A 51,632-nucleotide genomic window follows, 5' to 3' on the forward strand; every position below is an offset into this window, starting at 1 on the left:
GCGATGCTGCACGGCGATGCCGCCACCCAAAGCCGCGATCCGGTCGATATTGCGCTCGCTGATCGTTTCGGCATGGTCGAAGAACCAGTTCAGCCCCTGCAACGGAATGTCGCGATTGACCTTTTCGAACACGTCGAGCGCACGGCCGATCGTCTGGTCATAGGTGGCGTGCATCCGCCAGGGCCAGCGGCGTTCGGCGAGCAGGCGGATCACCGGCTCCAGATCGCCTTCCATCTGCGGCGGCATGTCGGGGCGGGCGACGCGGAAATCCTCGAAGTCGGCGGCCGAATAGACCAGCATCTCGCCCGCACCATTGTGGCGGTACGTGTCATCGCCATCGCCCGGCTTGATCTTGGTCGACCAGGTGGCGAAGTCCTTCAGCTCCTCCTTCGGCTTCTGCGTGAAGAGGTTGTAGGCGATGCGCAAGGTCAGTTCACCATCCTTGTGCAGCTTGTCGATCACTTCATAATCGTCGGGATAATTTTGCGATCCGCCGCCCGCGTCGATGACGCTGGTGACGCCGAGCGAGTTGAGTTCCCGCATGAAATGCCTGGTCGAATTGAGCTGATAGTCCTGCGGCAGCTTCGGTCCCTTGGCCAGCGTGGCATAGAGGATCGTCGCATTGGGCTGGGCCAGCAGCAGGCCGGTCGGATTGCCCTGCGCGTCGCGGACGATCTCGCCGCCGGGCGGGTTCGGCGTATTCTTGTCATAGCCGACGGCGCGGAGCGCAGCGGCGTTCAGCAGCGCACGATCGTAAAGGTGCAGGATGAAGACCGGCGTATCGGGCGCGGCGGCGTTGATCTCCTCGATCGTGGGCAGCCGCTTTTCGGCGAACTGATGCTCGGTAAAGCCGCCGACGACGCGGACCCACTGGGGCGGCGGGGTGTTTTCGGCCTGACGTTTCAGCATCGCCATGGCGTCGGCCAGGGTCGGCACGCCTTCCCAACGCAGCTCCATATTATAGTTGAGACCACCGCGGATGACATGAATGTGGCTGTCGATCAGGCCGGGGATCAGGCGGCGCCCCCCGGCGTCGATCACCTGCGCGTCGGGACCGGCGGCGGCGCGGACCGCCTGCTCGCTGCCTACGGCCAGGAACTTGCCGTTGCGGATCGCCACCGCCTGCGCCACCGGATTTTCCCGATCCAGCGTCGTGACCTTGGCATTGACGATGATCAGGTCTTTCCGGGTCATGGCGAAACTTTCCGTGGTGGTGAGAAGGGGGAGGCTGGCGGCGCTGGCGAGCGCCTGGCGGCGGGTGATCATGCGTCCTGCTTTCGGTTGGCGGGCAGTTGGCCCAGCAGATGGTTGGCGCAGTCGGTGGTGACGAAGGCGGCGAGTTCCTTGCGATCGAACAGTCGCTTGGCGACGGGGACGATCTGTTCGCCGACCAATATCCCCGCCAGCCCGATGAGGGCGATCACCGGCGGCGCGGGAGAACGGACTCCGAGCAGGCTGTAGACGATGCCGACCAGCAGCCCGGCGCCCAGCGACAGAAGATAGGGCTTCATGTCCATTCTCCCTATTTGGACGATCAGGCCTGGATGAAGGCGAGGATGTCGGCGTTCAATATGTCGGCATTCACCGTCAACATGCCGTGCGAAAAATCTTCGTAGATTTTGAGCGTGGCGTTGGGCAGGATTTCGGCCTGGAGCACGCCCGCATTCCGGTAGGGCACGACCTGATCGTCATCGCCATGCAGGACCAGCGTGGGGACGCTGATCGCCGTCAGATCGTCGGTCTGGTCGGTTTCGGAAAAGGCCTTGATCCCTTCATAATGGGCGAGCGCGCTGCCCATCATGCCCTGCCGCCACCAATTATCGATCACGGCCTGCTTCACGTCCGCGCCTTCGCGGTTGAAGCCATAGAAGGGGCCGCTCGCGACATCGCGGAAAAATTGCGCGCGATTGGCGGCAAGGCCAGCGCGCAGCCCGTCGAATATCTCGATCGGCAGACCGCCCGGATAGCGATCGGTCTTCAGCATGATCGGCGGCACGGCGCTGACCAGCACGGCCTTGGCGACGCGGCCCTGCGGCAGGCCATGGCGAGCAACATAGGCGGCGACTTCGCCACCGCCAGTCGAGTGGCCGATATGGATGGCATTCTTCAGGTCCAGATGCTCGGCGACCGCGGCGGCGTCGGCGGCATAATGGGCCATGTCATAGCCGAAATCGACCTGCTGCGATCGACCATGGCCGCGACGGTCATGGGCGACGACGCGATAGCCCTTCGACAGGAAGAACAGCATCTGCGCATCCCAGTCGTCCGACGAAAGCGGCCAGCCATGGTGGAACATGATCGGCTGGGCATCCTTGCTGCCCCAATCCTTGTAGAAGATGTCGACGCCGTCCTTGGTGGTGATGAAGTTGCTCATGGAGACGATCCTTTGGAGAAGTGGGAATGCTGCAATCATCACCCCTCCCCCGAAGGGGAGGGGCTTTTTATGTCAGTGGCCGCCTTCGGAAGCGTCGAACATGGTCTTGGCGTAGGTGATGCCAAGGCCATAGGCGCCGCCCCATTTGCGGGCGATGCCGGTGGTCATGTCGTAGGTTTCGGTGCGCGCCCAGTCGCGTTGCAGTTCGAGCAGATACTGGAGCGAGGTGACGGGCTTGGCGCCGGCCTGGATCATGCGCTCGACGGCGCGCTCATGGGCTTCCTCGCTGATGTCGCCGCTGGCGTCGGTGATGACATAGACTTCAAAGCCCTGTTCGATCGCCGACAGAACCGGGCCGACGATGCAGACGCTGGTCCACAGGCCGGCGAACACCAGACGTTCCTTGCCGATGCGGTTCACTTCCTCGATCACCGCGGCGTCTTCCCAGGTGTTCATGCTGGTGCGGTCGAGCATCGGCTGGCCGGCAAAGGCTTCGGTGATTTCGCTGAACATCGGGCCGGAAAAGCTCTTTTCGGCGACGGTGGTGAGGATGGTAGGGACGTTGAAACCGGCCGCAGCGTTCGAGACGAGGGCGGCATTGTTGCGCAGCAATTCAGGGGCGATCGACTTGGTGGCGAAGGCCATCTGCGACTGGAAGTCGATCAGGACCAGGGCGTGGTTGCTGGGCGACAGCAGCGCCTTGGCGGGGGTCGGGGTGGCGGTGATGGTCATTGGTCTGTTCCCTCTGTTTGGGTGGTGCCGTGTTGGTGAAATCAGGGATAGGCCCATGTTATCCCGCGAGTAATCCGGATAAAATCGTCCGAACTTTTCGAAAAATTGGAATGATGGTCAATGCCCATAGGGACAGGTTTTCACACCGCCGCCTGAAAGGTTGATGACAGCTTGCCGCCCTATGCGGCGGGGGTCCGCAAGGGCGGACGGATTAACGCGACCCGCTTGGCAAAGGCCGTTCGTTCAGGCGATGGCGTCCCGATGCCTTCCTCCTGCCGAATGGCGAGAGGATTTATGAACGACATCTGGACTCATATCGTCGCCGATTTCTCCAATCTCGGCTCCCCATCCGCGCTGGCCGCCTTCGGTCAGGTCGTGCTGATCGATATCATGCTGGCGGCGGACAATGCGATCGTCGTCGGCGCGCTCGCCGCCGGCCTGCCGCCCGCGTCGCGCCGCAAGGTGATCGCGATCGGCGTGATCGCCGCGCTGGCGCTGCGCATCGCCTTCGCGCTGCTCGTGAGGCAGCTGATGCAATTGGTCGGCCTGGTCTTCGCCGGCGGCCTGCTGCTGGTCTGGGTCGCGTGGAAGATGTGGCGCGAACTGCGATCGGGCGGCGAGGCGGAGGATGCCGAGGATATCGCCGGCAGGGCCGCGCCCAGGGGCTTCGCGCAGGCCGCCTGGGCCGTCGCCATTGCCGACGTGTCGATGAGCCTGGACAATGTGCTGGCGGTCGCCGGCGCGGCGCGCGCGCATCCCGGCATCCTGGTCGTCGGCCTGATCCTGTCGGTCGCGTTGATGGGCGTGGCGGCGAACCTGCTGGCGCGTGTGATCGAACGCTATCGCGCCATTGCCTATTTCGGGCTGCTGGTCATTCTCTATGTCGCCGGCAGGATGATCTATGAGGGCACGATCGATCCGGCGACGGGCCTCATCACCCTGTTCTGATTCCTTCCATCACCGGGACAGGAACGGACCAACGCCGCTCCTGTCCCGTGGTCAGGCGACGAAGGGGAAGGCCAGCGCCATCATCCCCACCAGCGTCATGACGATGCAGACCGCCGCAGCGGGCAGCAGGGTGAAGCGCTGATGATCGGCCAGGTCGATACCGGCCAGGCTGACGAGCAAATAGGTGGAGGGCACCAGCGGGCTGAGCAGATGGACCGGCTGGCCCATCAGCGAAGCACGCGCGATCGCCATCGGATCGACGCCATAATGGGCGCCCGCTTCTGCCAGGATGGGCAACATGCCGAAATAGAAGGCGTCATTGGAGATGAAGAAGGTGAAGGGCATGGAGAGCAGCGCCGTGATCGGCGCCATATAGGGGCCAAGCACGGGCGGAATGACGCCCACCACTTCCTTGCTCATCGCCTCCACCATGCCGGTGCCGCCGAGGATGCCGGTGAAGATGCCCGCCGCGAAGATCAGCGACACGACCGAGAGGACATTGCCGGCATGGGCGGCGATCCGCTCCTTCTGCTGGGCGACGCCGGGATAGTTGACGATCATGGCGATGGCGAAGGCGATCATCATGAGGACCGACAGCGGCAGGATGCCCCAGACCAGCAGGCCGAGCAGCGCGACCACCAGCGCCGCGTTGAACCAGCGCAGACGCGGACGGCGCGCCTCGGGATATTGCGACACGCCAAGGTCGGCGATGTCGACTGGCTCGCGCTGCGGCGCATGGACATGGCCCAGGCGACGCCGTTCCTTGATCCCGAACCAGAAGGCGAGGCCGAGCAGGAAGGCGAGGCCCGCGATCATGCCGGGAATGAGCGGCAGGAACAGGGTGGCGGGATCGAGCTTCAGCGCGCTCGCGGCGCGGGCGGTCGGACCGCCCCAGGGGGTCAGGTTCATGATCCCGCTCGTCACCATCAGCAAGCAGACGAGATAGATGCGCTTCATGTCGAAGCGTTTGTAGAGCGGCAGCAGCGCGGCGATGGTGATGATGTAGGTGGTCGATCCGTCGCCATCCAGGCTGACGACCGCGCACAGCACCACCGATCCCAGCAGGATCAGCAGCGGATCGCCATGCACCAGCTTCACCAGCCGCCCGACCAGCGGATCGAACAGCCCCGTGTCCGTCATGGTCGAGAAGAAGAGGATGGCGAAGAGCAGCATCACGCCGGTGGGCGCGAGATTCTTGATGCCGTCGATCATCATGTCGCCAAGGCCGGCGGCCTGTCCGGCGATCATGCCGAACAGAGAGGGAATGACGATCAGCGCGACCAGCGGCGTCATCCGCTTGGTCATGATCAGCGTCATGAAGGTGGCGACCATCAGGAAGCCGAGCAGGGCAAGGTTCATCGCTGCGTCCTTGATTGGGCTGGAATTGGAGGGATCAGAAGGTCACGCCGACGCGCGCGCTGACGGTCTGGCCGTCGTCGCTGCCGGTGTAGCTGCCGGCGCGATTGTCGGTATGCCACTGGATGCCGTTGAGCTGGATGCGGGTGAAGCTGTTCAGATACCAGTTCACGCCCAGGGTCGCGGCCCAGCCGTCGCCGCCCAGCAGCAGGTCGGTATAGTCCAGATTCTCGTAGCGGGCGGTCAGCTCGATCGCGCCCGATCCGCCGTCCAGCACCGGGTCGATGACATTGGGCTGGCCGAAACTGCCGAGACGCGGATTATAAGGTGGCAGTTCGCCGGTCAGGAACAGGCCGGTCGACAGGCTCCACGCCTTGCTCCTGAAGTCGGGACGGCCGCCGTCGAGCCGGGCGATCCGCTGCCCCGCCTCGCCCATCACCCACAGGCCGCCGACATAGCCGCCCAGTTCGGCGCCATAGCCGGTGGTCGACCGGCCGCCGAGCAGGTCGCCGGTCGACACGCGGATGGCGCCGTTGAAGCGGCCCCCGATCACGGTGCTGCGGGTCAGGGTGGTGGCCGCCGATGACAGCGCCTCGTCGAAGAACCAGCCGCCGACATGCAGCAGCGACCGGTCGCTCTTGACCGGATTCCAATGAGCGCGCGCGCCGAAGGTGCGGCTGTCGTTGGTCGCCTGCTCGCCGTCGACCCGGTCGCCGGTCACGCTGACCGAGGCGTGCCAGTTGGGACCGAACAGGCGTCCCATGATGCCGATGCCATAAAAGCCGCGCTGCGGAATGATCGCGGTGGACACGACGCTGCGCTCCAGGAAAGGCGTGGAGTCCGAACCCGTGCTGCCTTCGAAGGCGCGGTCGTTGAACAGATGCCCGGCGCGCACGTCATAATCGACCTTGCTGCTGATCTTGTTGCGATAGCCAAGGAAGGCGGTGACGATGTCCACCTCGTTTTCGGAAAAGTCGCTTTCGAACTGGTAGAAGAAATGCGGGCCGACGCCGCCTTCCAGCCCCAGGCGCAGCGCACGCATCCCGGTCGTCGTCGTGTTCCGGCCGCCATATCTCGACCCCATGGTCGAGCTGACATCGACCAGGATGCGACCGCGCGGCTTATAGGTGAAGACGCCGTCGGCCGAACGGAAGACGGGCAGGCCCGCCCCCCATTCGGTGGTGACGCCCGCCGGATTGGCCGCAACGGCGCGCGCCTGCGCCACGTCGAGGTCGGCGGGACCGGGCGGCACAATCTGCGGCGCGAAGGGGGCGATGACCAGCGGCGGGGCCACCTGTTGCTGCGCCACCTGCGGCGCGGATTGCTGCGCGGGAGCGGGCGCAGCATTTTGCGCGGCGCCCTGCCCTTCCAGTCTGTCGAGGCGCGCCTTGAGCGCGGCGATTTCGGCGGCCTGTGCCTTGACGAGGGCGGCCAGCTCGTCGGCGCTGGGCGTCTGCGCAAGCGCGGGCGTCGCGACGATCAGCGCCAGCGTGGCGCAGCCGCTGCGCAACGGTGGGAAAGTCATTCTACTTGGCTCCAGAGGCGAGGATCGCGTTCCAGTCGCGCAGGAAGCGCTGTTGTTTGAGGCGATCGAGATTGGCGAGAAGCTGCGGGCCGACGCGCACGGGGCGGGCCTGGGCAGCGGGAAGGCGGCGGCCCCTAATGTCGGTGCGGACGGGCCAGAGGCTGTGCTGGGCGAGCAGGGACTGGCCCTGGCGCGACAGCAGGAAATCGAGGAACAGCCGGGCGGCGGCGGGATGCCGCGCCTCGCGCGCGATGAAGGCGATGCGCGACATCACGATGGTATAATCCTGCGGAAAGACCACGCCGATGCGCGGATCGCGACGCGCCCGTTCCACAGCATAGGAGCCGATGACATTATAGGCGATCGAGAGCCGCCCCTCCGCAACGCCACGCAGCATCGGCTCGGTGGTGATCGACAGGACGGGGCGGGTCGCCGCCATCGCCTCCACCAGCGATCGGGTGTCGCCGGTGATCGCATAATCCTGCGTCAGGTAGAGATAGCCGGTGTTGGACCGGGCCGGATCGAAAGTCGCGACCTTGCCCATCAGCGCCCGGCGCTGCGTGCGCAGCAGCGCCTCCAGCGCGGCATGGCTGCGCGGCGGCCGGGGAATCGCCTTCTTGTTGTAGACATAGGCGATCGGTTCGGCGGTGACGCCGAACCCCATATTTTTCCACACCGCCGACGCCGGCAGGGCGGGCTTTTCCGGGCTGGCATAGGCCTGGGCGAAACCGTCGTTGATGAGCTTCACCTGCTGGTCCATCGCCGACGACCAGACAAGGTCGGCCGACGGCTTGCGCGCCCGCGTCTCCGCCACGAAACGGCGATACATTTCGTTGGAGCCAAGGTCGGCATAGCGGACGGTGACGCCCGGATAGCGGCGCTGGAAAGCGAGGATGACCGGCGCCATTTCCGACGTGTCGGCGTTGGCGTAGACGATGACCTGCCGTTCAGCCTTCGCATCGGCGATCAGCTGGTCATAGGAGCGCGGATAGCCGGCCGGCCGCTCCGCCACCACCGTGGTGGCCGGTGCGGCCAGACTTGCCAAGGCCGCCAACATCAGAATAACCCTTCGCATCGACCCACTCCTTCGCGTCTTCGTCTCTTTGGCCGTTTCTTCTGTCGGATGAGATGCGAGGGTCAGTTACGAAGCCAAGCTGTCATCAACCTTTCAGCACCAGGTGCCCCATTCGGATTTTGATGATCGAGGATGACGCCGCGCTGGCGCGCAGCATTTCCGCCCTGCTTCGCGCGGGGGGCCATGCCGTGGACCATGTCGCGACCGGGGAGGATGCGCTGTCGGTCGTCGGCAGCGAACCCTATGCGCTCGTGATTCTCGACGTCGGCCTGCCCGACATGGACGGTTTCGCCGTGCTGGCGGACCTGCGGCGGCGGGGCGAGAAGGTGCCGGTCCTGATGCTGACCGCGCGCGACGCGCTGGATGATCGGGTGCGCGGGCTGGACCTGGGGGCCGACGATTATCTGCGCAAGCCCTTCGATCCGGAGGAACTGGAAGCGCGGGTGCGCGCGCTGGGGCGGCGGCGGGGCGGCGATCCGACGCCCGAACTCAGCGTCGGCGCATTGACCATCAACCGCTCCACCGGGACGGCGGATGTGGCGGGACGGCCGCTCGACCTGCGCCGGCGCGAAATGGCGGTGCTCGAATCGCTGGCGACGCGCGCGGGGCAGGTGGTGCCGCGCGAGTTGCTGATCGGCGAGGTGTTCGGTTTCGACGAGCCCGTCGGCGGCAACGCGATCGAGGTGCATGTGACGCGGCTGCGCGGCAAGCTGGCGCCCGATGGTCCCGGTATCCGCACCGTGCGGGGCGTGGGCTATATGCTCGATGCCGGTTAGGGGGCCGGCTAGAGGATCGGGCAAAGCGCAGGCGATTGCGCTGCGGACCCGGCTGCTTGCGGCGATGCTGGGGCCGCTGCTGGGCGCGGCGGCGATCATCGGCATTGGCGGGGCGACGCTGATTTCCGACGTGGTGCGGCGGACCAACGACCGGGTGCTGGGCGGCGCGCTGGGTGCGATCGCCGAAACGGTGCAGGTGGAACGCGGCGAGGTGACGCTGGACCTGCCCCCCGCCGCCTTCGGAATGCTGGAGAATAGCGAGCGCGACAATGTCTATTATCGCATCGCCGTGGGGCGCGAATTGCTGACCGGCTATGCCGACCTGCCCGCGCCCGATCCCGCAACGATGAGCGTGGACCAGCCGCGCTTCCGCTTCGCCCGCTATCGCGACCAGGGCATCCGCATCGCGGAGGTGAAGCGGATGCTGCCGCGGATCGCGGCGCCGGTGATCGTCCAGGTCGCCGAGACGCTGGACAATCGCAAGGTGCTGGCTGAACGGCTGATCATCGCCTTGCTGCTGGGCGAGGTGGCGCTGGTCGGCGTCGCGGTGCTGCTGCTGCGCCCGGCGCTGGGGTGGAGCCTGCGTCCGCTCGCCCGCCTGCGCCGGTCGGTGGAGGCGCGCGATTCCGGCACGCGCCCGGATTTCTCGCCGCTCGACGCCGGGCCGCTGCCCAATGAACTGCGCCCCCTCGCCACCGCCTTCGACCATCTGCTGGCGCAACTCGACAAGGCGACCGGCGGCGTGCGCCGTTTCACCGCCGATGCCTCGCACCAGATGCGCACGCCTTTGTCGGTTCTGAAGGTGCAGGTCGAGCTGGCCCGGCGCGGATCGTCCGCCGCGCTGGACGAGATTGCCGACGCCGTGCAGCGGCTGGAACGGCTGGTGACGCAATTGCTGGCGCTCGCCCGCGCCGAGGAAGGCGGCGTCTCCCCGCCCCTCGAAGCCGTCGACCTCAAGGAAGTGAGCAGCGCCGTCATCGGCCGCCTCATCAACCAGGCGATCCAGGCCGGGGTGGAACTCAACCTGGATGCGCAGGATGGCGAAATCTATCGGGTGCAGGCCCACCGGACTTTGGTGTTCGAGATCATCGCCAATCTGATCGACAATGGCATCCGCTACAATCGGCGCGGCGGCACGGTCACGGTCATCCTCGCGCGCGAAAAGGACCATGTCCTGCTGACGGTCAGCGACGACGGACCGGGCATCGCGCCCGAATATCATGAGAAGATATTCGAGCGCTTCTTCCGCGCCGTCGGTCCCAATGGCGCGGAAGGCACCGGCCTTGGCCTCGCCATCGTCCAGTCGGCGGCGTCGCGCATGGGCGCCAGCGTCGAGATTGCCGATGGCAGGCCCGGCACCCGTATCGCCATCCGTTTCGCCGCGGACGAAGTGGCGGTAGGAGCGTCCGCATGAGCAATTTTTCCTATCGCCGGATCGGCATCATCGGGACCGGCCGGGTCGCCCGCGCACTGGCGCTGGCGCTGGCGCCGCATTCGGCCGCACCCATGCTGTTGTGGGGAAGGCATGGCGACGCGCTTCAGGCGATGGCGGACGCAATCGGTCGCGCGACGTCGACGGCGCAATTGCCGGAGATACTGCAATGTTGCGACCTGATCGCGATCGCGGTGTCGGACGACGCCATAAGCACGATCGTCGCCGATCTGACCCATGGCCCGGCGGCCAGCGCCTCTCCCCTCCTCTTCCATGTCAGCGGCCGCAGCGGCGTGGGGTTGCTGGACCCGTTGCTTGCCAAGGGCGTGGCGACCGCGGCGATTCATCCCGTGATGACCTTCACCGGAGACGCGCCGACCGAAGTCCGGCGCATGGCCGGCGCCCGCTTCGCCGTCACCGGATCGAGCGAACAGGCGACACTGGACGCACACCGGCTGGTCGCACTGCTGGGCGGGATCGCGGTCGACATCCGGGAGGCGCATCGCCCGCTCTATCATGCCGCCCTCTGCCATGCGGCCAACCATCTGGTGACGCTGATCGCCGGCGCCTGCCACGCGCTGGAGGCAGCCGGCGCGGACGATCCGCTCGCCCTGCTCGCCCCCCTGGTCCAGGCGGCTACGGACAACAGCCTTGCGAAGGGCCTTGCCGCTTTGTCCGGCCCGCTGCTGCGCGGTGACGGCGATACGATCGCCACGCATCTGGAGGCGCTCTCCCGCGATTGCCCTCGACTTTCCGCTCCCTATCGCGCCATGGCCATCGCGACGCTCGACGAACTGGAGCAGGACGGAAAGGACAGAACGGTGCTGCGCACGCTTCTCGCCTGATGGCGTGACGGCGCGATCCTGCTATCAGGGGCGCATGGCCTCCCCGCTCAAGATCAAGATCCAGCTCTATTGCGGCGAGGAGATCGCCATGGGACCCGGCAAAGCCGATCTGCTGGACGCCATCCTTGCGCACGGCTCCATCTCGGCGGCGGGGCGCGCCATGGGGATGAGCTACAGGCGGACCTGGCTGCTGGTCGATGCGATGAACCGCTGCTGGCGCGACAAGCTGGTCGACACGGTGCCGGGTGGCGGGCGCGAACGCGGCGCGCATGTCACGCCTGCCGGGGAAGCGGTGCTGGCCGCCTATCGCGCGATGCAGGCCGCGGCGACCGGAGCCGCCGGGCCGATAGCATCGCCCTTGCTCGACCTGCTGCGCGAAGCGCCGCTCATGCCCGACGGCGCGCCCTTATAGGCTTTTGCCGCAGGCCCGGTCCGGTCGCGACAGGCGGGGATCGCCGACGAAATACGGGTCGGTCAGGCTGTCGAGAAAGGCGATCATGGCCGGCATGTCCCTGTCCTGAACCGCGACCGGATGCCGCCGTATCGCAGAGTCCAGTGTCATGGCCGTGCCGTCATGCCACCAGGGTCCGGTCAGCGCGACATTGCGGAGCGAGGGCGTGCGGAAACGTCCGGCATCTTCCACCCTGCCCGACTGTTCGACAAGGCCAGGATCGGACGCCTGCGCCGGCTCCAGCCGGTGATAGTCCATGTCGCTGAAATTCGGCCCGGCATGGCAGGCCGCGCAGCCCTGCGCCCGGAACAGCCGCGCGCCCTCCAGCGCCAACGGAGTCAAGGCGCCGCGATCATAAGCGCTGCGATAGGAAATCATCGTCCGCTCGAAGGCGGCCAGCGCGGCGGTCACGCTGCCCGTGTCGATCCGCCCCGCGCGCTCGGGAAAGGCGCGGGCGAACATCCGGCGGTAGCAGGAGTCTACGCCCAGCCGTCGCGCCAATTCCCCGTCCAGCCCCTTCATGCCCATTTCCACCGGCCGCTCGCCGAACAGCGGCACCAGCGCCTGCGCCTCCAGCGCGGTGATGGCAGGATCGGCGGCCGTCAGCCGCGCGAACCAGCCGACATTGGCCAGGCCTGGCACATTGCGCCGCCCTGCCCCGCCATGGACGCCCGGCCGCGTCCTATTGCCATCGGCGAAGGCGCGCTTCTGCTCATGGCAACCCGCGCAGGCAAGCGTGCCGTCGGCCGACAGATCGGCATCGTAGAAAAGGCGACGGCCCAGTTCCACCTTGGCCACACTCATCGGATTCTCCGCCGGAACCACCGGCGCGGCGACACCCCGTGGCAGGTTCCAGCGCCAGCCGGGCGACGCAGCGGCGACAAGCAGGAGCGCCGCCGCGCAGAGCAGGCCCCTCACGACAGGATCTTCACGACAGGGGCGTCACCAGCAACGTCACCTTGTCCGACCCGTTGGCCGCGACCTGCAGCACATATTCGCCCGGCTCCAGCGCATAGTCGACCATCTTGCGGATGCCCGAACAGTCCGGCCCATGCCCATGCGCAATGGATGTCGACGCCTTGCCGTCCTTCACCACATCGACCCAGGCCGGCGTGCTGAGCGCAACCCGCCATGTCCCCGCCTTGTCGACGGTAAAGCGCGCAAGCCCGCCATAGCTGACGCTGCCACCCGGCTTTTCCGGTCGCAGCGGATAGGCGACCCTGGGCGTCGGCAGCAGCGCCATCGCCACCGCCTGCCCCGGCGTCAGGGTCGCGCCGGCGAGCGCCCCGCGCGCGCCGGCGGCCTGCAAGGGCGTCGCGTTCGGCCAGGAGGCGAGCGGCGCGGGCAACGGGACTGGCGCGGTGCAGGTGGCGGCGGGCATTTCCGCCGTCTGCGCGGATGCGCCACCCGCCCCGGCGATCAGCGCAAACGAAAGCGACAACGAAGGCGACAATCGAAACATGAAGGCTTTCCTCCCGAGAACAAAACTATATATGGCCGGATACAGTGAGTCGGACGACCTAAAAAGGGGGAAAATCACATGCGCATCGCCTTGACCTGCCTGTTGGGGGCCGGCTCCATCCTTACGTCCGCCGCCCATGCGCAGGATGCCACGCCCGATGCCAGCGACCGCTTCTCTCTCGGCCAGATCATCGTCACCGCGCCGCGCACCGAAGGAATCGGCATTGATAGCACGACGCTCTCCTCCGACGCCATCTACACGTTCAGCCGCACCGCGCTCGACGACGCGGTCAACCTGATGCCCGGCGTGTCGGCCGGCAACAGCGGCGGCACCCGCAATGAGCGGCTGGTCTTCGTGCGCGGGTTCGACCGGTTCCAGGTGCCGCTCTCGATCGACGGCATCCGTGTCTATCTGCCCGCCGACAACCGGCTCGACTATGGCCGTTTTCTCACCACCGACATATCCGAAGTGCAGGTGGCGAAGGGTTATGCCTCCCTGCTCGATGGTCCCGGCGCGATGGGCGGTGCGATCAATCTGGTGACGCGCAAGCCGACCAAGGAACTGGACATCGACGTGCGCGGCACGGTGAATTTCGACAATGATGCCGACTATGCCGGCTATTCGACCTCCGCCATGGTCGGCACGCGCCAGGACAAATGGTATGCGCAGGCCAGCTATGCGCGCAGCTTCACCGATCATTGGGACCTGCCCAATGACTTCACTGCGAAGGTGCCGTCCCTGGAAAATGGCGGCGCCCGCGACTTTTCCCGGACGGAGGACTGGCGCATCAACGCCAAGGTCGGCTTCACCCCCAACGCCACCGACGAATATGCGCTGAGCTACACTCATCAGGAAGGGTCGAAGGGCGCGCCGCTGCACATCAGCGACACGGTGACGACGCCGCGCTTCTGGGACTGGCCGTCCTGGGACATCAGCAGCGTCTATTTCCTGTCGACCACGGCGCTGGGGGACCGGGCGACGCTCAAGACCCGCGCCTATTACAACAGGTTCGATTCGATCCTGCGCTCCTTCAACGACCGCACCCAGACGACGCAGAGCCGCCCCTATGCGTTCGATTCCCCCTATGAGGATCGCGCCTGGGGCGGTTCGGCGGAGCTCGATTTCGCCGCGAGCGACGCCGACACGCTGCGCCTCGCCTTCCATTATCGCCATGACCGCCATGTCGAGTATCAGACCAGCTTCTCGACCACCGGCGCGCCGACCACCGAACCGCGCCAGACCCAGACCGAGGAGACTTTCTCCGCCGCGCTGGAGAATGAACTGAAGCTCGGCCCCGATTTGAGCTTCACATTGGGCGGCAGCTTCGACTGGCGCAACCTCATCAAGGCGGAGGAATATGGCGCGCCGCTGGGCACGTCGGGCGCTTCAGTGCTTTACAATTATCCGCGCCGCGACGCCGACACATGGAATCTGCAGGGCCGGTTCGACTGGCGGGCGAGCGACGCATTGGCCCTTCACGCCAGCCTGTCTTCCCGCGCGCGTTTCCCGACCATCTTCGAACGGTTCAGCCAACGCTTCAACACCGCCATCCCCAATCCTTCGCTGAAGGCCGAGCGCGCCACCAATGCGGAAATCGGTGGAAGCTGGGCGCAGGGCAAGCTGCGCGTGGAAGGCGCGCTGTTCTACAGTTGGGTCGATGACGCGATCTTCAGCGTGCTGACCCCGGCCTATCCCTGCACCGCGTCGACCACGCCGCCCGCAATGCCCCGCCCCGGCTGCGCCCTCACTAACCTGACCCAAAGCCAGAATGTCGGCAGCGGCCATTATTATGGCGTCGAACTGTCCGTGTCGGCCACGCTGCTGCCGGGCCTCGACATCGGCGCCAACTATACTGGCATCAAGCGCGATCTCGATTATGCCGCCAACCCGGCCTTCCGCCCAACCGGCGTGCCAACGCACAAGGGCTTCGCCTGGGCGGACTGGTCGCCGATCGGCGGGCTGCATATCGTGCCCAATATCGACCTCGCCTCGAACCGCTGGACCCTGTTCACGGCGACCACCGCCAGCCAGCCGCAACTTTATTATCGCACCGGCGCCTATGTGAATGCGGGGCTGCGGATCGACTATGCGCTGACCGACCAAGTCGATATCGGCATTGGCGGCCGCAACCTGTTCGATGATTATTACACGCTGACCGACGGCTTCCCCGAACCGGGGCGGACGCTGTTCGCCAGTCTCCGCGCACGCTATTGAGGATGTACACGCCCCGCTGATCCATGCTGCGTCCCGCGCCCTTGCACGGGCGCGCCTCCCTCTGCAGCGCCAGCCGATCCTCGCACGGCAGTGGAGGATCGGCGATTTGCTTTTCCCTACTCATGGATCAGATTTGTCGCGGCTCTTCTCCATCTTCGTCTTGCGCGAACCGTTGGAGAAGCGGAAAAAGGACCGCCGGCATCGCCCCTCTTGGCGGATCGCCATGGAAACCGCGCCTAAATGGCATCGCGTCATCATTTTCCATAAAATGTTTATCGTTTAATTTATTGAGTTATCATACTGAAAATAAACGATATTTATGATGTGGAATTTTTTTCGTACTTAGGCCATTCCGGGTCTCTCAAGGAGCTATCCGTCATGGCCCATTCCAAGCTGTTTTCCGCTTATGCGGATGCGCAAAGCCTCCTCGCTCGGGTCGAGGAACGCCGCCGTCTCAGCCCGGTGCGGTTTCCCCTTCGCACCCGTATGCGGATCGCCGAACGCCAGGCGCTGGCAAGGCTGGACAACCTCCCCTTGCTGGACGACGACCTTCTTGTCGATGCCCGGGGCGCCGTGCGGACTTCGGACTTTGACCTCAGCCATGGACGCCGGGCGATCGGCAGCCCCATCGAGCTTGAGGCGATCCTCAACAACGGCCCCGCCTTGCTTGATTGGCTCGGCGCCATGCCCGCTATGGACGCATTTTCCCCTCTGGCATGGCAACGCGCCGTACCGGACATGCTCGATGCCGTCGGGGCCTGGCAGCGCGATGTTGCGGCCCTTTCACCCTCCCCTCCCCTGCTCCATGGCGCCCGCATGGCGCAGCTCTGGCGCGAACATGCGCCCGTTGGGCGGGGCGACCTCGTTTACAGCCTTCTGATCGGAGATCGCTGGGGACCGGGCCGCTGGGACGGTTCCGTCGGAGGGTTGACAGCGCTTGGCCTTGAACGGAGTCATGCGCCATGGCGGTTGGCGCGGGACGAGAAGCTGGAAGAAATCTGGCTCGAAGCCGTATCCACCGGCGCGCAGGCGCATCTCGATCTGGAAGTACGACTTCGCGCCTACGCTGCGCGGGCGGCGCAATTCATCAACGCACGCCGGCGCCCCGGCCGTCTGAAAGACCTGCTCTCGCTCGCCATGTCTCATCCGCGCATCAGCAGCAGAGACGTTGCAAAGGCGCTGGAACTGACCGTTGCCGGCGCAATCAAGTTGCTTTCGATCGCAACGGAAGCCGGTCTGCTGATCGAGCGGTCAGGACAGGCCAGCTATCGCAGCTATGCCATTCCCGTCGCCGCGCCATCGGAAGCCGTCATGCGGATGCGTTCCGATCCGTTCAATCCATCGAGCACGTCGTTCGCCTCGTCCCATGATGATGCGTTCGATGCTGAGGCATCGTCCGATTGAGCAAAAATCCGCTCTTATGCGGCTGCATATCCGCCCTGCCGGCGGCAAATAGCCGCTTCTAAACGCTCCGGCAGGCCTCCGCCGACATTCTCGCACTATCCGCCAGAAAGAGTTTGAACGGCGAGAGCCGGCCGATTCCGAAAACACGTTGAAATCGCCATGCAGGCCCAGAGCAGGGCAGGGGGCTGGCGACAATTGACCTGAATTTAGAAGGTTGCGCTGCCCGGCTGGAAAGAGGTGGAACGCCCTATCCTCTTCGCGGTCGATGCGACGTGTTTTCAGAATCGGCAGGGGCGGCAGATATCGATCGGCTCGGAGGGAGCAATCATCCATTCGCCTGGATATGGCAGGCCCGAAATATGCCGGCTATATGGGCATTGTCCGCCAACCGATCCGCATCGGCCGATGGCGAACGCGAATCTCCCGCCATTTATCGCATGATTCCGAAAACACGATCCTCCGCAAAGATCAGAGTCGGTATTTGTTGCGACGATGATGTTCCTTGACGAAACCGTAGAAGCGCTTGGAATAGTTACGCGGCAGTTCGTCGGGATTGGCGCCCAGGAAAGCATCGAATCGGCGCATCAATTCGTCATAGTCCCAGCCCGGGAAATCGGTTCGGATCGCATCATACACGTCGCTATCCAGCACCTTGATCGCGCTGGCGCGTGCCGCGGGGGCAGACATTCGCCGTTCGGGCAGCGTGGGCCGCGCAGCGGCATCCGTCGGCTCACGAACCCGCAAATCGCGGGTCAGCTGCGAGATCAGGTTCAGGGCCAGACGCGGCTCGACCAGATCCTCCGACGTGTGATCGGATTGCGCGATCATTTGTGCCGCGCCGGGGGAGGGGGGGCGTTTCCGCCGCTCCGTATCCCCCAGATGACGGCGCATGACCATCTTCAACTTTGGCCTGCTGCTGTCCTCGTCAATCACTTCCAGGCTGATGTCCGGAAGCTCGTTGCTTCGTGCAAGGTCGAGCAGCTTGCGCTTGAACACCGGATAGCTGCTCTCGCTTCCGCTCTTTTGGTGCAGCGTCTCAAACCCGATGGCAAAGCCCTCCGGCCCGTTCCCGCCCGCATGTTTGCGCGAGGCCCGATAGAGCCATTTACCCAGCCCGCTCGTGATCTCGAAATAGAGGGGCGAAATCGATAGCACGTTGCGCTTGTCCATCACCCCGTCGAAGAACCACTTGGACAGGGTGATTTCCATGCCCAGCGACCGTTGCGTCCGCTCGTCCACCAGATGGGTGTAACTGTCGATCCAGGAGAATGTCGTCTCCCGGCTTTTCGCATTGGCCCGAATATTGGTCTTGATCGTCGTCGCTTGCAGCCGGTCGAGCGCGTTGACCAGACGCTCATAGGCCCGGCCGCTCGTGCCCCAGCAAATTCGTTTCAGCAGATCGCCGGGCTGCAATCTTATGGCCGGAGAAATATCGTTGGTGCCGCGTTCGCGCAGTTCGTTCAGATGCGATGCCAGATAGATCATGATGTCGGCGTCCCAGATCGTCGCCATTCCGTAGGCCGGATTGGGGAGAACCTGCACCGTCACATTGCGGTCGGGACTGACATAGTCGATCGGCTTGATACGCTTGCGCTTCGACAGGCTGAAGAAGGGGCGCTGCATCGTCTCCTGATAATCGCGGAGCGAAATGTCGCTGAAATCGGGCAGGGTGAAGAACATCTCGAACTGAACCTTGCGCTCCTTGAGCACAGTTTTCAGCTCGCCCTCATTGCCTGCCGTTGCCATGTCGTCCCCGCTTCCCCCCGGAGGGAAATCACCATCAAGTCACTGAAATAAAAGAATTATTCCTCCATTTTCAGCTTTTCTTCCCACGCCCGCTCAGCGCCGCCGCCCGGTACGAATTTTCGCCTGTTCAATCACCGGGCGCAGCGCTTCCAATATCTCGTCGGTAGACAGTCCGCTCGGCGACAGCGACAGCGTCAATATCTTCTGCTGATCCTTTTCGACCTGGCCGATCGATGTGCCGCCCGTCGCCGCGATCGCCGTCTTCTGCACGCGCCCCTTGACAACGGTCGCCTGGATCAGGCGCGCCATCACTTCCGGTCCGCCGATCGGCTGCTCATCGCCCGACCGCCGGAAACTCTGCTCGGACGCAATCTGATCCGCCGCCGCTTCCAGCTTCGCCCGGCTCACCGGATCGCGTAGCAGGGGAAGGAGCTTCTCCGCATATTTGGCCTGAAGATCCATCGGTGAATGAAAGGCGCTCACCATCAGCGGCGGGATCTCGGTCAGGGCGATGTAGCGCGACAGCTGCGACTTGGAGATTTTCAGCCGTTCGGCCATGCGCAACTGCACGCCGCCATAATAGCTGTCGACCGCCGCCTTGTAATTGAGGCCGCGCTCCAGGTCCGAAATATCCTCGCGCTCGCGATTCTCGATATCGGCCAGGCGAAACGCCGCTTCGTCATCCAGATCCTCGATGATCGCGATCAGGTCGATGTCAGGATAATGATTGGCGTTGAGCCAGGAAATCGCCCAATGCCGCCGCGTGCCCGTCACCAGTTCATAGGGCAGGGGGCCGTTGGGCGTGCGACGCACCACGGCGGGGACGCGATTGCCGCCCTCCGCCAGCACCGAATCGATCAGGCTGCGCAGCCGATGTTCGTCGAGCAGCGAATAATCGCGGGCATTGCCCGGCCAGATCGAACATTCCGCCGGTTTCAGGCGGATGGTCGGGCGCTTCACGATCCGCGCGGCTTCGCCAAAGGCCTCAAGCCGCTTGTTCGTGAAATTGGCGCGCGGGGCGCTCGCCGTTTCGACCGCAGCCGCCGGACTGACGGCCGGTTCGTTCGGAACGGAGGCCAATGCCTCGCTGATCAGCGATCGCCGGCTCATGCCGCTACGCCCACGTCAGAGGTCAGGCTGGTAGACGGCCATTGCTGGCGAATCTGCTGTTCCACTTCGGAAAAGACCGCATCCAGATTCTCGCGGCACCGCATATAGGTCTGGTGCGAGGCGGACGGCTTGGATTCATAGATGGACCGGAAGGATTGGGTCGCGTTCTTGATCTCTTCGGACGCCAGGATCGGTTGTCCAAGCAGCAACCCGGCATAGGTCGCCTGCATGATCCGCCACATGTCGTTCTCCCCCGGCTTGCTGGGGGAAAAGGTGGAGCAGACCACCCGGATGAAGCCATAATTGACCGGTGTGCCATTTTGTTCGAGAATCTCGATATTGTCGGCGATCGTGTCCATGAAATGGATGGTCGACAGATAGTCGAGCTGGCGCGCCGGCACCGGGATCAGAAGGCCGGTCGCGGCGGCCATGACGTTGAGGCCGAGAAAGCCCATGGCCGGCGGCGGATCGAGCAGGATGACGTCGAAATCCTTGGTCACGCTGGCAATGCCGATGCGCAGCGCCTGAAGGCTTTCGCGCACGGCCTGCCCGCCCTCCCGCAGGGTGGAGGTCAAATCCCATTCGGCATCCTGAAGGCCCAGGCTGGACGGCACGATCTTGATCGTTGGCCAGGGAGTATCGCGGATGGTGCGGGAAAAATCGCTGAAGGTGCTGCGCGGGGACAGGAAGGCGCCGAGCGTCTCCTCATCGTCGATCAGCGTTTCAGGCTGGATGTCGAACATGGTGGTGGTTGACGCCTGTGGGTCGCAGTCGATCACCAGCACGCGATAGCCATGAAGCGCGAGATAGTCCGCCAGATGTTTGGTGATCGTGCTCTTGCCCACGCCGCCCTTGAAATTCTGGACCGCCAGGACGACTGCGTCCTCGTCCGGCTGTTTGCCGACATGGATGCCGAGCGCGCTGCGGATATGGGTCAGATCTTCCAGCGTGTAAAAGCGGCGGCCATTGGGCAACTGCTTGGGCTGGGGCAGGCGGCCCTTGGCTTCCGCCTTGGCCAGCGCTTCGGGCGTGCGGCCGATCAGTTCGGCGGCGATGGTCGGCCCGAAACTGATGTCGAGTGTCTTGCGATTGTCCGGCCGGAACACGATCGTCTTGATATGATCGCGCATTTGCTGGCAGGCGGTGGTGACGTTGCGCAAGGTGTTGACGGTAAACGACATGACGCCCCTCATGGCCGAATCGTGACAGATGGAAACTGGTTTGCGTTTAATGCGCCTATTTTGGTTCCAAAGTCAAACCGGGCCGTTTTGCACTGCACAATCGCGTTAGCACTGGCCTCGCCCGCCTCTGGACAGAAACCTCTCTGGCTGGGGAAGTCCGAAGACCAAGGGCGCTGGTTGATAGCCCGCTATGACAAACTTGTCGGTTCAGGCGAGGCTGGATGGCAAATGCGACGCTGCAGCCTGGCGTTTAGGAGATTTATTGGGAGATTAGCAGAGTTAGGTGCCCGCGCACCGTCGATTCGCTGGCGGGAATCCGGCGTTTCCCGATGGTCTGGGCGAACGTGATCGCACGTTGCATTGCAACCGATAACACGTCGGCGCGATTCCGAAACCACGCCGAAAGAGTCGTGATAACACGCTGGCGGATCAGGGGAAAATGATCTGCCAGCGCCACCGCCCTTATTGCCCTTGCGCTTGGACCGCCTTGCCGCCGGCGCTCAGATCGAGCATGGATTTGTCCGTTCCATAGCGATGCCAGACGGGCAGGCCGTTGCCGTTGGGATCGCCCGTCTTCACGAAATTGACGAGATAGGCGCTGGCGATTCGCCCCATTTCCTTGTCCCGAGCGGTGACGGCATCGCCATATTTGACGGCGACCGTGTCAAAGAAATAGGGGATCTCGCTTGCGTGCGCCGCGCCCTTGGTCGCCGGCGTGCGCTGGCTCTCGGCGACATAGGAGAAACGATAATGATAGGTCGGCGCGCCCTGTGTCGCGAACTGGCCCGCCATATCCCGCGCGCCCGCGACCATCGGCCCGGAAGGCCCGCCGATATCGTCGCTGGTCGCGCCGATCATCACCGGCACTTTGGCAAAGCGCCCCGCCCGATAGGCGGCGAGGCTGTCGACCGCGATCCTGCCGTCGGCGATCGGGCTGCTATGGGTGGGCGGTCCGCCCGCGAACAGGGTGGCAAGGTTCAGCCCGTCGACCACCCCATCCGCCGGCAGCGCGCGCAGCTTTTCCAGCGCATCGGGATCATTCGCGCCGATGCCCTTCTTTTCGCCGAAGGCCGCGCCCAGCCTTTCCGCCCCAGCCAGCGTGGCGTCGCCCATCGGCATCGGCCCGCCCGACTGGATCACCGCCTTCTGGAACAGCCCTTGCGCCATGGGAGACGTCAGCAGGGCGTGGACCGACATGCCGCCCGCGCTTTCGCCGATGATGGTGACATTGGCCGGATCGCCGCCGAACGCCGCGATATTGGCCTTTACCCATCGCAGCGCGGCGATCTGGTCCAGATAGCCATAATTGGCGAGCAGTCCCTTGTCGGCGTCGGCCTTCGTCAGCGCCGGATGGGCGAAAGTGCCGAAGCGGCCGAGCCGATAGTTGAAGCTCACCACCATGATGCCCTGCCTGGCTAGCGCCGCGCCGGAATAGGTGGGCGGTGAGGAACCGCCATTGACGAAGCCGCCGCCATAGATCCACAGCATCACCGGCAGTTTCGCCCCGGCGCCCTCCGGCTTCCACACATTGATGTAGAGACAATCCTCCGCCGGCGGCGTGCCGAGCGGCGCGGCATCGGAAGGGAAGGGGAGTTGCATACAGTCATGGCCATATCGGCTGGCGTCGCGCACGCCCTGCCAGCGTTGGACCGGCTGGGGCGCGCGCCAGCGCAGCTCGCCCACCGGCGGCTGTGCGAAGGGAATGCCCTTGAAGGCGACGACGCCGTCCTGCGCCACCCCCCGCAAGGCGCCGTCGGCTATGGTCACGGTCTGGGCGGGGGCGGCGACGGTCCCGATCGATCCAAGAATGGCGGCCGGCAGCAAATATCGCACGGATAGAATCATGGGGCGATCCTCCTCTCTTATATCAGCGGCGCATGGAAGAGCCGGCCCGCCACGCCACAGCCGATCAGGCCCATCCCGATGCTCATGCCTTGAGCTTCCCCGCGACCAATGGCGCCAGCCTGCCGACGATGAGGGTGACGCCCGCATCATTGGGATGGACGCCGTCGGGCAGCAGCAATGCCCGCCTGCCGATCACCCCGTCCAGCATGAAGGGATAGAGGGTCGCGCCATATTTCCTCGCAAGGTTCGGATAGATGGGATTGAACGCCGCTGCATAGTCCGGCCCCATATTGGGCGACGCCATCATGCCGGTCAGCAGCACCGGGATGCCGCGCTTCTTCGCTTCCGCCAGGATCGCGTCCAGATTGGCGCGCGTTTCCTTGGGCGACAGGCCGCGCAGCATGTCGTTGCCGCCCAGCCCCAGCAGCATCAGATCGGGCTTGCGCGGCAATCCGTCGAGCGTGAAGGCCAGCCGCGCCAGCCCCGCCGCACTGGTGTCGCCCGATACGCCGGCATTCACCACCCGCGTCTTCACCCCGCGCGCGATCAGCGCCCGTTCCAGCATCGGCGCCAGCCCCTTGCCCTGATCCAGATTATAGCCGGCATAAAGGCTGTCGCCGAAGGCCACGACCAGCTTCGCGTCGGGAGCAGGATCGGCCGCATCCGCCGGTTGCGCCGTATCGGCGGCCGGGGGAGGGGGCGGCGCTCCGTCCGAACAGCCGCCCGCGAGATGGACAAACAGCGCCAGCGCCCCATATTGCAACCACCTGCCCGCCAAGGAGCGCTCCTTCTTCATGCATTTGCCCATCGATCCCGCCACTATTGCGATCCGCGCGCAGAATGTCACCCTTTCCCTTGGAACCCGTGATGCGCCGGTGGCGATCCTCAAGGGCGTTGATCTTTCGATCCTGCGCGGAGAGAGCGTGGCCATCCTTGGCGCCTCGGGATCGGGCAAAAGCTCGCTGATGGCGGTGCTGTCCGGCCTGGAGCGCGCCAGCGGCGGCACGGTGGATGTGGGCGGCGTCGATTTCGGCGCGCTGGGGGAGGATGACCTCGCCCGCGCCCGACGCGGGCGGATCGGCATCGTGCTGCAAAGCTTTCACCTGCTGCCCACCATGACGGCGCTGGAAAATGTCGCCGTGCCGCTCGAACTGGCCGGCCATGCCGATGCCTTCGCGCTGGCGGCGGAGGAATTGCGCGCCGTGGGCCTTGGCCACCGTCTCGACCATTATCCCGCCCAATTGTCGGGTGGCGAGCAGCAGCGCGTCGCCATCGCCCGCGCGGTCGCGCCGCGCCCGACCCTGCTCTTCGCCGACGAACCCACCGGCAATCTCGACGCCGCCACCGGCGCGGCGATCATGGACCTGCTGTTCGACCGGCAGCAGGCGGCGGGCGCGACACTGGTCGTCATCACCCATGACCCGGTGCTGGCGGAACGGTGCGGCCGGATCGTCGAGATGCGCGATGGCCGGATCGTCGCGGATCGCGCGCTATGAACGGCCTTGGCTGGCGGGCAGGCTGGCGCATCGCCCGGCGCGACCTACATCTGGGCTTTCGTGGATTGCGGCTCCTCTTCCTCTGCCTCTTCCTCGGCGTCGCGGCGCTGGCGGCGATCGGCAGCCTGACCGCCGCCATCACCCAGGAACTGAGCGAGCGGGGCCGCGTCATCCTGGGCGGCGACATCGAAATCGGCATGACCCAGCGCGAGGCGGACTTCGGCGCCAAGGAAGCCTTTCGCCAGCTCGGCACGCTCAGCGAGACGATCCGGATGCGCGCCATGGCGCAACGGGTGGGACAAAGGCGGGGCGACGCTCCGCCTGCCATATTGACCGAACTCAAGGGCGTGGACGCCGTCTATCCGCTCTATGGCGCGCTGAAACTGCGCAACAGCAATTACCGCCCGATGGATGCGGATCATGTCCTTGTCGGCGAAGCGTTGGCGGAGCGGCTGGACCTCCGGCGCGGCGAACGGCTTCGCTATGGCGACGCGACCTTCACCATCGGCGATATCATCGCGGACGAACCCGATCGGCTGGGTGAGGGCTTCACCCTGGGCCCGGTCGCGATCGTGTCGATGGAGGGGCTGCATCGCACCGGGCTGATCCAGCCCGGCAGCCTCTATTCGGCCAAATATCGCATTCGCCTCGATCCGCGCTACGACCCCGGCACCGTCCGCAGGGACTGGGAAAAGGCGCGCGCGGGCGAAGGCTGGACCTTCAAGGACCGGGATCGCGCCGCCCCCGGCGCCAACCGCTTCATCGAGCGGATGGGCCAGTTTCTCTCGCTGATCGGCCTCGCCGCGCTGGTGATCGCCGGCATCGGCGTCAGCAACGGCGTGGCCTCCTATCTCGCGGGCAAGCGCGGCGGCATCGCGACCTTGAAGGTGCTGGGCGCCACCTCCACCGACATCGCCCGCATCTACCGGATGCAGGTCGGCGCAGTCGCGCTGCTCGGCATCGTCGCGGGCCTGATCGTCGGCGCGGCTCTGCCCTCGCTGGTGGTGGCGCTGGCGGGCGACGTGCTGCCGGTCAGCCCCGGCTTCCGCCTCCATCCCGTGCCCTTGCTGGCGAGCGCCGCCTATGGCCTGCTCATCGCCTTCCTCTTCACCTTCCCGCCGCTCGCCAGGGCGCGCACCCAGCCGGCCGCCGCCATCTTCCGCGGCGCGGTTGAAACGCGCAGCGGCCTCGACCGGCGCAGTCTCGCCGCCATGGGCGGGGCAGGGGCGTTGCTGGTCGCGCTGGCGCTCGGCACCGCGCGCGAACCGCTTTTCTCCGCCGCCGTGCTGGGCGCGGTCGCGGCGGTGCTGCTGCTGCTTCTGGGGCTGGGCCTTGCCGTCAGCCGTCTCGCGCGCCGCCTGCCCCGGCCACGCCGCCCCCTGTTGCGTCTGGCCCTCGCCAATCTGCACCGCCCCGGCGCGCAGACCGCCGCGCTGATCGTGGCGCTGGGCCTTGCCCTTACCCTGTTCGTCACGCTGGCAGGGATCGAAACCAGCCTGAACGCGGAAATCCGCACGGTGGTCCCAAAAAAGGCGCCCGCCCAGATCGTGCTCGACATTCCCGCCCCGCAGCAGGCCCGCTTCCGCCAGATCGTCGCGCATCAGGCGCCCGGAGCGCAACTCAACATCGTCCCGGTCCTGCGCGGCACTATTACCGCTTATGGCAGGCAGCGCGTCGCCGACTTGAAGCAACTGCCCGACGGGGCCTGGTTTCTGCGCGGTGAGCGCGGCGTCACCTACAGCGCAGCCCTGCCCGAAGGCAGCGATCTGGTCGCGGGCGATTGGTGGCCGAAGGACTATAAAGGCCCGCCCCTTGTCTCGCTCGATGCCGAAGCCGCCAAGACGCTGAACATCGGCGTCGGCGACGTGCTGACCGTCTCCATCCTCGGTCGCGAGATCGAGGCGCGGATCGCCTCCCTGCGCAAGGTCAACTGGGACACGATGGGCTTCAACTATGTGCTGGTCTTCCCGCCCGCCACGCTGGAGGGTGCGCCGCACAGCGTCGCCGCGACGATCACCATGGACCCGCGCCACGACAGCGCCATGACCCGCGCCCTGCTGGCCGCCTTCCCCGGCGTATCGGTGATCGCCGTGGGGGACGTGATCGATCAGGTCGGCGTCATCCTCACCCAGATGTCGCGCGCGATCCTCGTCGCCGCATCGGTCGCGATCCTTGCCGGCATCGCCGTGCTGGTCGGCGCGATCGCCGCCTCGCGTCAGGCGCGCAGCTATGACGGCGTGATCCTCAAGACACTGGGCGCCACCCGCGCGCAACTGCTGGGCGGGCAGGCGCTCGAATATGGCCTGCTCGCCGCGATCCTGGCGCTGGTGGCGCTGGCGCTGGGCAGCGCGGCCGCCTGGTTCGTGATCGTGCAGGTCTTCGACTTCAGCTGGGCGCCCGACTGGCCGATCGTGCTGGCGACGCTGGCGGGTGGGGCACTGCTCACGCTCGGCATCGGCCTTGCCGGATCGATCCCGCTGCTTTCCGTTCGTCCGGCCCGCGCCCTGCGGCAGGTCTGACGGACGACCCCGGCGCAAACGGCGCATCGTGTCGCGCGTGGCGGATTATCCTGGGGCCAGACCGACAGGAAAGGCCGTCATGACGAACACAATATTGACCCGCAGCTTCATCGACCTGCGCGCCTGGGCCGCCGGGGCCAGCGTCGGCGCAGGGGAGGGCGATCTTTTCCTCGCCGCCCGCGCATCCCTGCCGCTGGCGGATGGCCCCATCAGCGCCGGCCTCATTGCCCTGCCGCCGGGCGCGGGCAAGGTCGCGGCGATGCCCGCCGACGAGTTCGTCATCGTGGAGTCCGGCGCGATCCGCATCGTGCAGGGCGACTTTGACCGCACCCTCGCGGCAGGCGACAGCATCGTCCTGCGCGGCGGGGCTGCCTTCGTCTGGACCGTTGACGCCGGCGCGCGCCTGCTCTTCATGCGCCGCACCAGCGGCCCGGCCGGTAACGGCGCGATCATTCCGGTCGATACCGATGCCCCGCTCGCGCCCTCGGGCGCGCCGCTCGCCGAACTGCTGGTCGGTCCGACGCCCCGGTGCCGCAACCATAGCGACTGGAAGTCGGAGGATGGCGCGTTCATGGCCGGCACCTGGGATTCGACCCCCTATCACCGCCGCGCCATGCGCTATGGCCATCATGAACTGATGTATCTGCTCGACGGCAGCGTCACCTTCATCGACGAAACCGGCGCGGAAGGCCGTTTTTCGACGGGCGACATCTTCCTGGTCGAACAGGGCGCCAGTTGCAGTTGGGACAGCCGCGTTCCCGTGAAGAAGATCTACTGCATCTACCGCCCGGCCTGATGGAGAGGCAGGCTCAGGAGTCGAATTGCCTGAGTTGCTGGGCGGCTTCTTCGACGGCCGTCCAGGCCCGTTTCGCAAGACTGCCGCCGACGCTGCACCGACGGACGCCCAGCGCAGCGAAGGTGCGGATCGACGCATCATAATCGTGGATGACGACATTGACCGGCTTGGGCGCCACGGCGGCGACCAGTTCCGCCACCGCGCCCGGATCGAGGATGAAGGGGACGAACAGGCAATCCGCGCCGGCTTCGGCATAGGTCACCGCGCGCGCGATGCTTTCGGCCGCCGTCATGCCGGGGACGCGGAAATTCTCGTTGCGCCCGATCAGCATGACGCTGGGATCGACCGCATCGATGGCCGCCCGCGCCGCCGCGATCCGATCGCGGGCAAGATCGAGGTCATAGAGCTTGCTGCCCGACCAGTCCTCGATCGAAAGTCCGGCGATGCCGGTGTCGACCGCCATGGCGACATTGGCGGCCATGGCAGCCGGATCGTCGGCAAATCCATTCTCGAAATCGGCATTGACGGGCAGGTCGGTCGCATCGACCAGCAGCCTCAGATGCGCCAGCACCTCGTCGCGGGAAAGGTCGCCATCATCCTTTCCGGCGGTCCAGGCCGCGCCCGCGCTGGTCGACGCGATGGCCTTGAACCCCGCTTTCGCCAGCCGGACGGCGCTTCCCGCGTCCCAGGCGTTCGGAATGATGAAGAAACCCTCTTCATGCAACGCGCGAAACGTGGCGCGCTTGTCGGCGATAGTCGGCATGATCTCGCTCCTCGGCAACCCGCCACGCCAAATGATGCGCCCGCCCGACACATTCAAGAGCGAGAAAATCGCCGGGATCACGCCATCGGATCGAGCGTCCCGAGCCAGGCCACCAGCCCGATGATGGCGACGGCGGCGCTCGTTTCCAGCAGCAGCGACAGCCGCAGATGCGCCACCGCGCGCGCTGGCGCCGCGTCCCGCTCCAGCGCCGGGGTCAGCCACCAGCGATTGGCCGCCGCCAGTCCCAGCATCAGCCCGAACAACGCCAGTTTCGCCCCCAGCAGCCAGCCATAAAGGCTGCCGAGCAACGCCGGCGCCTGCGCCAGCCCGACGATCATCGCGACATTGATCGCCCCGCTGACGATCAGCGTCGCAACCACCAGCGTCCCCATCAGCGAAAAGCGCGCCAGCATCGTCGCCGCCAGCCGCGCATCCTCATCCTTGCGCAACCGCATGACCGCACAAAGCAGCACCGCCAGCGCCCCGATCCAGCCCGACGCCGCCCAGATATGCGCGACATCCGCGGCCCGATGGAGCGATCCGGCCAGCGCCTCGGTCGCGCCCGCATGACCGGTCCAGGCCAGCGTCGCGGCCGCGACCGCCGCTGGAACCAGCGCCCATCGCGTCCCGCGCGGCAACGCGCCAGCGGCCAGCACCACCAGCAAGGCCGCGCCCCGCACCGCCAGCACCGGCCCGATCGGCGTCATCGTCAGTAAAATCCGGGCGCTGGCCCAATCGGGGGACGTGATCGGCGTGCCGGTCATCGCCGCCGCGCTGGCGAGCAGCCACAGCGCCGACAGCGCCAGTCCACCGACCGCCAACAACGCGACAACGCGCTTCCGCCCGGCCATGCCCATAACCCACCAGAAAAGCGGCAGGCCCATCAGCAGGGCCAGGTCGATCATCAGCGCGAAGCGCGCGCCGATCAACGCCCCCTCGGTCATGGCGGTTTACTTGACCGTGAAGCTGTAGCCGCCTTCCATCTTGTGCTGGTCGGCGCCGACCACATGCCATTTCAGTGCATAGGTGCCGGCGGGCAGCGCGCGGGGCAGGGTGAGCGTCATCGTCTTGCCCTCGACGCTCGTCTTGAAACCCTTGATCGGCATCGGCTCATGATTGGCCATGCCCGGCATCCCGGTCATCACCAGGTCCACGCCGCTCATCGGCGCCAGGAAGGTTTCGGAAAAGGTCAGCGTCAGCCTGGTCGGCTTGGCGACGGTCGCATTGGCGGCCGGGCTGGACGACAGCAGCTTGGTGTGCGCGCTCGCCACGCCGGGCAGGGCAAGGACAAGGACGGCGACGGCAGTCAGGAACTTACGGGTCATGGCAATGTCTCCAGCGGGTGTTCAGGGCCATTACGCATGGACTTGCCCGACCCCTCGCCCAAGCGCATAATTTTTCCGTCCGTTGCCAAGGGATGGGCGCGTCGCGCGCGTATGCGGTCATAAGGATGGAGAATGAAGCAATGACCGATCTGGACCGGATGCTCGGCGCGGTGCGGGCGATGCCCACCGACGCGCGGCTCGAAGCGATGGACGACGCCGTCATGGGCGGCGTCGCCAGACGGCGCGACCAGATGACCGCGCGGCGCAGCCTGATGCTGGCGGGCGTGCTGGCGATCGGCATCGGCTGGGCCGGCAGCATCGTGCCCGCCGCACCGGCGCGGGCATCGTCCGTGCCGATCGGCATGTCGGACTATGCGCCCTCGCGTCTGCTCGGCCAATGACCGCGCGGCGTTATATTCTCGTCGCGCTGGTCGCCTTTGCCGCGTCGCTCGCGGCGGTTCTGGTCGCGCGCGTCTGGCTCGCGCCCGAACCGCGCGTCGAAAGCGAAGTCCACGCCCTGCTGCACCAGCGGCTGACCCTCGACGCCGCGCAGGAAAAGCGCATCCATGAACTGGAGGCCGCCTTCGCCACGCGGCGCGAAGCGCTGGAGGCGGAAATGCGCGCCGATAACCAGCGGCTGGCCGACGCCATCGCCGCCGAACATGGCTATGGTCCCAAGGTGGGCGATGCGGTCGACCGCTCGCACCATGTTATGGGCCAGCTCCAGAAGGAAACGCTCCAGCATATCTTCGCGATGCGCGCCGTGCTGCGCCCGGATCAGGCGGCGCAGTTCGACGCGGCGGTCGTCAGGGCGCTGACCCAGCCGGCCCGGTGATATCGCCCGATCCAGACGACCGCGCGCTCGCCGCCCGCGCACTGGCGGGCCAGCAATCGGCCTATGGCGCGCTGATGCAGCGGCACCGCGACGCCGTCTGGCGGCTCGCGCGCGGCCATGTCGGCGACGGTGACGAAGCGCTCGACATCACGCAGGAAACATTCGTCGCCGCCTTCGCCGCGCTCGCCCGCTATGATGGCGCGCGGCCCTTCCGCGTCTGGATCGCGCGCATCGCGCTCAACAAATGCCGGGACTGGGCGCGCCGCCGCGCCGTCCGCCGCTTCTTCGCCTTCGCCAAGCCGATCGACGAGGCGATCGACATTGCCGACCGCGACGCCACGCCCGAAGACGCGCTCCATTCGCAGCGCGAACTCGCCCGTATCAACGCCGCCATCGCCTCCCTGCCCGCGACCCTCAAGGATGTGCTGCTGCTGCGCACGATCGAGCAGATGAGCCAGGCCGACGCCGCCCAGGTGCTGGGCGTCACCGAAAAGGCGGTCGAAACCCGCCTCTACCGCGCCCGCGCGAAACTCGCTGAAATTTTGAGGGATTGATCCGGCGGCCGCGTATGAAGGGGTATGAGCTTATCCTCCCTCGACCGCCGCACCTTGTTCAAGAGCGCCGCCGCCCTGACGCTGGCCGGCGCCTTCCCCGCCTGGGCGCGCAGCGGCACGCCCGGCCTGCGCCCAGCGCCCGGCGTCCTGTCCGGCGACACGATCGCGCTGACTGTCGGTGAAAGTCATTTCGGCACGGGCGGCCGGTCGGCCCATGCGATCACCATCAACGGCAGCGTCCCCGCGCCGCTCATCCGGTTGAAGGAAGGGCAGAGCGTCCGTCTCGCCGTCACCAACCGCCTGAAGGAAGACACGTCGATCCACTGGCACGGCCTGATCGTCCCTTTCCAGATGGACGGCGTGCCGGGCGTCAGCTTCCCCGGCATCCGTCCGGGCGAAACCTTCACCTATGCATTTCCGATCCGCCAGTCGGGCACCTACTGGTATCACAGCCATTCGGGGATGCAGGAGGCGATGGGCCATTATGGCCCGATCGTGATCGACCCCGCCGGTCCCGACCCGGTCCAGTCCGACCGCGAGCATGTGATCGTGCTGGCCGACTGGACGCCGGTCCATCCCCATATGCTGCTCAAGCGCCTCAAGCAGATGGGCGGCTATTACAACATGCAGCGCCAGACGCTCGCCGGCCTGCTCAAGGGCAGGGATATGTCGCTGAAGGACCGGATGGACTGGGGCGCGATGCGGATGGACCCGACCGATATCTCGGACGTGACCGGCTCCACCTACAGCTTCCTCGTCAACGGCCATGGCACGGCGGAAAACTGGACCGGCCTGTTCGCGCCGGGCGAGCGGGTCCGCCTGCGCATCGTCAACGCGTCCGCCATGACCAATTTCAACGTTCGGCTGCCCGGCCTGCCCATGACGGTGGTCCAGTGCGACGGCCAGCATGTCCAGCCGGTCGAAACCGACGAATTCCAGATCGGCATCGCCGAAACCTATGACGTGATCGTCCGACCGACCGAGGCGAAGCCCTACGGCCTGATCGCCGAAGCCATCGACCGCTCCGGCCTCGTCCGCGCGACCCTCGCGCCGCAGATCGGCATGGTCGCGCCGATCCCGGCCCTGCGCCAGCGTCCGCTGCTCACCATGAAGGATATGGGCATGGACATGGCGGGCATGGATATGGGGCAGGGGGGCGTGATCGACCTCAGCCAGCCCGCCAATGAGAGCATGTCGGGCCACAGCATGAAGATGCTCGACCCGTCGGTCGCGCCCGATGTGCCGATGGGGCCGGGCGTCGCCACCCTTTCCGCCATGCCCGCCGATCGCACCGCCGATCGGCCCACCGGGCTGGAGGAGGTCGACCACCGCGTCCTCACCTATGCCGACCTGCGCGCGCTCGAACCGAATGATGACACGCGCCCGCCGACCCGCACGCTCGACATCCACCTCACCGCCAATATGGAACGCTATATGTGGTCCTTCGACGGGGTGAAGCTGTCCGACGGCGCCGATCCCATCCCCTTCCGCCATATGGAACGGGTGCGGGTGAACCTCATCAACGACACGATGATGCCGCATCCCATCCATATTCACGGCCATTTCTTCCAGCTCGTCACCGGGGAGGATGCGACCCACAATCCCCGCAAGCATACGGTGAACGTCCTGCCCGGCGGCCGGATCAGCTTCGACCTGACTGCCGACGCGATCGGCGACTGGGCCTTCCACTGCCATATGCTGATGCACATGCACGCCGGGATGATGCGCGTCGTGACCGTCCGGCACGAAGGAGATGCGGCATGAAGCGCCTGACCGCTGCCGTGCTGCTGCTCGCGGGAATGGCCACGCCCGCGTTGGCGCAGACGATGGACCATAGCGCCCACCAGATGCCACGGGCACAGGATCAGCCCGCCAATCCCCATGCAGGCCATGGCGCGCCTGCGCCCGATAACGGCATTCCGCAGGGCGTCGCCCCTCCCGTCCCGACCGACCATGCCGCCGAAGCCTTTTACGCCCCCGACGTCATGGCCCGCGCCCGCGCGGCCATGCTCAAGGAAAATGGCGGCATGACCTTCTCCCAACTGATGATCGACCGCGCCGAATATCGCGCGCAAAAGGGCGGCGATGGCTATCATTGGGAAGGCGAAGGCTGGATCGGCGGCGACATCAACCGCCTCGCGATCAAGTCGGAAGGGGAGGGCGACGTCGGCGGCCGTCTCGAAAGCGCCGAACTTCAGGCGCTCTACAGCCGGGCCATCGATCCCTGGTGGAATATCGTCGCGGGCGTCCGCCAGGATTTCCGCCCCCGGCCCCAGCGCACCTATGCGACGGTCGGCATCGAAGGCCTCGCCCCCTATTGGTTCGAACTGGAGGCGCAGGCCTTCCTCTCCGACAAGGGCGACGCCCATCTCCGCGTCGAAGGCAGTTACGACCAGCGCATCACCCAGCGGCTGATCCTGCAACCCGCCGCCGAAGTGAATATCGCCGCGCAGGACGTGCCCGAACTCGGCATCGGCGCGGGCCTCTCGACCATCGAGCTGGGCTTGCGCCTGCGCTATGAAATCGCCCGCGAATTCGCGCCCTATGTCGGCGTCAACTGGGAACGCAGCTTCGGCGACACCGCCCGCTACGTCCGCACCGAAGGGGAGGGGGCATCGGCCACCAGCCTCGTCATGGGCATCCGATTCTGGTTCTGAACCGGGTCAGACGAACAGGAAATCGGTGGCGGAGAAGCTCGCCGCAGTCAGCGTGGCCGACGGGTCGCCAATCTCGATGCCGAAGCGCACCCCGCTGCTGGTCGTCACCCACAGGCTGACATCGCCGTCGACCTGATCCTGCGCGAACACGGTGCCGGCCAGGCCGGAACCGCTGAACTGGGTCACGCCCAGCTTTTCCAGCACGATCCGGTCGATCCCGTCCTGAAAATCGTCGATCCGGTCGCCGCCGTCGAGCGCGCCCGCGCCCTTGAAGACGAACCGGTCGGCGCCCAGCCCACCCCACAGGCGATCGGCGCCCAATTCCCCGAACAGCAGATCGTCGCCCGCATCGCCGAACAGATGGTCGCTGCCGTCTCCGCCATAGATCTGGTCGTTGCCGTCGCCGCCCTGCAAGCGATCCTGACCGGCTCCGCCCAGCATTATGTCGTGTCCGCCTTCGCCGATCAGCCTGTCATCATCCGCGCCGCCGTCGACCAGATCATTGCCGTCGCCCGCCTCGATCAGGTCGTCGCCCGCGCCGCCCAGCATCTGGTCGTCACCCCATTCGGCCGAAATAATGTCGTCGCCCGCGCCACCGTTCAGATAATTGTCGCCGTCGCCGCCATCGACGCGGTCATTGCCTTCGCCGCCGTCGATACGGTCGTCGCCCGCCTCGCCCTTCAGCGCATCATCGCCGCCCTCGCCATAGAGGAGGTCATGGCCGTCGCCGCCCGACACCGCCTCCGTGGTCAGCAGGCCGGTCGCAGGGTTGATCTCGTTGATGAAGCCGTCATCATCGTCGCCCGCATAGATGCGGTCGTTCCCTGGCCCGGCATCGATATAGTCGCGCCCCGCGCCGCCATGGATCACATCGTCACCGATGCCGCCGAGCATCATGTCATGGCCCCAGCTGCCGTCGAGCGTGTCGTTGCCGTCCTTCGCCTCCAGCGTGTCATTGCCCGATCCGCCGCGCAGCACATCATTGCCGGGGCCGCCATCCAGCCCGTCATTGCCGTCACCGCCGTCCAGCAGGTCGGCGCCCGCTGCGCCTTTCAGGAAATCGTCGCCGGCCTGGCCATAGAGTTTGTCGTCGCCATCCTCGCCCAATATCTGGTCGTTGCCCGCCCCCCCGGACAGGGTGTCGTTACCGGCATAGCCCCGGATCAGGTCCGCAAGTGTCGATCCATAGAGCGTGTCATTATTGTTCGTGCCAAGGATGTTCATGACGCATCGCTACCGGAATGAGGACGCGCGCAGGCGCCGAGCTTCCGCCAGCATGATATGGACGCATCGGCCCGGCCAGTGCGCAGGGGGATATGTCCGATGGGCCAGCCCGCAGCGCGTCTGGAGCAGGATGACATTTCCTTGATCGTCATTGCGAGCGCAGCGAAGCAATCCAATGTCACCCCCTATGGATTGCTTCGCTGCGCTCGCAATGACGGGGGGATCAATGTGCAGTCATCATACGCTAGTGGATTGATTTTGACATTTGCATCCCCTGGCGGTTGGGATGGGTCTGCAAATGTCAAAATCGTAAAATCCACTAGAATCAAATATTTCTAGTGGTCCGAATAGATTCTGACATTCGTGTGGGACATGGCCTCAAACGGTGTCGAATGTCAGAATCGGACCACTAGCGGCTCAAATGTTGTTCCACCAAAGCGACATGCAGCCGCACGCCCAGTTCCAGCACGTCGTCGTTGAAATCATAATGCGGGTTGTGCAACGGCGCCGATCCTTCGGGCCTGGCCTGCCCCAGCCAGATATAGGCGCCCTTGCACGCCTGGAGCATGAAGGCGAAATCCTCCGAGGTGAAGGCCGGATCGGGCGCCAGCAGCGCATTGCCGACCGTCGCGGCGGCGACCAGCGCCTCCTGCGCGGCTTCCGCATCGTTGATCGTTGCGGGATAGTAACGCTGATAATCGACCGTCGCGGTGAGTTCGCCCGCCAGCGCCACGCCGGCTGCGATCTGCCGGATCGACGCCTCGATCCGGTCCTGCACTTGCCCGTCGAAGGTGCGCACCGTCCCCGTGATCGTCACGACTTGCGGGATCACATTATGCGTATGCCCGCCATGAATCTGGGTGATCGACAGCACCGCCGATGCGGTCGGCGCGATCCGCCGCGACACGATCGCGTTCAACTGCTGCACCAGGGATGCGGCCGCAAGAATGGCGTCGGGCGTATCCTGCGGGATGGCGGCATGGCCGCCGCGCCCTTCCAGCTTGATCTCGAACTTGTCGGCCGCGCCCATGATCGGACCGGGCCGCGTCGCGATCGTGCCGGCGGGCAAATCGGGCCAGTTGTGCAGCCCGAACACCCGGTCGCAAGGGAAGCGCTCGAACAGCCCCTCCTTCACCATCTCCCGCGCGCCGCCCTGGCCTTCCTCGGCGGGCTGGAAGAAGAAATTGACCGTCCCGTCGAAATTCCGCGTCCGCGTCAGATGCTGCGCCGCGCCCAGCAGCATGGCGACATGCCCGTCATGGCCGCAGCCATGGAAGGTGCCCGGCGTCTTGCTGGCATAGGGCAGGTTGGTCTGCTCATGGATCGGCAGCGCATCCATGTCCGCGCGCAGCCCGATGCTGCGCCCGGACGCGCCGTTCCGCAGCACGCCGACCACGCCCGTCTTCCCGATCCCCTCATGCACCTCCAGCCCCAGCGCGCGCAGCTGCTCGGCGATCCGCCCGGCGGTGCGATGCTCGCAGAAGCCCAGTTCCGGGTGCGCATGAATGTCGCGGCGAAAGGCGACGAGCGGTTCGATCAGGTCGGCAATATCGGCCATGCGGGGATTATAAACCTTATCTCTGCTCGCCGAACAGATGCTGGATCGGATAATGATGTTTGATGAAGGGCGATTTGATCACGACATAGCTGAAATATTTCTCGATGCCGTAATCGCTCTCCAGCATCCCCTCGATGATCGACTGATAATGCGCCACGCCGCGCGTCACGAATTTCAGCAGATAGTCGTAACCGCCGCTGACCAGATGGTATTCGACGATCTCGTCCAGCTTGCGGATGCGCGTCTCGAACCGGGAAAAGTCGCCCGCGCGATGCTCGGTCAGCGTCACCTCGGTAAAGACGGTCAGATATTCGCCCAGCTTGTGCAGGTTGATATGCGCGCCATAGCCGGTGATATATCCCGCCTTCTCCAGCCGCTTGACGCGGGTCAGGCAGGGGCTGGGGGACAGGCCCACCGCGTCGGCCAGCTCGACATTGGTGATGCGGCCGGATTGTTGAAGCTGCGTAAGGATCTTGAGGTCGATCCTGTCCAGTCTGGGTCCGCCCAACATATCCCTGCTACCCCCTTGTTTCTTATCCGATCGCCGCGCGAATATCCGCCTCTTCGAGCAGGTCGTCGAGCGTTTTGCGGATGCGGGCGAAGATCATGTCCATCTCTTCATCGGACGCGCACAGCGCCGGTGCAAGCCCGATGATCGTGTCGGCAAAGGCGCGGAAAATGACGCCATTCTCATATCCCCTGGCGAACAATCGGTCGGCCAGTTTCAGCGCGGGATCGAAGCGCGCCTTGCCGTTCTTGTCCGCGACCAGCTCGATCGCGCCCAACAGTCCGCGTCCCCGCGTATCGCCGACCATGGGATGATCGGCGATGCCCGCCATCCCCGCGTCGAAGCGCGCGGCGACCTTCCGCCCATTCGCCAATATGCCGCCGTCGGTATAGAGGCGCAGCACCTCCAGACCCACCGCCGCGCTCACCGGATGTCCCGAATAGGTGGCGCCATGGCCGATCGCGACCTCCGGGGCGGCGCCGTCGGCGATGCCCTGATAGATTTTGTCCGACATCAGCAGCGCGCCCATCGGCACATATCCGGCGGTCAGCCCCTTGGCGAGCGTCATCAGATCGGGCGTCACCCCTTCCGCTTCGCACGCGAACATCGGCCCGGTGCGGCCGAAGCCGGTGATGACCTCGTCGGCGACGAAAAGTATGTCCAGTTCGGTGCAGGCTTCGCGCATCGCCTTCAGCCAGCCGACCGGCGGCACGATGACGCCGCCCGATCCCTGGATCGGTTCGCAGAAGAAGGCGGCGACATTGTCCGCGCCCAACTCCACCACCTTGTCCTTCAATTCCTGCACCGACCGCGCGATGATCGTGTCGTCGTCGCCCTCCAGGTCGCTGCGATAGGGATAGGGCGACGCGATATGATGCTGCCAGCGTAGCGGCAGGTCGAAACCCCGATGGAAATTGACAAGCGCCGTCAGCCCCGCGCCGGTGCTGCTCGATCCATGATAGCCCCGCTCCAGTGCGATGCACTGTTTCTTCGCGGGCTTGCCGATCGCGTTGTGATAATGGGTGATGTACCGGATCGCGCTGTCCACCGCATCCGACCCGCCCAGCGTGAAATAGACATGGTCCAGCCCCTCCGGGCTGATGTCGACCAGGCGTTGCGCCAGCCGGACGGCCGGTTCGCTGCCGAAATGGAAATAGCCCGTCGCATAGGGCAGGCGGCGCATCTGCTCCGCCGCGGCCTCGACGATGCTGTCCTGGCCATAGCCCACATTGACGCACCACAGGCCGGCAAAGGCGTCCAGCACTTGCCTGCCGTCCATATCCGTCAGCCACATGCCCTGGCCGCTGTGCAGCAGCGTTGCGCCGCGCGCCTCATGCCCGCGAAAGGAGGTGACGGGGTGGATCAGATGGTCGCGGTCGATGTCCAGCAGGGACCGGTTGCTATGCAGCGTCATCAGTTGGCTCGCTGTTGTGGTGATGGGGCCAGCCTAGCCGGATGCCGCAGAGCGAAAGCCCGATATGGGGCGATCGGCGACCGTCGCTGCGTGTAATCGGGAAGCGGTGCGGCATATTCTGCCGCACCGCTTCTTCGTCAGGACAGGGCGTCGGCGATCGCCTTGCCGCATTCGACCGTGTTCGCCTTGCCCTTGAGGTCGCCGGTGCGAAGGGCCGGCTCGGCCAGCACCGTCTCCACCGCGCGCATGATCGCGGCGGCGGCGTCGGCTTCGCCCAGATGCTCCAGCATCATCGCCGCCGACCAGATTTGCCCGACCGGATTGGCAACGCCCAAGCCCGCGATATCCGGCGCGGAGCCATGGACCGGCTCGAACAGTGAAGGTGCGGTGCGGTCCGGGTTGATATTGCCCGACGGCGCGACCCCGATCGTGCCGGTGCAGGCAGGGCCGAGGTCGGACAATATGTCGCCGAACAGGTTGGACGCGACCACAACATCGAACCGGTCCGGGTTCAGCACGAACTGCGCGGTCAATATGTCGATATGATATTTGTCATGGGTGACGGTGGGATAGTTTTTCGCCATTTCCTCCACCCGCTCGTCCCACCAGGGCATGGTGATGGCGATGCCGTTGGACTTGGTGGCCGACGTGACGTGCCTGCGCTCCCGCGTCGCGGCCAGCTCGAAGGCATAGCGCAGCACCCGGTCGGTGCCGTGGCGGGTCATCACCGTCTCCTGGATCACCACCTCGCGCGGCGTGCCGGGGAACATCTTGCCGCCGACCGAGCTATATTCGCCCTCGGTATTCTCGCGCACCACCCAGAAATCGATATCGCCCGGCTCGCGCCCCACCAGCGGGCAGGGGACGCCCGGCATCAGCCGCACCGGGCGCAGATTGACATATTGGTCATACTCCCGCCGGAACTGGAGCAGCGACCCCCAAAGCGAGACATGATCGGGCACCGTGTCCGGCCAGCCGACCGCGCCGAAGAAGATCGCATCGGGATTGCCGATCCGTTCCTTCCAGTCGTCGGGCATCATCTGGCCATGTTTGGCATAGTAATCGCAGCAAGCGAAATCCTGCCATGTCTGCGCGAGGGTAAAGCCGTACAGGCTCGCCGCGCGCTCCAGCACGCGAATGCCCTCGGGCATGACTTCCTTGCCGATGCCGTCGCCGGGGATGACGGAGATGGAATAGGTGCGCGCGTTCGCCATTAAAACCTCCCGTTTGGGCTGAGCCTGTCGAAGCCCTCTACTATTTTAGAAGAAATGCGCTTCGACAGGCTCAGCGCGAACGGACAAGGCCCTAGAGTGAGATGACTTCACTTTGATCCGTTCGCTTCGAGCGAAGTCGAGAAGCGGATAGCGCACTGCCTGCGCTTCTCGACTTCGCTCGAAACGAACGGAGGTGGATGGATCTGTCTTATGTCATCCTGCTCTAGAGTTTCAGCCCGGCAATATGGAAAGCCTTGGTTTCCAGATATTCCTCGATCCCCGCATGGGCGCCTTCGCGGCCCAGGCCCGACATCTTGACCCCGCCGAACGGCGCGACCTCCATCGCGATCGATCCGCTGTTGAGCGCGACCATGCCCGCCTCCAGCCGTTCCGCCACGCGGAAGGCGCGGTGGAGATTCTCGGTGTAGAAATAGCTGGCGAGGCCGTAGCTGGTGGCGTTGGCCAGTTCGATCCCTTCCGCCTCATGGGTGAAGCGGAACAGCGGCGCGACCGGGCCGAACGTCTCTTCCTCGGCCAGCTTCATCTCGCGCGTCGCGCCGGTCAGCACCACGGGGGTTGCGAACCGCTCCCCGGTCGCGCCCTCCGGGGCTTGCGCGAAGATCGTCGCGCCATGCGCCAGCGCATCGTCGACGTGGCTCCTCACCTTGTCGACGGCGGCGGCGTTGATCAGCGGGCCGATCGTGCTGCCCGGCGCGTCGCCGGGCGCGACCTTCAGCGCGGAAACGGCCTTGGCCAGCTTCTGCGCAAACGCATCGTAAACGCCGTCCTGCACCAGGATGCGGTTCGCGCAGACGCAGGTCTGCCCGGCATTACGAAACTTGCTGACCATCGTACTGGCGACGGCCATGTCCAGGTCGGCGTCGTCGAATATGATCAGCGGCGCATTGCCGCCCAGCTCAAGGCTGAGCCGCTTGATGGTGGGCGCGCTCTGCTGCATCAGCAGCGCACCGACGCGGGTCGATCCGGTGAAGGACAATTTGCGCACCACCGGGCTGGCGGTCAGCGCGCTGCCGATCGCGGTGGGCATCCCCGTCACGACATTGAACACGCCCGCCGGGAACCCCGCTTCTTCCGCCAGCTTTGCCAGCGCCAGCGCGGTGAAGGGCGTGAGTTCGGAAGGCTTCACCACCACTGGACATCCCGCTCCCAAAGCAGGCGCGCATTTGCGCGTGATCATCGCCGCCGGGAAATTCCAGGGCGTGATCGCCGCCGACACGCCGACCGGCTCCTTCATGATCAGGATGCGGCGATTGGCTTCCGGCGCGGGGATGATCCCGCCGTCGATCCGCCGCGCTTCCTCGGCGAACCATTTGATGAAGCTCGCCGCATAGCGGATCTCGCCCTCGGCCTCCGCGATCGGCTTGCCCTGTTCGGCGGTCATGATCCGGCCAAGGTCGGCGATATTATCCAGCACCAGCGCGTTCCAGCGCTCCAGCAGCGCCGCGCGCTCGCCCGCCGTCTTTGCGCGCCAGGCCGGCCAGGCGGCTTCGGCGGCGGCAATGGCGGCCTGTGTCTCCGCTTCGCCGCAATCGGGCACCGTGCCGATGATCGCCCCCGTCGCGGGATTGTCGACCGCGACTGTCGCCCCGGACGCGGCGCCGGCCCATTGGCCGCCGATAAAGGCCTGTTGAATGAAGAGGGCGGGTGTGTTGAGCGAAAGAGTCATCCGAGCGCCTGCGTCGTAAGGGAGAAGGTCGTTACCGAATGATCGAGCGGCGGCAAAGGTCCACGCACCATGCGCATCACCCGGCCGACGCAGGGCAGGCCGAGATCGTCGAGCCAGGCCGACAGACCGCTCTCCTCCGGCACGTCCAGCCGGCAGAACATGCCCGCGTTCGACCCCAGCCAGTGCGAGATCAGCGCCTTTGCCCCGCCCGTATCCGGCGCGATCGTCGGCCCGACGACATAGCCGCGCCCGAACCGGCGGAACAGCGCGAAGCCCACCGGCTCGTTGCTGCGCGTCAGCACCACGCCCTGCGCGCCCGGCACCAGCGCGTCGAGCAGCGCAGCGCGATCCATCCCGGTCGCGCGCTTCGCCAGGCCATGCAACATCTTCATGTCCTTGGCGCCCAGCGGCCGCACCCGCTCGTCGGGGATCAGTTCGGCCATCGGCACGGAAAAGGCCGCGCCCTGATGCTGAAACACCGGCCCAACGGGCACGAACCCGATCTTGCGATAGAGCGGCGCGCCTTCGTCGGTGGCGTTGAGCAGCACCGTGCGGTTCCCCAGATCGCCCAGCACCGCGTCCATCAGATGCCGGCCGATGCCCATGCCCTGCGCGCGCGGCGACACGATCACCATGCCCAATGTCGCGGCATCCTCGCCATAGAGCCAGGCCATGGCCGTGCCGATCACCACATCGTCGCGGGTCGCGACATAGCCGAAGCCCAGGCCCAGCAGCATCTCCCAATCCTCGATGCGGTGGGGCCATTTCTGCTCGCTGGAAAGATCATGGGCGGCGGTCAGGTCCGCGGCCGTCATGCGCCGCAGCTTCACCATCGCCTCTATGCCTGTCGCCATGCGTCTTGCTCCTCGGCGCGAAGGGTTGGTCGGAATCAGTGGGCGGACATTAGGGGGCCACGCCAAGCATTGGCTGCTGCCTTCGCGCTGTTTTTGGAAGATTATCGCGCGAATTTTCCCGTGCAACTGCAACAAATGCCGCCGCGCGACCCTATCCTGTCGGGCAGACCGAACAAGGAGACATGGACCGTGACCGGTTTCGACCCCGATCAGATCAGCCTGCCAAGGGCGAATAATTACATCGGCGGACGCCGGGTCGAAGGGCGCGGGAGGGCGATCACGGTGCGCCGTCCCTCGGACGGCCGGGTGCAGGCCGACCTCGATTGCGTCGATGCGGACCAGCTTGCCGAGGCCGTCGACAATGCGCAGGCCGCCTACAAGACCAGCGGCTGGGCGCGGACCGACCCGCGCGGGCGGATGAAGATACTGCGCCGCTGGGCCGATCTGATCGAAGCGGACGCCGCGACCCTCGCCCCGCTCGAAGCGCTCGGCTCAACCCGCACGATCAACGAGATCAACGCCTGGGATCTGAGCTACACCGCCGAAACGATACGCTTTTTCGCCGAATGGGCGGACAAGGTGGGCGGTGAGGTGGCGGCGACCACGCCCGACAAGCTCGGCCTCACCATCGCCGAACCCTATGGCGTGGTCGCGGCGATCGCGCCCTGGAACCTGCCACGGGTCATGGCCGGCTGGAAGATCGCGCCCGCCATCGCGGCGGGCAACAGCGTGGTGCTGAAACCGTCAGACATGACGCCCTTCAGCATCGTGCGCCTGGCCGAACTGGCGACCGAGGCCGGGCTGCCCGCCGGCGTCTTCAACATCGTGCAGGGCGATGGCCGATCGGTCGGCGATCCGCTGGTGCGCCGCCCCGAAGTCGTCAAAGTCACCTTCACCGGATCGACCGCCACGGGCGCCGCGATCATGACCGCCTGCGCCCAGACCGGTCCCAAGCCGGTGACGCTGGAACTGGGCGGCAAAAGTCCGCAGATCATCTTCGCCGACGCGGGGCTGGACAAGGCGGCGGCGATCGTCGCCCGCGCAATCACGCTCAACGCCGGGCAGGTCTGCGTCGCCGGATCGCGCCTGCTGGTGCAGGACAAGGTCGCAGAGCAAGTGATCGACCGCATCCTCGCCGCCTTCGCCGCCCACCGCGCCGGTCCGACCTGGCGCACCGACACGACGCTGGGGCCGATCATTTCCGAAGGCCAGCTCGATCGCATCGACGGCATCGTCCAGCGCGCGGTCGCCGAAGGGGCGGAGTTGCTGGCAGGCGGCGGCCGCGCCACCGCCCCGCAGGAGGGCAGCTATTTCGCCCCGACCCTGATCGCCAGGGCCGATCAGAAAAGCGAGGTCGTCCAGGGCGAAATCTTCGGCCCGGTGCTGACCGTCCAAACCTTCGCCGACGAAGATGAAGCCTATGCCCTCGCCAATGACAGCGCCTATGGCCTTGCCGCCGGCATCCACACGGGCGATGTCGCCCGCGCCCTGCGCGCTACCCGGTCGCTGGAGGCCGGCACCGTCTGGGTCAACCGCTATGGCCGCAGCAACGACTTCATCCTGCCGACCGGCGGCTACAAACAATCGGGCATCGGCAAGGATCTGGGCCGCGAAGCCTATATGGCCAACCTCAAGACCAAGACCGCGCTGATCGAGTTCTGACTTTGGCGTCCCCATCCAATGTGTTACATTGCACTTCGTGAATGTTACATGGGATGGTGATGGCAATGAATGAGGCGACTTTCACTTTCCGCGTCGACGAACAGCTGAAAATCCAGTTTGCGCGCGTCGCCAAAGCCCGCGATCGCACCGGCGCCCAACTGCTGCGCGATTTCATGCGCGATGTCGTGCGGCACGACCAGGAGGAAACGCATGACGCCTGGTTCCGGCGCCAGGTCGAGGCCGGGCGCATGTCCGCACAAGCGGGGGCCATGACGTCCAGTGAGGATGTCGAGGCGCATTTTGCCGAAAGACGAGCCGCAACGCTGCGAAAGCTTGATCGCGGGCAATGAAGGCGCGCTGGACGGCGGAGGCGGTCGCCGACCGCGATGCCATCTATGACTATGTCGAAGCCCGCAATCCGCTTGCCGCACTCAGGCTCGACGGCCTTTTTGCGGAAAGGGCGGCGCTGCTCGCCGATCATCCTGCCATGGGCCGGCCTGGACGGGTCGTCGGGACGCGTGAACTGGTGGTCCACCGCAATTATCTATTGGTTTATGATGTGACCGATGCCGAAATACGCATCCTGCGTCTGCTCCATGCTGCCCGCCAATGGCCTCCGTCGCGGTGAACCCTCTATTCTTGCTGGTTGGCGAACCGCCCGATCCGATATGGCTCCATCGGAATATCCGTCGCGCCCTTGGCGATGATCTCCGCCATCGTCTCACCGACGCCCGGCCCGATCTGGAAGCCGGACCCGGAAAAGCCGAACGCATAATATAGCCCGCTCGTCGTCGCGCTCGGCCCCATCACCGGCTGGCTGTCGGGCATATAACCCTCGATGCCGGACCAGACGCGGATGATGTTGAGCTTGCCCAGTTGCGGCGCGAGCCGGCGGATCTGCTTCAACTGGCTCAGCGTGTTCTGCGGCAGCACATAGGCCCGATAGTCTTGCGGATAGGATGGCCCGCGCGTGCTGCCGCCCAGCACGATATTGCCACGCGCCACCTGCCGGAAATAGACCGTCTCCTCCTCGATCGGCGTCATCACCCCGACCGCCGGGGGAATCGCATAGGGCACCGGTTCGGTCACGCTCATGTTCGGCCCGCGCGGCACGATCGGCACCGGCTCGCCGAACTGCGAGGACAGCGCATTGCCCCAGGCACCCGCCGTCACCAGCAAGATCGGCGCGCGGAAGGTTCGACCATCGGCCGCGGTGACGATGAAATCCTCGCCGACCTTCTGCGCGTCGACGATCTTGGTATTCTCATGCACCACCGCGCCCAGCGTCTGCGCCGCGCGGGCGAAGGCGGGGGCGGCAAGGCGCGGATTGGCATGGCCGTCCATCGCCGAATAGGAACCCGCCAGCACGTCCGGCCCGAAGAAGGGGAATCTGTCGCGCAGCGCATTGCCGCTCAGTACCATTCGCCGTCGGACGTCTTGCTCCAATAGCCATAGTCCATGATTGCGGCGACCGCGGCGACCGGCTCGTCGCTGTCGACCACCGGGATCGCGCCCGCTGCGCGGAGCGAGGTAGTGACGGGCGCCCAGTCGGCATCATAGCCGGTGACGCTCTTGACCAGCGGCAGCCGCTTGATCGCATCCAGGTCATCCGCGCCCACGCCATACACCAGCGCCAGTTGCTTGGCGCGCTGCGCGAACCAGATGCCGTGGGCGCTGAGCGGGGCCGCCATCATGGTCAATGTGACGGCGCCGACGGCGGCCGCGGCGATGCGTCTGCAAGGCATCCTATGCTCCTCGATAAGGGGTGTCCCTGAAGATCGAGGCTATGATGCGGACACGATGGAATGTTCCGAATATGTGACATGACTGAGTGGAAAATATCAAAAAGAAGGCCGGCGAAGCACTATGCTTCGTCGGCCTTTCTCTTGCGATCGGGTCGCAGTTGCGCGTCAGGCGTCTTCGAGCGCCACGATGTTGACGATATGCGCCTGGGTATATTCCAGCAGCCCCGCCTCGCCCAGTTCGCCGCCCAGCCCCGACTGCTTCACCCCGCGGAACGGGATATTGGCGTCGATCGCCAGATGCTGGTTCACCCACACCGTGCCGGTGTCGATCTTCATCGCGATCTGCGTCGCCCGCTCGACATCCTTGCCCCAAACCGTGCCGGCCAGCCCATAGTCGCTGGCGTTGGCGCGGGCGATGACATCGTCGATATCGTCATATTTCAGCACCGGCAGCACCGGCCCGAACTGCTCCTCCTGCACCAGCGGCGCGTCTTCGGGCAGGTCGCGCACGATGGTCGGGGCGATGAAATAGCCCGGCCGGTCCAGCGGCTCGCCCCCGGCCAGCACGGTGCCGCGCTCTTTGGCGTCGGCGATCAGCGCGCTGACCTTGTCGAACTGCATCTTGTTCTGCACCGGGCCGATGGTCGTCCCCTGCTTGGCGCCGTCATCGACGATCGCTTCCCTGGCCAGCTTCGCCAGTTCGTCGCAGAAATCGTCATAAATGGGCGCGGGCACATAAGCGCGCTTCACCGCGACGCAGATCTGCCCGGCGTTGGTCATCGCGCCCTGATAGACCTTGCGCGCGATCCGGCGCGGGTCGACATCGTCCAGCACGATCGCGGCGTCATTGCCGCCCAGCTCCAGCGTCACCCGCTTCACCGTGCCGGCGGACGAGGCCATCACCTTCTTGCCGGTCGCGGTCGATCCGGTGAAGGCGACCTTGGCGATATCCTTGTGCCCGGTCAGCAGCGGCCCCAGCTCATTCTGGTCGCAGACGATGTTCAGCACGCCGGCCGGCAGGATATCCCGCACCATCTCGCCGAACAGCAAGGTGGTCAGCGGCGTCGTCGGCGCGGGCTTGGCGACCATCGTGTTGCCCGTCACCAGCGCCGGTCCCAGCTTGTTCATCAGCAGGATCAGCGGGAAATTCCATGGCGTGATCGATGCGACCACGCCCAGTGGGGTCCGATGCTCGACCACCTTGTTGCCGCCCTCGTCCTTCAGCACCTTCGGCTCCACCCGCATCGCGGCGAAGGCGCGCAGGGTAAAGACGCTGCCCATGATCTCATAGCCGGCCTGGTCCAGCGGCTTGCCCTGCTCCCGGGTCAAAAGGCTCGCAAACTCGCCGATCCGCGCCTCCAGCGCATCGGCGATCTTCAGCACCAGCGCCGCGCGGTCCCCCACTGGCGTCGCGGCCCATCCCGGCTGCGCCCGCCTGGCGGCGGCGACCGCGCGCTCCAGCAGCGCCTCGTCCGCCTTGGGGCAGGCGGCGAAGGGCTGCGCCGTCGCCGGGTTCACCACGTCGAACGTACCGACGCCCGGCACCAGCTCGCCGTCGATCAGCATCCGATATTCATGATCCATAATCCGCTCTCCTGTCGTGCAGCGCCGCGGACGGCATTGGCTATCGCAATTCGGCTCCGCTGGCTGTACCATATATTTGTGCGCTAATGATACAATATCAAGCAGGGAAATGGAATGAAACAGGGGGCCGATCTCCAATCGCTGATGGGTTATCAGATCCAGCGGGCCAATCTGCGCATGGACGCCGACGCGCGCGCCGCGCTGGCGGACTTTGACCTTTCGCCGGCGAAACTGACCGCCCTCATCCTGATCCGCGACAATCCGGGCTGCGACCAGACGGCGCTGGGCCGGGCGCTCAGCATCAATCGGTCGAGTGCGATGAAGCTGGTCAACATCCTGGTGGACAAGGGATTGATCGAACGGCGGCCCGGTCGCGACCTGCGCACCAACGCGCTGGTCCTTCTGCCCCATGGAGAGGTCCAGCTCCGGGCGATGCTGAAGGCGATACGCGCGTCGGATGCGCGCATGACCGCCCGGCTGAGCGACGATGAATTGCGCACGCTCCGGTCGTTGCTGGATCGCCTCGGTTCGGGACAAGAGGACGACGCGGTCGACTGACGGTCGATTGGGCTTGCGATAAATGTATCACTAACACACAATAATTTCCGATCGGCGATTGATTCGACGGACAAGGAGGGGGTGCGCGAGATGGAAGCTGCTTGCCCGGACAAAGCAGAGGGACAGGATCGCCCGATCCCGGCCGCGTCGCTCGACCGGCTGTTGCGGCCCCGCTCGGTCGCGATCGTCGGCGCGTCGGACAAGCCCGGCTCGCTGGGCGCATCGGTCCTCGCCAATCTGTTGCGGCAGGGCTTTGCCGGTCCCATCCATCTGGTCAATCCCGGGCGCGCCGAGATTGGCGGGCGGCCTTGCGTCGCCTCGATCGACGATCTGCCCGAAGCTGTCCATGTCGCTGTCCTGGCCATCCCGCGCGCGGGCGTGCTCGACGCCATGCGCGGCCTCGCCCGGCGCGGTGTCGGCGCCGTCGTGATCTTCTCCGCCGGCTTCGCGGAGGACGGGCCGCAGGGTCTGGCCGACCAGCAGGAGATCGCCCGCATCGCCCGCGAAACCGGCATGGTGGTCGAAGGCCCCAATTGCCTGGGCCTCGTCAATTTCCGCGACAATGTCTCGCTGACCTTCATCGCAATGCCTGACGCGCGCGCGCTGGGCGACCGCCGCGTCGGCATCGTCTCGCAATCAGGGGCGATGGCCGCCGTGCTGGCGACCACCATGATCCACCGCGACGTGCCCCTGAGCTGCTACATTTCCACCGGCAATGAAGCGGCGAGCGGTATCGAGGATTATCTCGCCTATCTGGTCGACCAGCCCGATACCGCGGTCATCGCCCTGATCGCCGAACATGTCCGCGACCCCGTCCGTTTCCTCGCCGCCGCCCGCGCGGCCCGCGACGCGGGCAAATCGGTGGTGCTGCTCCATCCCGGCCGCAGCGCGGCGGGCGCGGCGAGCGCCGCCACCCACACCGGCGCAATGGCGGGCGACCATGCGATCATGGCCGTCCATGTCCAACGCGCCGGCGTCATTCTGGTCGATTCGCTGGAGGAGCTGGGCGATGTGGTCGAAATCCTCGCCCGCTCGCCAAGGGCCGGGACCGGCGGGGCAGGGGTGATCGCCGAATCGGGCGCGTTCAAGGCGATGATGCTCGACCTTGCCGAAGCCGTCGCCCTCGACCTGCCGCCCCTCACCGACGAAGACAGCCCGGCGCTGCGCGCGGCTCTGCCCGATTTCGTCCCCGTCACCAATCCGCTGGACATCACCGCGCAGGCGCTTGTCGATCCCGGCCTCTACCGCCGCACGCTGGCGGCGCTGGCGCAGGACGACCGGATCGGCACCATCCTCCTCACCCTGATCCAGACCGACACCGGCGCCTCGCATGTCAAGTTCGCCGCCGTGCTCGACGCGCTCAGAGCCATCGGGCGTGAACATGCTTTGGCCAAGCCGATCCTCGTCGGCGGCGTGGACGAAGGCGGCGGCGTTTTCGCCGACGATCTCGCCGCGCTCCGGCAGGCGGGCGTCCCCTATCTGCCCACCGCCGAACGGATGCTGCGCGCAGTGGCTCGCATTGCCACCCATCGTCAGCGCGACGACGCGGTCGCCCCGCTCGACGCCCGGCCGATCGCCGGTCTGGCGCAGGTCGGCAGCACTATCCCGGAATATCGGTCCAAGGCGATCATGGGCGCACAGGGCATTGCTTTCCCCGCCTTCGCACTGGCGCAGAGCGCGGCCGAGGCCGTCGCCGCCGCCGATCGCCTCGGCTATCCCGTGGTGCTGAAGGCGCAGTCGCCCGAGCTGCCGCACAAGAGCGACGCAGGCGGCGTCATCGTCAATCTTTCCGATCCGCGGGCGGTGCGGCAGGGCTGGGACCGGCTGATGGCCAATCTCGCCGCCGCGCGCCCCGGACTCGCGCTTGACGGCGTGCTGGTCGAAGCCATGGCGGCCAAGGGCGTCGAGCTGATCGTCGGCGCGCGCAATGATCCGCATTGGGGACCGACCATCCTCGTGGGCTTCGGCGGTGTCGCGGCGGAACTGCTGCACGATGTCCGCCTGCTCCCGCCCGACCTGACGCGCGACGCGATCGTCGCCGAAATCCGCAAGCTGCGCATGGCGCCGCTGCTCGACGGCTTTCGCGGCGCGCCCGCCATGGACATCGCTGCCGTCGCCGACATGGTCCAGCGCCTGGGGCGGATGATCGCGGCCACCCCCGCCATCGCCGAAGTCGATCTCAATCCGGTGATCGTCTATCCGCAGGGCGAGGGCGCCCTCGCGCTGGACGCGCTGATCTCGCTCCGGAGTATGATGGCTTCACATTGATCCCCCCGTCATTGCGAGCGAAGCGAAGCAATCCAAAGGAGCGCCAGTGGATTGCTTCGCTTCGCTCGCAATGACGATTCAGACTGATGTCATCCTGCCCTAGTGTGGTGGATTTGAAATACGCCACATATTGCAGGCAAGGGCGGAGCGTATTTCAAATCCATAAACCACACTAGAATCAAATATTTACTAGTGGCCCTTTTGAATCTGAAGTTCGCTCAGCCCTGTCGGATCAATGTGGCGAACTTCAGATTCGGGTCACTAGGGCCGATCGCCATTCAGGAGATGGCGGGACGGAAACGGAGGATTTTTGAGCTTGGCTTNAATCAAATATTTACTAGTGGCCCTTTTGAATCTGAAGTTCGCTCAGCCCTGTCGGATCAATGTGGCGAACTTCAGATTCGGGTCACTAGGGCCGATCGCCATTCAGGAGATGGCGGGACGGAAACGGAGGATTTTTGAGCTTGGCTTATTGTGTCATCAGCATACAATGCCGGCAAAAGATCGGGAGAGGATGATGATCATGCCCAGCGCCAGCCTGCCCGCGGACGATCCGCGCGCCATACTGGCCGACAATCCCATGCGCCCGTTGCAATATGTTGCGATCGCGATCTGCTTCCTGCTGACCGCGCTCGACGGCTTCGACATTCTCGCCGTGACCTTCGCCGCGCCGGGCATCGCCAGGGACTGGGGCATCGGGCCGGGCGCGGTCGGCGCCATCGTGTCGATGGGCCTGGTCGGCATGGTGATCGGCTCGCTGACGCTCGGGCAACTCGCCGACCGGATCGGACGGCGGCGGCAAATCCTGCTCTGCCTCGCCATCATCATCCCGGGCATGATCGCCTGCGCCTTCGCCACCGGGGTCGTCATGCTCAGCCTGCTGCGCGCGCTCACCGGGCTGGGCCTCGGCGCCATGCTCGCCGCGATCAACGCTATGGCGGCGGAGTTCGCCAGCCGGTCTCGCCGCGACCTCGCCGTCAGCATCATGGCGGCGGGCTATCCGGTCGGCGGTATCGTCGGCGGCTGGGGCGCGGCGCAATTGCTGCGCGGTCATGGCTGGGAATCGATCTTCCTCTTCGGTGGTCTGGCCACCGCGCTGATGGTCCCGCTCGTTCTGCTTTTCCTGCCCGAATCGATCGGCTGGCTGGCGACGCGCGGCGGCCCCGATGCGCTCGCCCGGATCAACGCGATCCTGCGTCGGCTGGGCCAGCCGCTTGCCGGGCGGATCGCCGTGTCGCACGAACCCACGGCGTCGATGGGCGCGCTGTTCGCCGACCGCTACCGCACCATGACGATCGCGCTCATCCTCATGTACGGTCTCCACATGATGACCTTCTATTATGCGCTGGGCTGGGCGCCTTCGCTGGTGGTGGCGCTGGGCTTCGATCCTTCCCGCGCGACGATCGTCTCGGTGGCGATGAATATGGGCGGGGCGACCGGCGGGTTGACGCTGGGCTTCCTCTCGCCCCGCCTTGGTCTGCGGCCGCTGGTGATCTTCGGATTGGCGGGCGCGGCGATCGCGGTCAGCATCTTCGGGGCGGTGCCGGCCGATTTCCTGCTCCTGCAGGTCGCGGCCTTCCTCCTCGGCTTTCTTTCCAACGGCGCCGTGGTGGGCCTCTATGCGCTCATCGCCAATGTCTATCCCACCAGCTTGCGGGCGACGGGGACGGGCGCGGTGATCGGCTTCGGCCGATTCGGCGCGGCTTTCGGCCCTTTCCTCGCGGGCCAGTTGCTTGCGGCAGGGGCGGGGCGGGGCGTCACCTCCATGTTGCTCGCGCTTGGCTCGGGCCTCGCCGCGCTCGTCCTGCTGCTGGTCCAGATCCGCATGGCGGAGGATAACGGCGCACAGGCCGCGCCGGCCTAGAGGCTGTTATGGACTTGAGAGTCCGAATGGATTCAAAGGCTTGGATGGCACTTCATCGCAAGTCTTATCCG

48 protein-coding genes (1 of these 48 cut by a window edge) are annotated in these 51,632 nt (G+C 65.8%); 21 read left to right on the plus strand and 27 right to left on the minus strand.

All coding sequences use genetic code 11. The features are described 5' to 3' along the window. The 4 genes from AC58EF_RS13655 to AC58EF_RS13670 form a co-directional block, all read right to left on the minus strand. Positions 1-1,266 carry the 5' portion of an amidohydrolase gene (locus tag AC58EF_RS13655; RefSeq protein ID WP_497276900.1) on the minus strand. The gene continues 660 nt to the left of window position 1, outside the view, so only the first 1,266 of its 1,926 coding nucleotides appear in the window; its start codon is at positions 1,264-1,266; its stop codon lies beyond the left edge, outside the window. Continuing rightward, positions 1,263-1,511, minus strand: a complete 249-nt coding sequence (locus AC58EF_RS13660; RefSeq protein WP_497276902.1) for a XapX domain-containing protein — start codon at positions 1,509-1,511, stop codon at positions 1,263-1,265. The genes AC58EF_RS13655 and AC58EF_RS13660 overlap by 4 nt, the downstream gene beginning before the upstream one ends. Positions 1,512-1,534: 23 nt before the next feature. Next, positions 1,535-2,374, minus strand: coding sequence for an alpha/beta fold hydrolase (locus tag AC58EF_RS13665; RefSeq protein WP_497276904.1), 840 nt, complete (start codon positions 2,372-2,374; stop codon positions 1,535-1,537). Positions 2,375-2,446: 72 nt separating this feature from the next. Further along, on the minus strand, positions 2,447-3,106 hold the full coding sequence (locus tag AC58EF_RS13670; RefSeq protein WP_497276906.1) for a hydrolase: 660 nt from the start codon (positions 3,104-3,106) through the stop codon (positions 2,447-2,449). Positions 3,107-3,400: 294 nt separating this feature from the next. Here AC58EF_RS13670 and AC58EF_RS13675 point away from each other — a divergent pair, with 294 nt between their 5' ends. After that, a complete protein-coding gene (locus AC58EF_RS13675) occupies positions 3,401-4,054 on the plus strand; it encodes a YjbE family putative metal transport protein (protein WP_497276908.1) in 654 nt (217 codons plus the stop codon). Between the two features lie 51 nt (positions 4,055-4,105). Here AC58EF_RS13675 and AC58EF_RS13680 read toward each other — a convergent pair whose 3' ends face one another. The 3 genes from AC58EF_RS13680 to AC58EF_RS13690 are packed head-to-tail and all read right to left on the minus strand — an operon-like array spanning position 4,106 to position 8,010. Further along, positions 4,106-5,413, minus strand: coding sequence for a CitMHS family transporter (locus AC58EF_RS13680; protein ID WP_497276909.1), 1,308 nt, complete (start codon positions 5,411-5,413; stop codon positions 4,106-4,108). A 34-nt stretch (positions 5,414-5,447) separates the two neighbouring features. Continuing rightward, the gene (locus AC58EF_RS13685; protein WP_497276910.1) at positions 5,448-6,935 is read right to left on the minus strand and encodes an OprO/OprP family phosphate-selective porin; all 1,488 of its coding nucleotides are present in this window, start codon (positions 6,933-6,935) and stop codon (positions 5,448-5,450) included. A 1-nt stretch (position 6,936) separates the two neighbouring features. After that, positions 6,937-8,010 (minus strand): ABC transporter substrate-binding protein, encoded by a 1,074-nt coding sequence (locus tag AC58EF_RS13690; protein WP_497276911.1) that lies wholly within the window; start codon positions 8,008-8,010, stop codon positions 6,937-6,939. 122 nt (positions 8,011-8,132) lie between these two features. Here AC58EF_RS13690 and AC58EF_RS13695 point away from each other — a divergent pair, with 122 nt between their 5' ends. From AC58EF_RS13695 to AC58EF_RS13710, 4 genes are read left to right on the plus strand one after another with little or no spacing between them, the layout of a single operon-like run. Continuing rightward, positions 8,133-8,786, plus strand: a complete 654-nt coding sequence (locus tag AC58EF_RS13695; protein WP_497276912.1) for a response regulator — start codon at positions 8,133-8,135, stop codon at positions 8,784-8,786. Continuing rightward, positions 8,776-10,200: a sensor histidine kinase gene (locus AC58EF_RS13700; protein WP_497276913.1), complete on the plus strand. Its 1,425-nt coding sequence runs from the start codon at positions 8,776-8,778 to the stop codon at positions 10,198-10,200. The genes AC58EF_RS13695 and AC58EF_RS13700 overlap by 11 nt, the downstream gene beginning before the upstream one ends. Then, positions 10,197-11,063 carry a Rossmann-like and DUF2520 domain-containing protein gene (locus tag AC58EF_RS13705; protein ID WP_497276914.1) on the plus strand — a complete coding sequence of 289 codons (867 nt, stop codon included), beginning with the start codon at positions 10,197-10,199 and terminating at the stop codon, positions 11,061-11,063. Before AC58EF_RS13700 ends, AC58EF_RS13705 begins: the two co-directional genes overlap by 4 nt. Positions 11,064-11,097: 34 nt before the next feature. Beyond that, positions 11,098-11,475 carry a winged helix-turn-helix domain-containing protein gene (locus AC58EF_RS13710; protein WP_497276916.1) on the plus strand — a complete coding sequence of 126 codons (378 nt, stop codon included), beginning with the start codon at positions 11,098-11,100 and terminating at the stop codon, positions 11,473-11,475. Here AC58EF_RS13710 and AC58EF_RS13715 read toward each other — a convergent pair. Both AC58EF_RS13715 and AC58EF_RS13720 read right to left on the minus strand, forming a co-directional pair. Further along, a complete protein-coding gene (locus AC58EF_RS13715) occupies positions 11,470-12,432 on the minus strand; it encodes a cytochrome-c peroxidase (protein ID WP_497276917.1) in 963 nt (320 codons plus the stop codon). The genes AC58EF_RS13710 and AC58EF_RS13715 overlap by 6 nt on opposite strands. Before the next feature lie 10 nt (positions 12,433-12,442). Beyond that, positions 12,443-12,976, minus strand: coding sequence for a hypothetical protein (locus AC58EF_RS13720; protein ID WP_497276918.1), 534 nt, complete (start codon positions 12,974-12,976; stop codon positions 12,443-12,445). A gap of 78 nt (positions 12,977-13,054) precedes the next feature. Here AC58EF_RS13720 and AC58EF_RS13725 point away from each other — a divergent pair, with 78 nt between their 5' ends. Further along, complete coding sequence (locus AC58EF_RS13725) at positions 13,055-15,190, plus strand: TonB-dependent receptor plug domain-containing protein (protein ID WP_497276919.1); 2,136 nt, start codon at positions 13,055-13,057, stop codon at positions 15,188-15,190. A 378-nt stretch (positions 15,191-15,568) separates the two neighbouring features. After that, positions 15,569-16,594, plus strand: a complete 1,026-nt coding sequence (locus AC58EF_RS13730; protein WP_497276920.1) for a hypothetical protein — start codon at positions 15,569-15,571, stop codon at positions 16,592-16,594. Between the two features lie 468 nt (positions 16,595-17,062). On the opposite strand, the gene AC58EF_RS13735 is transcribed toward AC58EF_RS13730, so the two are convergent. From AC58EF_RS13735 to AC58EF_RS13755, 5 genes are all read right to left on the minus strand, one after another. Beyond that, entirely contained in the window at positions 17,063-18,340 is a 1,278-nt protein-coding gene (locus tag AC58EF_RS13735; RefSeq protein WP_497276921.1) for a replication initiator protein A, read from the minus strand. A gap of 93 nt (positions 18,341-18,433) precedes the next feature. Next, on the minus strand, positions 18,434-19,450 hold the full coding sequence (locus AC58EF_RS13740) for a ParB/RepB/Spo0J family partition protein (RefSeq protein WP_497276922.1): 1,017 nt from the start codon (positions 19,448-19,450) through the stop codon (positions 18,434-18,436). Beyond that, positions 19,447-20,631 (minus strand): AAA family ATPase, encoded by a 1,185-nt coding sequence (locus AC58EF_RS13745; protein WP_497276924.1) that lies wholly within the window; start codon positions 20,629-20,631, stop codon positions 19,447-19,449. The genes AC58EF_RS13740 and AC58EF_RS13745 overlap by 4 nt, the downstream gene beginning before the upstream one ends. 462 nt (positions 20,632-21,093) lie before the next feature. Continuing rightward, entirely contained in the window at positions 21,094-22,476 is a 1,383-nt protein-coding gene (locus tag AC58EF_RS13750) for a carboxylesterase/lipase family protein (protein ID WP_497276925.1), read from the minus strand. Between the two features lie 82 nt (positions 22,477-22,558). Further along, positions 22,559-23,272 carry an arylesterase gene (locus AC58EF_RS13755; protein ID WP_497276926.1) on the minus strand — a complete coding sequence of 238 codons (714 nt, stop codon included), beginning with the start codon at positions 23,270-23,272 and terminating at the stop codon, positions 22,559-22,561. Between AC58EF_RS13755 and AC58EF_RS13760 the strand changes: the two genes are divergently transcribed. From AC58EF_RS13760 to AC58EF_RS13770, 3 genes are all read left to right on the plus strand, one after another. After that, entirely contained in the window at positions 23,271-23,972 is a 702-nt protein-coding gene (locus AC58EF_RS13760; protein WP_497276927.1) for an ABC transporter ATP-binding protein, read from the plus strand. The genes AC58EF_RS13755 and AC58EF_RS13760 overlap by 2 nt on opposite strands. Then, positions 23,969-26,491: an ABC transporter permease gene (locus AC58EF_RS13765; RefSeq protein ID WP_497276928.1), complete on the plus strand. Its 2,523-nt coding sequence runs from the start codon at positions 23,969-23,971 to the stop codon at positions 26,489-26,491. The genes AC58EF_RS13760 and AC58EF_RS13765 overlap by 4 nt, the downstream gene beginning before the upstream one ends. A 79-nt stretch (positions 26,492-26,570) precedes the next feature. Then, entirely contained in the window at positions 26,571-27,287 is a 717-nt protein-coding gene (locus AC58EF_RS13770) for a cupin domain-containing protein (protein WP_497276929.1), read from the plus strand. A gap of 13 nt (positions 27,288-27,300) precedes the next feature. Here AC58EF_RS13770 and AC58EF_RS13775 read toward each other — a convergent pair whose 3' ends face one another. The 3 genes from AC58EF_RS13775 to copC all read right to left on the minus strand — a co-directional run bounded on the left by AC58EF_RS13775 (position 27,301) and on the right by copC (position 29,375). Next, positions 27,301-28,050, minus strand: coding sequence for an isocitrate lyase/PEP mutase family protein (locus AC58EF_RS13775; RefSeq protein ID WP_497276931.1), 750 nt, complete (start codon positions 28,048-28,050; stop codon positions 27,301-27,303). Positions 28,051-28,127: 77 nt separating this feature from the next. Continuing rightward, entirely contained in the window at positions 28,128-28,994 is an 867-nt protein-coding gene (gene copD / locus AC58EF_RS13780) for a copper homeostasis membrane protein CopD (RefSeq protein ID WP_497276932.1), read from the minus strand. A gap of 6 nt (positions 28,995-29,000) precedes the next feature. Further along, on the minus strand, positions 29,001-29,375 hold the full coding sequence (gene copC, locus AC58EF_RS13785) for a copper homeostasis periplasmic binding protein CopC (protein ID WP_497276933.1): 375 nt from the start codon (positions 29,373-29,375) through the stop codon (positions 29,001-29,003). Positions 29,376-29,515: 140 nt separating this feature from the next. On the opposite strand from copC, the gene AC58EF_RS13790 reads away from it, so the two are divergent. The 5 genes from AC58EF_RS13790 to AC58EF_RS13810 are packed head-to-tail and all read left to right on the plus strand — an operon-like array spanning position 29,516 to position 33,421. Beyond that, positions 29,516-29,776, plus strand: a complete 261-nt coding sequence (locus AC58EF_RS13790; RefSeq protein WP_497276934.1) for a hypothetical protein — start codon at positions 29,516-29,518, stop codon at positions 29,774-29,776. Next, the gene (locus AC58EF_RS13795) at positions 29,773-30,210 is read left to right on the plus strand and encodes a periplasmic heavy metal sensor (RefSeq protein WP_497276935.1); all 438 of its coding nucleotides are present in this window, start codon (positions 29,773-29,775) and stop codon (positions 30,208-30,210) included. Before AC58EF_RS13790 ends, AC58EF_RS13795 begins: the two co-directional genes overlap by 4 nt. Continuing rightward, entirely contained in the window at positions 30,207-30,764 is a 558-nt protein-coding gene (locus AC58EF_RS13800; protein WP_497276937.1) for an RNA polymerase sigma factor, read from the plus strand. The genes AC58EF_RS13795 and AC58EF_RS13800 overlap by 4 nt, the downstream gene beginning before the upstream one ends. A 24-nt stretch (positions 30,765-30,788) precedes the next feature. Next, positions 30,789-32,528, plus strand: coding sequence for a copper resistance system multicopper oxidase (locus tag AC58EF_RS13805; RefSeq protein WP_497276938.1), 1,740 nt, complete (start codon positions 30,789-30,791; stop codon positions 32,526-32,528). Next, the gene (locus AC58EF_RS13810) at positions 32,525-33,421 is read left to right on the plus strand and encodes a copper resistance protein B (protein WP_497276939.1); all 897 of its coding nucleotides are present in this window, start codon (positions 32,525-32,527) and stop codon (positions 33,419-33,421) included. The genes AC58EF_RS13805 and AC58EF_RS13810 overlap by 4 nt, the downstream gene beginning before the upstream one ends. A 6-nt stretch (positions 33,422-33,427) precedes the next feature. Here AC58EF_RS13810 and AC58EF_RS13815 read toward each other — a convergent pair whose 3' ends face one another. The 7 genes from AC58EF_RS13815 to AC58EF_RS13845 all read right to left on the minus strand — a co-directional run bounded on the left by AC58EF_RS13815 (position 33,428) and on the right by AC58EF_RS13845 (position 41,880). After that, on the minus strand, positions 33,428-34,645 hold the full coding sequence (locus AC58EF_RS13815) for a calcium-binding protein (protein WP_497276940.1): 1,218 nt from the start codon (positions 34,643-34,645) through the stop codon (positions 33,428-33,430). Between the two features lie 409 nt (positions 34,646-35,054). After that, a complete protein-coding gene (locus AC58EF_RS13820) occupies positions 35,055-36,203 on the minus strand; it encodes a M20 aminoacylase family protein (protein WP_497276941.1) in 1,149 nt (382 codons plus the stop codon). 16 nt (positions 36,204-36,219) lie between these two features. Next, the gene (locus AC58EF_RS13825; RefSeq protein ID WP_497276942.1) at positions 36,220-36,714 is read right to left on the minus strand and encodes an Lrp/AsnC family transcriptional regulator; all 495 of its coding nucleotides are present in this window, start codon (positions 36,712-36,714) and stop codon (positions 36,220-36,222) included. Positions 36,715-36,736: 22 nt separating this feature from the next. Next, positions 36,737-38,125 (minus strand): aspartate aminotransferase family protein, encoded by a 1,389-nt coding sequence (locus AC58EF_RS13830; protein ID WP_497276943.1) that lies wholly within the window; start codon positions 38,123-38,125, stop codon positions 36,737-36,739. 137 nt (positions 38,126-38,262) lie between these two features. Continuing rightward, positions 38,263-39,339: a tartrate dehydrogenase gene (locus AC58EF_RS13835; RefSeq protein WP_497276944.1), complete on the minus strand. Its 1,077-nt coding sequence runs from the start codon at positions 39,337-39,339 to the stop codon at positions 38,263-38,265. Between the two features lie 223 nt (positions 39,340-39,562). After that, positions 39,563-41,026 (minus strand): NAD-dependent succinate-semialdehyde dehydrogenase, encoded by a 1,464-nt coding sequence (locus AC58EF_RS13840; protein ID WP_497276946.1) that lies wholly within the window; start codon positions 41,024-41,026, stop codon positions 39,563-39,565. Continuing rightward, positions 41,023-41,880, minus strand: coding sequence for a GNAT family N-acetyltransferase (locus AC58EF_RS13845; RefSeq protein WP_497276947.1), 858 nt, complete (start codon positions 41,878-41,880; stop codon positions 41,023-41,025). Before AC58EF_RS13845 ends, AC58EF_RS13840 begins: the two co-directional genes overlap by 4 nt. Before the next feature lie 189 nt (positions 41,881-42,069). On the opposite strand from AC58EF_RS13845, the gene AC58EF_RS13850 reads away from it, so the two are divergent. The 3 genes from AC58EF_RS13850 (at position 42,070) to AC58EF_RS13860 (ending at position 44,170) form a co-directional block, all read left to right on the plus strand. Continuing rightward, entirely contained in the window at positions 42,070-43,542 is a 1,473-nt protein-coding gene (locus tag AC58EF_RS13850) for an aldehyde dehydrogenase family protein (RefSeq protein ID WP_497276948.1), read from the plus strand. Positions 43,543-43,607: 65 nt separating this feature from the next. After that, positions 43,608-43,892: a CopG family ribbon-helix-helix protein gene (locus AC58EF_RS13855; RefSeq protein WP_497276949.1), complete on the plus strand. Its 285-nt coding sequence runs from the start codon at positions 43,608-43,610 to the stop codon at positions 43,890-43,892. Then, a complete protein-coding gene (locus AC58EF_RS13860; RefSeq protein ID WP_497276950.1) occupies positions 43,889-44,170 on the plus strand; it encodes a type II toxin-antitoxin system RelE/ParE family toxin in 282 nt (93 codons plus the stop codon). Before AC58EF_RS13855 ends, AC58EF_RS13860 begins: the two co-directional genes overlap by 4 nt. 5 nt (positions 44,171-44,175) lie before the next feature. Here the strand turns inward: AC58EF_RS13860 and AC58EF_RS13865 are convergent, their stop codons facing one another. The 3 genes from AC58EF_RS13865 to AC58EF_RS13875 form a co-directional block, all read right to left on the minus strand. Then, on the minus strand, positions 44,176-44,964 hold the full coding sequence (locus tag AC58EF_RS13865; RefSeq protein ID WP_497276951.1) for an NAD(P)/FAD-dependent oxidoreductase: 789 nt from the start codon (positions 44,962-44,964) through the stop codon (positions 44,176-44,178). Beyond that, the gene (locus tag AC58EF_RS13870; RefSeq protein ID WP_497276952.1) at positions 44,955-45,287 is read right to left on the minus strand and encodes a hypothetical protein; all 333 of its coding nucleotides are present in this window, start codon (positions 45,285-45,287) and stop codon (positions 44,955-44,957) included. The genes AC58EF_RS13865 and AC58EF_RS13870 overlap by 10 nt, the downstream gene beginning before the upstream one ends. A 165-nt stretch (positions 45,288-45,452) precedes the next feature. After that, complete coding sequence (locus tag AC58EF_RS13875; protein ID WP_497276953.1) at positions 45,453-46,871, minus strand: aldehyde dehydrogenase family protein; 1,419 nt, start codon at positions 46,869-46,871, stop codon at positions 45,453-45,455. A gap of 114 nt (positions 46,872-46,985) precedes the next feature. Here AC58EF_RS13875 and AC58EF_RS13880 point away from each other — a divergent pair, with 114 nt between their 5' ends. The 3 genes from AC58EF_RS13880 (at position 46,986) to AC58EF_RS13890 (ending at position 51,561) form a co-directional block, all read left to right on the plus strand. Next, a complete protein-coding gene (locus AC58EF_RS13880; RefSeq protein ID WP_497276954.1) occupies positions 46,986-47,429 on the plus strand; it encodes a MarR family winged helix-turn-helix transcriptional regulator in 444 nt (147 codons plus the stop codon). Between the two features lie 90 nt (positions 47,430-47,519). Next, positions 47,520-49,697, plus strand: coding sequence for an acetate--CoA ligase family protein (locus AC58EF_RS13885; RefSeq protein ID WP_497276955.1), 2,178 nt, complete (start codon positions 47,520-47,522; stop codon positions 49,695-49,697). A gap of 517 nt (positions 49,698-50,214) precedes the next feature. Beyond that, positions 50,215-51,561: an MFS transporter gene (locus AC58EF_RS13890; protein WP_497276957.1), complete on the plus strand. Its 1,347-nt coding sequence runs from the start codon at positions 50,215-50,217 to the stop codon at positions 51,559-51,561. Positions 51,562-51,632: the final 71 nt, after the last annotated feature.

This window comes from Sphingobium sp. WR1, from assembly GCF_059693745.1.

What these genes read in the sequence shown, in the direction of transcription:
- AC58EF_RS13660 (WP_497276902.1), bottom strand. Translation starts at nt 1,511, where the DNA reads ATGAAGCCCTATCTTCTGTCGCTGGGCGCCGGGCTGCTGGTCGGCATC.
- AC58EF_RS13665 (WP_497276904.1), bottom strand. Translation starts at nt 2,374, where the DNA reads ATGAGCAACTTCATCACCACCAAGGACGGCGTCGACATCTTCTACAAG.
- AC58EF_RS13670 (WP_497276906.1), bottom strand. Translation starts at nt 3,106, where the DNA reads ATGACCATCACCGCCACCCCGACCCCCGCCAAGGCGCTGCTGTCGCCC.
- AC58EF_RS13675 (WP_497276908.1), top strand. Translation starts at nt 3,401, where the DNA reads ATGAACGACATCTGGACTCATATCGTCGCCGATTTCTCCAATCTCGGC.
- AC58EF_RS13680 (WP_497276909.1), bottom strand. Translation starts at nt 5,413, where the DNA reads ATGAACCTTGCCCTGCTCGGCTTCCTGATGGTCGCCACCTTCATGACG.
- AC58EF_RS13685 (WP_497276910.1), bottom strand. Translation starts at nt 6,935, where the DNA reads ATGACTTTCCCACCGTTGCGCAGCGGCTGCGCCACGCTGGCGCTGATC.
- AC58EF_RS13690 (WP_497276911.1), bottom strand. Translation starts at nt 8,010, where the DNA reads ATGCGAAGGGTTATTCTGATGTTGGCGGCCTTGGCAAGTCTGGCCGCA.
- AC58EF_RS13695 (WP_497276912.1), top strand. Translation starts at nt 8,133, where the DNA reads ATGATCGAGGATGACGCCGCGCTGGCGCGCAGCATTTCCGCCCTGCTT.
- AC58EF_RS13700 (WP_497276913.1), top strand. Translation starts at nt 8,776, where the DNA reads ATGCCGGTTAGGGGGCCGGCTAGAGGATCGGGCAAAGCGCAGGCGATT.
- AC58EF_RS13705 (WP_497276914.1), top strand. Translation starts at nt 10,197, where the DNA reads ATGAGCAATTTTTCCTATCGCCGGATCGGCATCATCGGGACCGGCCGG.
- AC58EF_RS13710 (WP_497276916.1), top strand. Translation starts at nt 11,098, where the DNA reads ATGGCCTCCCCGCTCAAGATCAAGATCCAGCTCTATTGCGGCGAGGAG.
- AC58EF_RS13720 (WP_497276918.1), bottom strand. Translation starts at nt 12,976, where the DNA reads ATGTTTCGATTGTCGCCTTCGTTGTCGCTTTCGTTTGCGCTGATCGCC.
- AC58EF_RS13725 (WP_497276919.1), top strand. Translation starts at nt 13,055, where the DNA reads ATGCGCATCGCCTTGACCTGCCTGTTGGGGGCCGGCTCCATCCTTACG.
- AC58EF_RS13730 (WP_497276920.1), top strand. Translation starts at nt 15,569, where the DNA reads ATGGCCCATTCCAAGCTGTTTTCCGCTTATGCGGATGCGCAAAGCCTC.
- AC58EF_RS13735 (WP_497276921.1), bottom strand. Translation starts at nt 18,340, where the DNA reads ATGGCAACGGCAGGCAATGAGGGCGAGCTGAAAACTGTGCTCAAGGAG.
- AC58EF_RS13740 (WP_497276922.1), bottom strand. Translation starts at nt 19,450, where the DNA reads ATGAGCCGGCGATCGCTGATCAGCGAGGCATTGGCCTCCGTTCCGAAC.
- AC58EF_RS13745 (WP_497276924.1), bottom strand. Translation starts at nt 20,631, where the DNA reads ATGTCGTTTACCGTCAACACCTTGCGCAACGTCACCACCGCCTGCCAG.
- AC58EF_RS13750 (WP_497276925.1), bottom strand. Translation starts at nt 22,476, where the DNA reads ATGATTCTATCCGTGCGATATTTGCTGCCGGCCGCCATTCTTGGATCG.
- AC58EF_RS13760 (WP_497276927.1), top strand. Translation starts at nt 23,271, where the DNA reads ATGCATTTGCCCATCGATCCCGCCACTATTGCGATCCGCGCGCAGAAT.
- AC58EF_RS13755 (WP_497276926.1), bottom strand. Translation starts at nt 23,272, where the DNA reads ATGAAGAAGGAGCGCTCCTTGGCGGGCAGGTGGTTGCAATATGGGGCG.
- AC58EF_RS13765 (WP_497276928.1), top strand. Translation starts at nt 23,969, where the DNA reads ATGAACGGCCTTGGCTGGCGGGCAGGCTGGCGCATCGCCCGGCGCGAC.
- AC58EF_RS13770 (WP_497276929.1), top strand. Translation starts at nt 26,571, where the DNA reads ATGACGAACACAATATTGACCCGCAGCTTCATCGACCTGCGCGCCTGG.
- AC58EF_RS13775 (WP_497276931.1), bottom strand. Translation starts at nt 28,050, where the DNA reads ATGCCGACTATCGCCGACAAGCGCGCCACGTTTCGCGCGTTGCATGAA.
- copD (WP_497276932.1), bottom strand. Translation starts at nt 28,994, where the DNA reads ATGACCGAGGGGGCGTTGATCGGCGCGCGCTTCGCGCTGATGATCGAC.
- copC (WP_497276933.1), bottom strand. Translation starts at nt 29,375, where the DNA reads ATGACCCGTAAGTTCCTGACTGCCGTCGCCGTCCTTGTCCTTGCCCTG.
- AC58EF_RS13790 (WP_497276934.1), top strand. Translation starts at nt 29,516, where the DNA reads ATGACCGATCTGGACCGGATGCTCGGCGCGGTGCGGGCGATGCCCACC.
- AC58EF_RS13795 (WP_497276935.1), top strand. Translation starts at nt 29,773, where the DNA reads ATGACCGCGCGGCGTTATATTCTCGTCGCGCTGGTCGCCTTTGCCGCG.
- AC58EF_RS13805 (WP_497276938.1), top strand. Translation starts at nt 30,789, where the DNA reads ATGAGCTTATCCTCCCTCGACCGCCGCACCTTGTTCAAGAGCGCCGCC.
- AC58EF_RS13810 (WP_497276939.1), top strand. Translation starts at nt 32,525, where the DNA reads ATGAAGCGCCTGACCGCTGCCGTGCTGCTGCTCGCGGGAATGGCCACG.
- AC58EF_RS13815 (WP_497276940.1), bottom strand. Translation starts at nt 34,645, where the DNA reads ATGAACATCCTTGGCACGAACAATAATGACACGCTCTATGGATCGACA.
- AC58EF_RS13820 (WP_497276941.1), bottom strand. Translation starts at nt 36,203, where the DNA reads ATGGCCGATATTGCCGACCTGATCGAACCGCTCGTCGCCTTTCGCCGC.
- AC58EF_RS13825 (WP_497276942.1), bottom strand. Translation starts at nt 36,714, where the DNA reads ATGTTGGGCGGACCCAGACTGGACAGGATCGACCTCAAGATCCTTACG.
- AC58EF_RS13830 (WP_497276943.1), bottom strand. Translation starts at nt 38,125, where the DNA reads ATGACGCTGCATAGCAACCGGTCCCTGCTGGACATCGACCGCGACCAT.
- AC58EF_RS13835 (WP_497276944.1), bottom strand. Translation starts at nt 39,339, where the DNA reads ATGGCGAACGCGCGCACCTATTCCATCTCCGTCATCCCCGGCGACGGC.
- AC58EF_RS13840 (WP_497276946.1), bottom strand. Translation starts at nt 41,026, where the DNA reads ATGACTCTTTCGCTCAACACACCCGCCCTCTTCATTCAACAGGCCTTT.
- AC58EF_RS13845 (WP_497276947.1), bottom strand. Translation starts at nt 41,880, where the DNA reads ATGGCGACAGGCATAGAGGCGATGGTGAAGCTGCGGCGCATGACGGCC.
- AC58EF_RS13855 (WP_497276949.1), top strand. Translation starts at nt 43,608, where the DNA reads ATGAATGAGGCGACTTTCACTTTCCGCGTCGACGAACAGCTGAAAATC.
- AC58EF_RS13860 (WP_497276950.1), top strand. Translation starts at nt 43,889, where the DNA reads ATGAAGGCGCGCTGGACGGCGGAGGCGGTCGCCGACCGCGATGCCATC.
- AC58EF_RS13865 (WP_497276951.1), bottom strand. Translation starts at nt 44,964, where the DNA reads ATGGTACTGAGCGGCAATGCGCTGCGCGACAGATTCCCCTTCTTCGGG.
- AC58EF_RS13870 (WP_497276952.1), bottom strand. Translation starts at nt 45,287, where the DNA reads ATGCCTTGCAGACGCATCGCCGCGGCCGCCGTCGGCGCCGTCACATTG.
- AC58EF_RS13875 (WP_497276953.1), bottom strand. Translation starts at nt 46,871, where the DNA reads ATGGATCATGAATATCGGATGCTGATCGACGGCGAGCTGGTGCCGGGC.
- AC58EF_RS13880 (WP_497276954.1), top strand. Translation starts at nt 46,986, where the DNA reads ATGAAACAGGGGGCCGATCTCCAATCGCTGATGGGTTATCAGATCCAG.
- AC58EF_RS13885 (WP_497276955.1), top strand. Translation starts at nt 47,520, where the DNA reads ATGGAAGCTGCTTGCCCGGACAAAGCAGAGGGACAGGATCGCCCGATC.
- AC58EF_RS13890 (WP_497276957.1), top strand. Translation starts at nt 50,215, where the DNA reads ATGATCATGCCCAGCGCCAGCCTGCCCGCGGACGATCCGCGCGCCATA.